Annotated in this window: 41 protein-coding genes and 1 tRNA gene; 12 read left to right on the top strand and 30 right to left on the bottom strand. The window is 59.1% G+C overall.

Going from position 1 to position 41,533, the window contains the following annotated elements; all coding sequences use genetic code 11:
- Nucleotides 1-472 precede the first annotated feature (472 nt).
- Nucleotides 473-2,353 (top strand): AAA family ATPase, encoded by a 1,881-nt coding sequence (locus FBZ90_RS26645; RefSeq protein WP_145736563.1) that lies wholly within the window; start codon nt 473-475, stop codon nt 2,351-2,353.
- Between the two features lie 66 nt (nt 2,354-2,419).
- On the opposite strand, the gene FBZ90_RS26640 is transcribed toward FBZ90_RS26645, so the two are convergent.
- Together FBZ90_RS26640 and FBZ90_RS26635 are read right to left on the bottom strand one after the other, a co-directional pair.
- Entirely contained in the window at nt 2,420-2,755 is a 336-nt protein-coding gene (locus tag FBZ90_RS26640) for a helix-turn-helix domain-containing protein (RefSeq protein WP_186456065.1), read from the bottom strand.
- Between the two features lie 157 nt (nt 2,756-2,912).
- Nucleotides 2,913-3,554 carry a tyrosine-type recombinase/integrase gene (locus FBZ90_RS26635; RefSeq protein ID WP_145736559.1) on the bottom strand — a complete coding sequence of 214 codons (642 nt, stop codon included), beginning with the start codon at nt 3,552-3,554 and terminating at the stop codon, nt 2,913-2,915.
- Nucleotides 3,555-3,768: 214 nt separating this feature from the next.
- Between FBZ90_RS26635 and FBZ90_RS26630 the strand changes: the two genes are divergently transcribed.
- Nucleotides 3,769-3,960 (top strand): hypothetical protein, encoded by a 192-nt coding sequence (locus FBZ90_RS26630; RefSeq protein WP_145736557.1) that lies wholly within the window; start codon nt 3,769-3,771, stop codon nt 3,958-3,960.
- 68 nt (nt 3,961-4,028) lie between these two features.
- Nucleotides 4,029-4,895: a hypothetical protein gene (locus tag FBZ90_RS26625; protein ID WP_145736556.1), complete on the top strand. Its 867-nt coding sequence runs from the start codon at nt 4,029-4,031 to the stop codon at nt 4,893-4,895.
- Here the strand turns inward: FBZ90_RS26625 and FBZ90_RS26620 are convergent.
- Together FBZ90_RS26620 and FBZ90_RS26615 are read right to left on the bottom strand one after the other, a co-directional pair.
- Entirely contained in the window at nt 4,892-5,983 is a 1,092-nt protein-coding gene (locus FBZ90_RS26620) for a coiled-coil domain-containing protein (RefSeq protein ID WP_145736554.1), read from the bottom strand. The two genes, FBZ90_RS26625 and FBZ90_RS26620, sit on opposite strands and share 4 nt — an antisense overlap.
- Nucleotides 5,984-6,353: 370 nt before the next feature.
- Nucleotides 6,354-7,145, bottom strand: a complete 792-nt coding sequence (locus tag FBZ90_RS26615) for a hypothetical protein (RefSeq protein ID WP_145736552.1) — start codon at nt 7,143-7,145, stop codon at nt 6,354-6,356.
- A 157-nt stretch (nt 7,146-7,302) separates the two neighbouring features.
- On the opposite strand from FBZ90_RS26615, the gene FBZ90_RS26610 reads away from it, so the two are divergent.
- The 3 genes from FBZ90_RS26610 (at nt 7,303) to FBZ90_RS26600 (ending at nt 10,211) form a co-directional block, all read left to right on the top strand.
- The gene (locus FBZ90_RS26610; protein ID WP_145736551.1) at nt 7,303-7,569 is read left to right on the top strand and encodes a type II toxin-antitoxin system Phd/YefM family antitoxin; all 267 of its coding nucleotides are present in this window, start codon (nt 7,303-7,305) and stop codon (nt 7,567-7,569) included.
- An 11-nt stretch (nt 7,570-7,580) separates the two neighbouring features.
- On the top strand, nt 7,581-8,021 hold the full coding sequence (locus FBZ90_RS26605; protein WP_145736549.1) for a type II toxin-antitoxin system PemK/MazF family toxin: 441 nt from the start codon (nt 7,581-7,583) through the stop codon (nt 8,019-8,021).
- 84 nt (nt 8,022-8,105) lie between these two features.
- Nucleotides 8,106-10,211, top strand: a complete 2,106-nt coding sequence (locus FBZ90_RS26600; RefSeq protein ID WP_145736548.1) for an AAA family ATPase — start codon at nt 8,106-8,108, stop codon at nt 10,209-10,211.
- A 58-nt stretch (nt 10,212-10,269) separates the two neighbouring features.
- Here the strand turns inward: FBZ90_RS26600 and FBZ90_RS26595 are convergent, their stop codons facing one another.
- Complete coding sequence (locus FBZ90_RS26595) at nt 10,270-10,674, bottom strand: hypothetical protein (protein WP_145736546.1); 405 nt, start codon at nt 10,672-10,674, stop codon at nt 10,270-10,272.
- On the bottom strand, nt 10,671-13,574 hold the full coding sequence (gene mobQ, locus FBZ90_RS26590) for a MobQ family relaxase (protein WP_276509119.1): 2,904 nt from the start codon (nt 13,572-13,574) through the stop codon (nt 10,671-10,673). The genes FBZ90_RS26595 and mobQ overlap by 4 nt, the downstream gene beginning before the upstream one ends.
- Nucleotides 13,575-13,747: 173 nt before the next feature.
- Between mobQ and FBZ90_RS26585 the strand changes: the two genes are divergently transcribed.
- Entirely contained in the window at nt 13,748-14,044 is a 297-nt protein-coding gene (locus FBZ90_RS26585) for a hypothetical protein (protein WP_145736542.1), read from the top strand.
- Between the two features lie 12 nt (nt 14,045-14,056).
- Here the strand turns inward: FBZ90_RS26585 and FBZ90_RS26580 are convergent, their stop codons facing one another.
- The 6 genes from FBZ90_RS26580 to FBZ90_RS26555 all read right to left on the bottom strand — a co-directional run bounded on the left by FBZ90_RS26580 (nt 14,057) and on the right by FBZ90_RS26555 (nt 18,333).
- Nucleotides 14,057-14,746: a DNA methyltransferase gene (locus tag FBZ90_RS26580; protein ID WP_145736540.1), complete on the bottom strand. Its 690-nt coding sequence runs from the start codon at nt 14,744-14,746 to the stop codon at nt 14,057-14,059.
- Between the two features lie 9 nt (nt 14,747-14,755).
- Nucleotides 14,756-14,965 carry a hypothetical protein gene (locus FBZ90_RS26575; protein ID WP_145736539.1) on the bottom strand — a complete coding sequence of 70 codons (210 nt, stop codon included), beginning with the start codon at nt 14,963-14,965 and terminating at the stop codon, nt 14,756-14,758.
- A 216-nt stretch (nt 14,966-15,181) separates the two neighbouring features.
- Nucleotides 15,182-15,676, bottom strand: coding sequence for a zinc ribbon domain-containing protein (locus tag FBZ90_RS26570; protein WP_145736537.1), 495 nt, complete (start codon nt 15,674-15,676; stop codon nt 15,182-15,184).
- A 68-nt stretch (nt 15,677-15,744) separates the two neighbouring features.
- Entirely contained in the window at nt 15,745-16,419 is a 675-nt protein-coding gene (locus tag FBZ90_RS26565) for a hypothetical protein (protein WP_145736535.1), read from the bottom strand.
- Entirely contained in the window at nt 16,416-17,996 is a 1,581-nt protein-coding gene (locus FBZ90_RS26560; protein ID WP_145736534.1) for a type IV secretory system conjugative DNA transfer family protein, read from the bottom strand. Before FBZ90_RS26560 ends, FBZ90_RS26565 begins: the two co-directional genes overlap by 4 nt.
- Nucleotides 17,986-18,333 (bottom strand): hypothetical protein, encoded by a 348-nt coding sequence (locus FBZ90_RS26555; RefSeq protein ID WP_145736532.1) that lies wholly within the window; start codon nt 18,331-18,333, stop codon nt 17,986-17,988. Before FBZ90_RS26555 ends, FBZ90_RS26560 begins: the two co-directional genes overlap by 11 nt.
- A gap of 334 nt (nt 18,334-18,667) precedes the next feature.
- Between FBZ90_RS26555 and FBZ90_RS26550 the strand changes: the two genes are divergently transcribed.
- Nucleotides 18,668-19,732: a hypothetical protein gene (locus tag FBZ90_RS26550; RefSeq protein ID WP_145736530.1), complete on the top strand. Its 1,065-nt coding sequence runs from the start codon at nt 18,668-18,670 to the stop codon at nt 19,730-19,732.
- Here the strand turns inward: FBZ90_RS26550 and FBZ90_RS26545 are convergent.
- The 5 genes from FBZ90_RS26545 to FBZ90_RS26525 all read right to left on the bottom strand — a co-directional run bounded on the left by FBZ90_RS26545 (nt 19,710) and on the right by FBZ90_RS26525 (nt 23,870).
- A complete protein-coding gene (locus FBZ90_RS26545; RefSeq protein ID WP_145736528.1) occupies nt 19,710-20,060 on the bottom strand; it encodes a hypothetical protein in 351 nt (116 codons plus the stop codon). The genes FBZ90_RS26550 and FBZ90_RS26545 overlap by 23 nt on opposite strands.
- 488 nt (nt 20,061-20,548) lie before the next feature.
- Nucleotides 20,549-20,872, bottom strand: coding sequence for a contact-dependent growth inhibition system immunity protein (locus FBZ90_RS26540; RefSeq protein WP_145736526.1), 324 nt, complete (start codon nt 20,870-20,872; stop codon nt 20,549-20,551).
- An 8-nt stretch (nt 20,873-20,880) separates the two neighbouring features.
- Nucleotides 20,881-21,768 carry an RNase A-like domain-containing protein gene (locus tag FBZ90_RS26535; protein ID WP_145736525.1) on the bottom strand — a complete coding sequence of 296 codons (888 nt, stop codon included), beginning with the start codon at nt 21,766-21,768 and terminating at the stop codon, nt 20,881-20,883.
- Nucleotides 21,769-21,873: 105 nt separating this feature from the next.
- On the bottom strand, nt 21,874-22,770 hold the full coding sequence (locus tag FBZ90_RS26530; protein WP_145736524.1) for an ArdC family protein: 897 nt from the start codon (nt 22,768-22,770) through the stop codon (nt 21,874-21,876).
- A gap of 374 nt (nt 22,771-23,144) precedes the next feature.
- Entirely contained in the window at nt 23,145-23,870 is a 726-nt protein-coding gene (locus FBZ90_RS26525) for a hypothetical protein (protein ID WP_145736521.1), read from the bottom strand.
- 156 nt (nt 23,871-24,026) lie between these two features.
- Between FBZ90_RS26525 and FBZ90_RS26520 the strand changes: the two genes are divergently transcribed.
- Nucleotides 24,027-24,572 (top strand): hypothetical protein, encoded by a 546-nt coding sequence (locus FBZ90_RS26520; RefSeq protein ID WP_145736519.1) that lies wholly within the window; start codon nt 24,027-24,029, stop codon nt 24,570-24,572.
- Nucleotides 24,573-24,808: 236 nt separating this feature from the next.
- On the opposite strand, the gene FBZ90_RS28185 is transcribed toward FBZ90_RS26520, so the two are convergent.
- Nucleotides 24,809-26,017, bottom strand: coding sequence for a tyrosine-type recombinase/integrase (locus FBZ90_RS28185; protein ID WP_211102351.1), 1,209 nt, complete (start codon nt 26,015-26,017; stop codon nt 24,809-24,811).
- A 304-nt stretch (nt 26,018-26,321) separates the two neighbouring features.
- Between FBZ90_RS28185 and FBZ90_RS26510 the strand changes: the two genes are divergently transcribed.
- Nucleotides 26,322-26,774, top strand: coding sequence for a YaiI/YqxD family protein (locus FBZ90_RS26510; protein WP_211102353.1), 453 nt, complete (start codon nt 26,322-26,324; stop codon nt 26,772-26,774).
- 143 nt (nt 26,775-26,917) lie between these two features.
- Nucleotides 26,918-27,646 (top strand): tetratricopeptide repeat protein, encoded by a 729-nt coding sequence (locus FBZ90_RS26505; protein WP_186456063.1) that lies wholly within the window; start codon nt 26,918-26,920, stop codon nt 27,644-27,646.
- Between the two features lie 77 nt (nt 27,647-27,723).
- Here the strand turns inward: FBZ90_RS26505 and FBZ90_RS27990 are convergent, their stop codons facing one another.
- Nucleotides 27,724-27,867 (bottom strand): hypothetical protein, encoded by a 144-nt coding sequence (locus FBZ90_RS27990; protein ID WP_186456062.1) that lies wholly within the window; start codon nt 27,865-27,867, stop codon nt 27,724-27,726.
- Between FBZ90_RS27990 and FBZ90_RS26500 the strand changes: the two genes are divergently transcribed.
- A complete protein-coding gene (locus FBZ90_RS26500) occupies nt 27,866-28,603 on the top strand; it encodes a tetratricopeptide repeat protein (RefSeq protein WP_186456061.1) in 738 nt (245 codons plus the stop codon). The two genes, FBZ90_RS27990 and FBZ90_RS26500, sit on opposite strands and share 2 nt — an antisense overlap.
- A 105-nt stretch (nt 28,604-28,708) precedes the next feature.
- Here FBZ90_RS26500 and rpoC read toward each other — a convergent pair whose 3' ends face one another.
- From rpoC to FBZ90_RS26450, 11 genes are all read right to left on the bottom strand, one after another.
- Entirely contained in the window at nt 28,709-32,908 is a 4,200-nt protein-coding gene (gene rpoC, locus FBZ90_RS26495; protein WP_145736512.1) for a DNA-directed RNA polymerase subunit beta', read from the bottom strand.
- A 121-nt stretch (nt 32,909-33,029) separates the two neighbouring features.
- Entirely contained in the window at nt 33,030-37,217 is a 4,188-nt protein-coding gene (gene rpoB / locus FBZ90_RS26490) for a DNA-directed RNA polymerase subunit beta (RefSeq protein ID WP_145736510.1), read from the bottom strand.
- A gap of 132 nt (nt 37,218-37,349) precedes the next feature.
- The gene (locus FBZ90_RS27985) at nt 37,350-37,514 is read right to left on the bottom strand and encodes a hypothetical protein (protein ID WP_186456060.1); all 165 of its coding nucleotides are present in this window, start codon (nt 37,512-37,514) and stop codon (nt 37,350-37,352) included.
- Nucleotides 37,515-37,527: 13 nt separating this feature from the next.
- Nucleotides 37,528-37,908, bottom strand: a complete 381-nt coding sequence (gene rplL / locus FBZ90_RS26485; RefSeq protein ID WP_145613980.1) for a 50S ribosomal protein L7/L12 — start codon at nt 37,906-37,908, stop codon at nt 37,528-37,530.
- A gap of 54 nt (nt 37,909-37,962) precedes the next feature.
- Nucleotides 37,963-38,481: a 50S ribosomal protein L10 gene (gene rplJ / locus FBZ90_RS26480; RefSeq protein ID WP_088871001.1), complete on the bottom strand. Its 519-nt coding sequence runs from the start codon at nt 38,479-38,481 to the stop codon at nt 37,963-37,965.
- Nucleotides 38,482-38,846: 365 nt separating this feature from the next.
- Nucleotides 38,847-39,554 (bottom strand): 50S ribosomal protein L1, encoded by a 708-nt coding sequence (gene rplA / locus FBZ90_RS26475; protein ID WP_416211005.1) that lies wholly within the window; start codon nt 39,552-39,554, stop codon nt 38,847-38,849.
- Entirely contained in the window at nt 39,551-39,985 is a 435-nt protein-coding gene (rplK, locus tag FBZ90_RS26470; protein WP_040842373.1) for a 50S ribosomal protein L11, read from the bottom strand. Before rplK ends, rplA begins: the two co-directional genes overlap by 4 nt.
- Before the next feature lie 165 nt (nt 39,986-40,150).
- Nucleotides 40,151-40,681, bottom strand: a complete 531-nt coding sequence (gene nusG / locus FBZ90_RS26465) for a transcription termination/antitermination protein NusG (protein ID WP_004271317.1) — start codon at nt 40,679-40,681, stop codon at nt 40,151-40,153.
- A 4-nt stretch (nt 40,682-40,685) separates the two neighbouring features.
- Complete coding sequence (secE, locus tag FBZ90_RS26460; protein ID WP_145736506.1) at nt 40,686-40,883, bottom strand: preprotein translocase subunit SecE; 198 nt, start codon at nt 40,881-40,883, stop codon at nt 40,686-40,688.
- A 104-nt stretch (nt 40,884-40,987) separates the two neighbouring features.
- A tRNA-Trp gene (locus tag FBZ90_RS26455) sits at nt 40,988-41,063 on the bottom strand.
- 373 nt (nt 41,064-41,436) lie between these two features.
- A partial coding sequence (locus FBZ90_RS26450) for an EF-Tu C-terminal domain-related protein (RefSeq protein WP_000507943.1) occupies nt 41,437-41,533 on the bottom strand: 97 nt, incomplete at its 5' end.

The raw sequence follows: 41,533 nt of genomic DNA, 5'->3' as shown, positions 1-41,533 counted from the left end.
TCCGGAAACAGCAGGTTCGGCCTCAGCAATCGAATCCTACGTGATTCCAGGGCCTTAGCCTATGCCCGCCAACCCTGGTGAATTATCCAGGCTAATGTGGAATAGGCGGCGAATGAAAGCAGCCCGTGCGGGACCGTCAAAGCGGCTCACTTCCGCGCCTGCGGCTTGTGCAGTAGCACCCCGTAAACGGCGCTGCGCGGCCTGTGACAGCCCTTGTCCTAAGCCTGCTCCCTCCTTCGCACCATCGCGCAATGAAGTGCGTGGAAGCCTAGGAGGACATCGTGACCGTTATCGAACTCGCCCTGATCCTGAACGCATCAGCCCACCTCGTCGCTGCAATTTCTCAGCTGATCGCCACCCTGCGTTCTCCGTGAGCCACGCTGATGCCGCGTGCCTATCACTCGTTCATCACTTCTTTGTTCTCATTGTGCCCGATTGGGCATAGCCTATACTACCAAAGCGTCGTTCACCGATGGCACTAAAGCTAAAACGGTTGCATTTGCGGCAGCCAAAAACAATGGGAGAGGATATGTATATAAAATCCATAGAAATTGAGAATGTTGGCCCGCTCAATCTCCTGAATATCCAATTCCCCACACGCAACGGCAATCCCGTCCCAGTCATTCTAGTTGGAGAGAATGGTTCCGGGAAAAGTATCGTATTATCACACGTGGTAAACAGTTTAATTGTTGCCAAGCATGAGATATATGAAGACACAGAAGTTGAAAAAGGTCGTGTATTTAAATACAGAAGCCCAGACTATGTTAATTCTGGTTCATCTTATTCATATTCATCGGTGGAATTTGATAATAATATCAAAATTGTGGAGTGGCAGCTGAACGCCACCCGGAAAAATTTTGAGGAAAAATTGAATTTTTGCCCATCGAAAAAAGATTGGGGGAAAATACCAGAAGATGAGTCTTCATTCTTTGACACAAATTTTCACGGTAGAAAATCCGATGTTGAAGGCTTATTTTCTTCTCAATGCTGTCTTTATTTTCCAGTTAATAGATTCGAGGAGCCTGCATGGCTAAACAAAGATCATTTACTAATAAAATCATCATATTCTGAACTTAAGCACATATCCGGATATTCAAATAGGAATATTATTTGTGAATCTCCTCTTAAGAATAATATGAACTGGCTTCTTGATATATTATTTGATCGCGCAACTCTCGAAATCGTCATAAATCATACAAATCCATCTTTTTTCGCATCTGGCAATCAACTTGCCGGATCACCGCTTCCCATTTTCTCTGGTTATAGTGGGACATCTACCACTATATACGAAACCATTATAAATATTCTGCACACTCTTTTCCGGAGTAGCGCCCGTCTACGCTTTGGCATAGGTAACCGATCGCGTCGAAGGGTATCAGTCATAAGAGACGATAAGGTTTGGATTCCCAATCTTTTTCAATTATCCACCGGAGAGACGCAGTTATTAAATTTATTTCTATCTATAATTAGGGATTTTGACCTAACAAATAAGCCGATTAGCGCAGTCTCCGACATAACTGGCATCGTTATAATCGATGAAATAGATGCACACCTTCACACCATTTTACAGAAGGAAGTTTTGCCAAAGCTAATCCGTTATTTCCCAAAAATTCAGTTTGTTATTACATCTCATTCCCCTCTATTCCTAATCGGAATGGAGGAACAATTCGGGTCAGATGGCATTCTAATATATAATTTGCCCACTGGGGTTCAGGTCGCGGCCAGCGACTTTTCGGAATTCACGGCAGCCTACGAAGCATTCAAAGAAACCACCCGTCACAGAGAGGAAATAGCACAAGCTATACAGCATAGCTTAAAGCCTCTTATATTCGTGGAAGGTGATTACGATGTTAAATATATAAAAAGGGCCGCAGAACTTCTTGGAAAGAAAAATGTTATGGATATGATACAGATAAAAGACGGTGATGGATTCGGTAATCTTGATAAGATTTACAAGTCTTTCGACAATCCGATGTCTGGCGCAATACAAAATCGGCTTTTACTGCTATATGATTGCGATACAAAAAAGACAAATATCCAGAAAAATCGTATCTTAAAGCGGATCATACCATCCATTACGGAAAATCCCATAGAGATTGGGATCGAGAATTTACTACCCGCCAAGACAATTGATAAACTTGAAACAAATAATCCAAGATTTATTGATATTCATGTCGAGTCCACGATGAGAATCAGAGGTGAGACGAAAATAATTCCACATAGAAAATCCATAAATAAAGACGAAAAGGGTAATATATGCAATTGGCTGTGCGAACATGGAACCGTCGACGATTTCTTAGGTTTTTCCGTCATATTTAATATCATCGAAGATTTTATCTCCGCTGACCTTTAATTACGACCACTGCTTTGGGACGGGCGGGGTGAATGCGGTATTTTATTTCAGTGACGATTTCACACTCTACTTTTCGACGAAGCGACTTATCCGGGCGAATAGGATATCAACAGCGAGCGGCTTTAGGGAGCTGACTTCTCTCGGGGCATCATCAGGTTCTTTATGGAAAGGCTCCGCCTCCATCCCCTCCAGAAAATACGTGATCGGTACGCCTAGTGCCTTCGCCACTTCGTACAGCGTAGAAACGGCCATACGGTTGATACCCTTCTCGTATTTCTGCACCTGCTGGAAGGTGACGCCGATGGCCGCCCCCAACTCCGCCTGGCTCATGCCCAAGGAACGCCGCCGCAAGCACAGGCGAGCACCGACATCCCTATCGATGGCATGGGGGCGGCGGCTCATGGTCCTTTCCTCTTGCGGCCTAGCCCTCGCGCACACGGCCATAAATCGCCGATTAGCAGCACGGCGGGGGAGAACAAAATCTCCACGAACGCCCACGCGAACCGCAGCGCCATCGCTGCCTCGCCTACTGCGTGTCGGATATGATTGCGGGGCCTTGTCATCCGCATTCCCTCCATGGGGTGGGCGAGGACGCCCGCAGTGCGGCGCGGGTCATTGGGCGATGCAGAAGCCCCCGCCAAGTGCGCTCCGCAAACTGGCGTTGCTCTGCCCCTACCGCTTGGACATAAACCATGGTCGTGTTTAGGCTCGTATGCCCCATCCATCCTTGCAGCGTACCGGGCGGCACCCCTTCGAGCACCGAGCGAATACCAAAGGCGTGGCGCAGCCCCTTGGGCGACGCCATCGCGCCACCAATTCCAGCGACCTCCATAGCTGCCGCCACGAAACGCCACGCCGTGATGCGGGTGATGGGGAACAAGCGACCATCGGTTCCCGGCACAAGCGCCAATAACATATCCATGACCTCGGGCGGCAATAGCACCGCTCGGAACACGGTCTTGCGCTGTTTCAGGGTACGGAACACTACCCGGCCTTGCTCCGCGTCGAGCTGGTGGAGACGCACACTGATCGCCTCGGAAATGCGGCAACCGCTGAACACCAGCAGATAGCACAGCGCCCGATACAATGGCGCGAAGCGGTCGGCCGCCTCAAGGAAGCGGATGGTTTCCGCACGGTTAAGGTACTTTCGTCGCCCATCCGCGTCGTAAATTTGCCAATCCAGCGTTGCTGGTATCGCCATCGCGTTCACCCTCCGTTGTGTAACAAAATCGGCAATAGGGTTTCAGCACGGCTTACCCACTCTAGGTAAACTGCCATACCCAAAAATAACTCTAAGCATATGTAGCGATATTGAGCCAGAAACCATAATAATAACAACGGTCGAAATGTAACAAAATTGCCGATAGTGTTGCATGATGTCATCATCTCCGCGCCCGTTACTGCGGAGAACTGCGATGGAAAATGTCTATGACGTTACCTTGAGTACCGGCGAGAGCTACACCGTCACCACCGAAAAGCACCACGACGACCACACGGATGAGGGCTTCAAGCGTCACCTGCGCGAGGCGATCAAAACGGTGGCGGCCAATGTGATCGGCGGAATCATCATCCACGAATACCACCTGCGGCGACCCGCGAAGCGGTGAGAGCCACGCTCGGGGCGGGCGTGGCCGGTTGCTTGCCCGCCCCTTTTTCCATGAAGGGACATATTACCATGCCCATGCAATATGCGGTGCTGGCGCGGCTGGCCGTGGCAGGTTGCAGCCTGTTGGCCGTCAATTCCGCTTCTGCGCAGCCCGCTGCCGCCGCGAATGTGATGGAAATACAGTCAAATATAAATCTTCATCAAACTGTCACACTCAAAAGCGTTTATTCGCCTATAAGTAGTAATGAGGAAACACCTCAGCAACGCACAGAACAAATTGGGAGAACAGCCATGGGACAACCGGCAAAAACCAGCACTTCTAACTTCGATCAACGGGAAACAGATGTATTTATTAATCACACCGTAACCGACCCTATCGTTTTTAACGAGGCTCGCAGGGAGTGCCTGAGCGGTGCAATCCTGAAGTGGGAAAACCCAGAAAATGGCCGTTTGGACAGCACCAAGTTATGTCTTGCCGTGCTGGAAAAAAGTGCCGATGTGCAGCGCGCGCCCGAAGATGATCGGGATTTGAAACGGCGCGGCCTACTCGGGCTCTATGAAGGGATTCTAGGTCAGAAAGGCTTGCCGTCGAACGTTGCTCAGGCGCGGCGGCTGGTGGAAACCATCAACGCGGTCTCATTGGCTCCCGAGGTGCGTAATAGTGAGAACACCGTGACGTTCCAACTGTCGGACAAGCAAAACGTCCCGTTCAATACCTTTCCGGCCGCGTCGCTTGATGCCGCCTTCACCAGCACCGTGCTGCAAAATTACCAAACAGGCAAAATGCCAGCTCCCTCGAACATGAGCGACGCGACGCTGGATGATGTCACCCGCGCCTGCTTCCATAACGCGCAAACCAATGGCGCTTGCCACGATGCGGGTGTAGCGCAGGCTGGGAAATATCTCAGGAAAGCTAAAACGGCGATGGGCTATTAAATCTGGCGCACCTGGCCGGATGAATTTGGTTGTATGGTCACCGTGATGGTGGTCGGTACTTTCTGATCGGCTTGGCTGGCCTCCGCCACGTCGAACTTCGTCATGGGTTCTTCCTGCAAATGGATCACCAGCGGAGCAGGCGTCTGCACCGTAGTGGGTGATGCCGCCGCTACGGGTGCTTGCTTCTCTTCGTCACTCGGGGTCGCGCCTGCTGGTGATGTTTGCTTGCTCGGTTGTTTGAGTAAATTTTCGACCTGACCTTCATAGAAAGTCGTTTTTCGCTGCGCATTTTTTACATCTCGATTTTCCACGATACCTTCACGCTCTTTGGCTAAGCGCTTTTTATCCTCTTCGAGTTCTTTCGTGGTCAGCTCGCCCCGCGTCACCAGCCGTTGCTCCGCTTCGATGAACAACTGCGTCGCCTTATCGAAGCCCGCCAGCGCCTTAGCAAACGCGTCCTTCTGCTCTCCAGCAATGCCCTGCGCCTCTTTGGCCAGATCATCGCGGCCCGTCCGGTGCGCCTGCTCAGCAAGCGCCCTCGCCTGCTGCTCCGCAAGCTTCTGCATCTGGGCTTCGAGGTCACGGGCAGTCGTGTCATCACCATTGCGCTTGGCCTCCTCTTGGGCTTTGCGCAATTCGGCCATGCGGCCATCATCCGGTAGGGTAATGCCGAGTTCCTTGGCCATCGCTTGCAACCGCTCCTCGTTCTTGTCGAGCGTCGCCATCCGGGGTTCGGCTTCCTTCCTCAGTTCGTCGATACCAGCGCGGTAGACGGCATCGGTTTCGTAGAGGTGGCGCTGCCTACGGGCCATTGCCTGCCGCTCCGAGGCTTGCTCAGCAGCTTGCGCGGTCGCCTCCGCCTGATATTCCTGAATCAGCGCAACAAGTTCGTTGCGGGCTTGCTCGGGGGTGATCTGCTGGGCGCGCACCTGTTCCCGCAGTTCCTGCGCCTTCGCGGCCAGCGCCGGGGGAACCTCCAGATTGGCCGCGATGTCGGCGGCACGCGGCTTCGCCCCGGCCTCGGCCAAGCGCACGCCCTCCGGCAGGGATACACCCTTGGCATCCATGTCACGAAGGGCCGCCTGCATGGCGGCTCCTGCGTCCGAACCAGCTGCCATATTCTCACCCGTGCGGGGTATGTTCGTTTCTGTTGTCATGAACCTACGTCCAAATTTAATGAGAACGTGGTTTGCTAGAGCGGGCGCTGTTTCGCGCCCTTACCAATAATATAAGGCAAAACTGCTAATAATTTATTAATTCCGGGAGAATAATCTGAAATATTTATTGGCCGATTTAAGATTTTATTAACCAATTATCTGTATTTTCATTCTTGGTTTTGCCTGATGCTACGCCTCATGTTTTGGCCCTGTATCCGGCATGGTTTGCTAAATGACTGGGGGGTGGGGAACCACCCCCTTTTTTGTCTTGGGTGAAAGCATCACGCGACGGCCAGCCCCATTAGTGCAGGACTATCGCCTCTTTCAGCGTACTGGCGGGCTTTGCTGTAAGCTCGTCCGGTTCGGTGCCCGGCGTAACGGCGGGAGGCGGGGCAACAGCGCGAGCGTCGGGATTCGGCGGCAAATGGCGCAATTTTACCACGATGCCGAACGCAAACATGCTCGCCAGCGCTTCCGCTTCCTTATGCCATTTCTGCCATACATCCTTGGATAAAACCGTAGAGGCGGGGCTATGGAGCGCTCCCGTCGCATTTGCGGTAAGGGTGGCCAGCCGCCCGAGAAGGTCGGTCATAGTAGCGACGACTTCTTGATCCGTCTTGCTGCTAGAGCCCAAAATTTCCAAATATCGCTGGTGAAATTCGACGTTCCTCACCCATTTCTGTAGCTGGATAACAAATTTCAGATGCTCATTTATATATGACCCGAAATGCTCTTCCTTGTTCTCTTCGTAGTAGAGCTTATATGTCATCCTATCCAGTTCATGAATCCCAATAAGCGGCTGAGTCATAATCTCATAATATTCAATTAGCTCAGCGTATTTCCCATTTTCTTCCTCAACAATATGAGTCTCAGCACGAGCAAGAGTATCTATTGCGGCGCACAGTACATTGCTGAGAGCATCGATAATATCTCCCATCTTGCCTACGGGGTATTTTGAATCCTTCGCGCTGCACAGGAGATGCGGCCGATGTCTTTCCATCAAGGCACAAAGGCGATGCAGACGGACCAATTGATCGGCACGTTGCTTTCTGAGAGCCTTTTGAACCGCCTTCACTGTCTTTTTCTTTGCCATACACAACTTTTACTTTATTAATATAGTTCTTATACCATTAATTAGTTAATTTTCCGTTGCCGTGATAAGCCTCGGCAGACGTAGGGTTGACGCCCAGCTTGACAATTTACGTGAAATCCGTAAAATACTCATTATGCGTAAGGACGGAGATAATACCATGGTCGCAGTGACTGCCACAGAATTTGCCAAGAACTTTGGCCGCTATCGGGAAGAGGCCCAGCGGGAACCCGTTGCCATCACCACCCATGGCCGGACGAGCGGCTACTTCCTTTCCTCCCATGAGTATGAGGAATACAAGCGCCTGAAAGCCTATAGCCGCCGCGCCTATCATGTCAGCGAGCTGCCGGATGACATCGTGGAAGCGATGAAGACGGCGACCATGGACCCCGTGCACGATCATCTGAACACCTTGCTTGATGATTAATCCATAGCGCCATGTCTTTTCCCACCCCGCAAAACGGCCTGGTCATTTCGTATAGCTATCTGTGGCGGGATGAGGCGCGGAAGGGGCTGGTGGAAGGCCGCAAAAACCGCCCCTGCGCCATCCTGCTGCTTGTCCAGAATCCGGAGGGCGGTAAACCCACCGTCACCGTGGCCCCGATTACCCACACCCCGCCCGCCGATCCCAGCGTGGCCGTTGAGATTCCTGCGACGGTGAAGGCCCATCTGAAACTCGACGGCGAACGCTCCTGGGCGGTGCTGGACGACCTGAATGTGTTCACCTGGCCGGGCTACGATCTCGCCCCGGTGCCAAACACCAAAGACCGCTATGACTACGGCCTCCTGCCGTCCAGGCTGTACCGCCAGATGCTCGATAAGGTCATCGAACTACGCCAGCAGGGCCGGGTGGCACCGACGCCCCGCGACGACGGGTGATAGAGAAACGGGATCGTTTAGCGTATATTTCCGCCCATTATGCCGTTAGAACGGTTTTTGTTAGATATAAGGGAGGGCACAAATATGGGCGACTACTCAATCATAATCGGAAATTGCAACAGCATCGAGAGGGCACAAATCAATATTTCCGAAGGAACTCTAAATATAAAGTATGGGCCGAATGGATTGGGAAAAAGCACAATTGCACGTGCCATCATCTCATCAATTACAGATGACGGGTCTCTCCAAAATTTGAAGCCGTTTAAGTACAGAAAAACACCTGATCAACACAATCCCGAAGTGCGCGGCACCGAAAATATCCGGTCTGCTTTGGTATTTGACGATTCCTATATCTCTCAATTTGCCTTTCAGAAAGATGAAGTTCTCAAGAATAGCTTTAATATATTTATAAGGACAGAGACATTTACCGCCACAATGGAAGAAATCGAAAATCTATTCGTCGGTATTAAATCTTCTTTTAGTGGAAATGAGGCTCTTGATAGTGCAATCGCAGATTTGAAAGAGGTTCGTGATGCCTTCGGAGTTACAAAATCAGGCACGCTTTCTAAATCTAGCAAAGGCTTTAAAGCGTATGGCTTAGGCAACAAGATTGAAAATATTCCGCTACAACTCAAACCCTTTGAGGCTTTTATCAAGAGCGACCAGCCTGCCAATTGGATTTTGTGGCAAGCAAAAGGTAATGCATTCTTAGATTTGTCCGATAATTGCCCATATTGCGCATCAGATATAAAAGAGCCCGAGAGAAAAGAGATAGCTAAGCAGGTTTCCAAAGAGTACGACTCTAAGTCCGTTGAGCATTTAAGTGCACTTCAAGCCATCATCAGTAGACTTGGAAAATATTTTGAACAGAATTGCAGGGAATCACTTGAAAGGATAACAAAATCGAAAATAGAACTTTCTCCTGAGGAAACCAATTTCCTTGGATCTCTTCGCGGAGATGTCGAGACGCTCATAACGAAGCTAGAAAGCCTTCGATCCATATCTTTTTTTGCCCTTCGAGACGTTGATAAGATTGAAGATGCGATTGCAAAGCTGAAGATCGATATTAGCCTTCTCTCAAAATTAAACTCACCAGATACGAAGTCAGTCGTTGATCCTATAAATGAGAAACTTCAGGAACTCATTGGACAAATCGGCGATTTAAAAGGAAAGATAAATAAACATAAGAGCCGCATAGAGAAGTCAATTGTTGAGAATCAAAAAAGCATTAATGGATTCCTCGAATCTGCGGGATATAAATACAACGTAGTTATCAATCCAGAAGCTGATTCCTACAAAATGAAGCTCATGCACCGTGACTTTGATGAGCATATAGAATCCGCCGCGCAGCACCTTAGCTATGGTGAGAAGAACGCTTTCGCCCTCATCCTATTCATGCATCAAGTCATAAGTGAAAATCCAGACCTTGCGATATTGGATGACCCTGTTTCTAGTTTCGACAAGACCAAGAAATTTGCGATTTTAAGTGAGCTTTTCCGTGGGAAAGCAAGTTTACGAAACACTACTGTTCTAATGCTTACACATGACATTGAACCGGCAATTGATATTATCCGAAGCGTAAAGCGTCTCTTTCAACACCCGAAACCCGCAGCACATTTCTTAAAATCAAAAGGGGGAGTTGTTACGGAGACGGAGATCAAGGAATCAGACATTCAAACTTTTGCACAGATATGCGCAGAAAACGTCGGCAGTTTGTCTGACGAGGTAATCAAGTGCATTTATCTTCGCCGCCACTTCGAGATAGTTAATGATTTGGGGGAGGAGTACGATTATCTCTCAAATCTTTTGCATGGAAGGGAAACCCCGATCCGCAAGACTGCTACTGGTGATGTCCCTATGACCGAAGGCGAAATAGCGCTAGCAGTTACGGGTATAAATAAATTTATCTCTGGTTTTGATTACGACGCAATTCTGGCGATCATCAAAAACAAGGCGGAGATGGAACGCAGATTTCAGCAGGCAACTGTTGGCTACGACAAGTTGCAGCTATTCAGAGTCCATAAGGACGTCCATCAAACTGTAGATGATGGCGATAATGTTCTTCAGAAATTCGTGAATGAATCATTCCATATTGAGAATGAGTATGTAATGCAGCTCAATCCACATAGGTTCGATAATGTGCCAGAGTACGTTGTCCATGAATGTGATCGGGTGATTTTCGGGAACTAGCGTGAGTGATTCACTGGCACCACGTCAAGTTGACGGGCAAAAATTTTGCACCCGTCACCTATTTCGGCAACCGGCTGCCCGCCGCCGTATCGGTGATGGCCATCTGGCGAATGACGGGTTGGCCCGGCACGGCGGGGCGACCGTCCTGCACGCAGATTTCCTTAAGGAAGCCGCCCAAGAGGGCGTGCAAGATGACCAGCAGGCCGCTTCCCTGAATGGTTATGGCCCTGCCGTTGTCGGTGAAGCTCAGGAACTCGGCTCCCGCCCGCGATTCCAACTGGATGTTGGCGAGGCTGTGGTACAGGAAGGCGTTGACCTTGCCACCGGCCTGAACGGCGGCGAAGCCCATCTGGGTACGGCTCACCGTCTTGAAGGCGCGATAAACGCTCGGGTCTTCCGGCGGCTCTTCGGCAGTCGGCCCCTGTTGCTCAAGAATGTTCTTGAGGAATCCGCTACTGCTCATGGGTCGATTCCGCCGATCTCCGGCTTCATACCTGCCTCCGGCCCGTTCTTCGGTGACGGGCTTTTGTTAACTATATCAACTTCTGGTTGATTTTTCCAGTTATCATCCGGGCTCGGCGTGGGATTCATCCATGCCCGCATCCACTCAAACCGCCCCTTCGGGTCGCCCCTATCGGTCGCGGCGGGCGGCGGGCTGGCCGCAGCATGGCGCATGGTGCGCTCATGCACCAGGTCGAACGCATCCACCACTTGCTGTTTCAGGGCGCTATAGCGTGTCGCCGGCGCATCCTCCGGGGTGGCTGGCGGCGGCGGCAAGGCCACCGGCACAAACTGCGAGGCGGCGCGGTTTTCCTCGGGTCGGCCCATCTGGCGAGCGAGCTGGTCGAGATCGGCAGCGCGGGCCTTCTCCGGCGTCCAATGCTGCTGCACATAGCCGACATAGGCGGCGATGTCGTAGCGCTCACCCCAGGCCGGGTAGGTTTCCGACCATGCCTTGTAGGCCAGTTCCGCCCGTTGCCGCTGGCGCTCGTCCAACGCCCCAAGCCCGCCTTGCTGGGCGTTCCATGAATTGTTCTCCGGCAGGGCATCACGGCTGACGAACAAGTGCAGGTTCTCCGCGTGCCGGGTCGCGCCGACATAGCTGGTGGCGGCGCGCTCGGTGCCGCTATGCAGGCGGTAGGCATCATCCACCGTCGCCCCTTGCCCCTTATAGACGGTGCCCGCGTAACCATGACGGAAGCTGTTGAATTGCCCCGCCTGCGCATCGTCGCCCACGGTGAAGGACATCAGCCGCCCCGGCTCGCCCTTCTTGCCGTCGAGTTCGACGGTGACGCGCTCCCCCGTGATGTCGCGGATGCTGCCCACCACGCCGTTGGCAAGCCCAGCCTCGCGGGCGGTCTTGTGGTAGGCGCTGCCAGTGAACTGGATGCGGTCGCCGGTGGCGAACGCAAACGGCCCCTCGGCGGTGCGTAACAAATGATCCACGCCTAACTCGCCCCGCTGCCGGTGGACGGCGCGTAGGGCCTGATTGACGGCCAGCGCATCCGCGTTGCTGTGGGTATACGTGAAGCGCTTGTGACTGGGGCGCTCGGCCACGTCCTTCGCATACTGCATGGCCAGCGCTTCGCGGGCATCCTCCCGCGTGCCGCACCAGTGGATAGAGCCCAGCGCGTCGAACGTTCCCAGCGCCTCGCGGAACCGACCTTCATGCATGGCATTGAAGGCGCCGCGCTGCTGCTCGGCCTCGGGGGCGCTGTCCTTGATGCGTCGCACTTCGGAAAGCTCGGATACCGGCGTTTGCTCCTGCGCGCGGATCGCGCCGAACAAGCCGCCGCGCTGGAACGCGCTGGCTAGCTGCTTGTCATCACCGACAAGAATCACCTTGGCGCGCGCCTCGTAGGCGTGGCTCAGCAGGTTCACCATGTCGCGGGTCGAGAGCATGGCGGCCTCGTCCACCATCAACACCGTGCGCCCATTCCACCCAGCGCGGCCTTTGGCGACATCCTGCAACGCGCCCGTGATCGTGCGTACCTCGCCAAATCCATCGCGCTTCAAATCCCGTATCACCTTGTTGGTGAACGACAGCCCCAGAACGCGATTTCCTTCCGCCTCGTAAGCCTGGCGGATGGCGTTCATGGTGTAGCTTTTCCCCGTTCCTGCTTCACCGGCGATGACCGCCAGACCCTCGGGGCCGGTGGCGCTGGTGAAGGCGGCGTACTGCTCGGGGCGGATGCTGCCGAACTGCCCGCGCTCCATCACCGCCGTGCGTGTGCGCGCCGAAACGCCATGGCGGCGGTCGCGGGCAAGCGATGAAGCCGCCGTGAGTCCCGCCGCCTCATGGCGTAGCACTTTCATGGTGGTGTAGCGCACGATCTTACCGCCGCGCGACTCCGCCAGCCCCACCAGTTCCGGCCTGCGCATGACGGCGCGCACGATCCGCTCGCGCTCGGCCTGGTCGGTGATGGTGCGGCCAAGCCGAGCGCGCAATTCGTTTTCGCTGAAGGTCGAACGCTGCTCCATCAGCGCATCCAGAATGAGGCCGGGATCGTGGGTACGCATGGCCGCACGTTCGGCCTTTATCTCCGCCCGTCGCCGCCGCTTTTCCTCCTCCGCCTTCATCTGTTCGCCCAGCCGCGCATGCTCCGCTTTCAACGCCTCACGCTCGGCATTGGCGGCGCGGGCATCACGGTTGCGGTCGCCCCGTGTAGAGCGTTGGCCGTGCCGCTCAAGGCCGGACGCTTTGGGGCCAAGATGCACGGTGCCCTCTGTGTCCTCGCCGCGGCGCTCGTAGCTGCGATGATCGACGCGCAAGGCGATTCCGGCGCGGGCATAGGCGGCATTCTCGATTTCCGCCCATTTAGCGCGGATGGCCTCGATGTGCTTGCTGCTGGTTTTGGGGCTGTCAAGCACGCGCACCTTGCCGCCGAAACCGGCATCGGTCATGACGCGGGTCGAGGTCAGGACATGCGCGTGATAGTTCCGCTGGTCGCCGTTCTTGTCCGGCGCGTGGATGGAGAAATCGACCACCACGCCATAGGTATCCACCATGTACTGCGCGAACTCGCGGGCGCAGACAATACGCTCTTCCGCCGTCAGTTGATGCGCGAAGGCAAGGCGGAACTCGCGGCCTGTCTTGGCGGTGGAACGGCGCGTGCTGGCATCCTCCGCGCGCTCCGCCTGATTCCACAAAGCCGCCCGATCATAGGCCCATGGCGGCGCACCGGCTGGGGCCATAATCTCCGAGTGAAGGACGCCCTGCTTACGTCTGTAGTCATGGGATAGACCGGTACGCAGGTCGGTGATGCGCGTCCCGGCGCGATACGCGGCGGCGGCCACGATGCCCCGCCCTTGGCCTCGCGTGATGGTTGAAGCGCTGCAATGGTAGTGACTGCTTGTCTCCATCGCTTCCCGCCGGGAGGCCGCACGCATTCCAACGGAATGCTAAAGTGCGCCCTTCGTCTTTCTCGGGATGATAGCACGGCTGCGCCCACGATGCAAAACCATGGGTTGTGATTCAGCTTGTGGCACCCGCTCCGATTTGCGATACTTGACCGAAATAGACGGGGAGTACCCACATGGCACGGAAAACGGCTGCTGACAAGCTCGAAGAACTCAGAAAAAAGAGGGAGGAGCTGGACGCCCGGATTCAGGCCGTCAGCACCCGGCAGAAGAATGAACAGCGCAAAGCCGACACGCGGCGCAAGGTGATCGCCGGTGCGCTGGCACTGGAACATCTGGAGAAGAACTCGGAGAGTGACTTCGCCAAGCAACTGGTGCGGCTGCTGGACGAGTATGTCATCCGCCCGCATGACCGGGAACTGTTCCCGCAACTGCCGGAAGTGATGCCGACCAACAATCAACCGTCGCCATAGACGCGACGCGCGTCACAGCGCGTCGAGCCGCGCCTGTGCAGTACGGCAATGCGCGGCATCCAACTCGATGCCGATAGCCGCGCGTCCCAATTGCCACGCGGCGACGAGGGTGGAGCCGGAACCGCAAAACGGATCGAGCACCGCGCCGCCTTCCGGGCAGAAGGCGGCAATCAACGGTGCCAGCGATGCCACCGGCTTTTCGGTGGGATGATGCCGGTTGCCGGTATAACGCCACCCCAGCACATCGGGCAGTGGTGACGCCGGATAGGACGGCTTGCCCTTCGCCAGCAGATAGGCGGATTCGTGCCGGGCCGCCAGCATGCCGACGCGCGAGGCATAGCGCTTCTGAAACACCAGATGGCCGATGGGGCGGAATCCAGCAGCGCGCCACGCCGCCATGAATTGATCGACGGCACCCCAGCCGTAGAAGCTGACGCAACAGGTATCCGGCTTCAGCAGCCGGTACATTTCCGCGAAGGCGGGACGCAGCCAGGCCGCGTCATCGTCGCCCGCGACGGTGCGGCCCGAACGGTCGCGGTAGCGCATCAGATAGGGCGGATCGGTGAGAATGAAATCGACCGACGCCGTTTCCATCTGCCGCATCCGCGCGACGCAATCGCCGTGATTCACCGTGGCGCTCGGCGACTGCCGGGGAGGGTTCCCCGGCAGTCCGGTGCAGTGGCGATAGGTGAAGTAATCCATCGCCACCCCCTATTCCGGTTTGGGGGTACGCAGCACCACGCGGCCATCGAAGTTGAAGGGCAACGCATCGAGAATGAGGCTGGCTCCCTGGCCGTCCTCGTGGGCGAAAACGGTGCCGATGCGTATCCAGCGTTTGCCGCCGGTCGTGTCGGCGACGTGGAAGGCGTGATAGAGCGGCCCGGTTGCGGTGGTGGCGTTGTCGTTGGTGGTCTTTTTCATGATGTTCTCCTTGGTTGATGGTTCCTGTCCCGAAGGACGGTTCTCACCAACCCGGCGACCACGGGCGGCTTGTCCTCCCCTACACGGGAGCGCAGCGAATGGAGCGGGCCGGGGATGGATCAAGCCACCCGCGCCGGGTAAGGAACCCGGCCAGACTGAGGGCGGTAACAGCCATCCAAGGAGCTAAGGCGGTGAAGCGGCACGACGACGATTGCCCTACTTCCGACGCAGCATGTGGATCAGCCCCAGCGCGCCACCCGGCACGGTGAACAGCCCCGAAATCGGCGCGGGAATGGCCGTGACCAGGCCGATGACCAGCGCCTTGATGAGCGCCGCATGATGGTCGTCGCCGTACCAGTTCTTCTGGATTTTGTAGGTGACGAACCCAAGGACGAGCCCGGCCCCGATCTCAAAGAAATACAGGGTGCCCAGGCTGATGATGGTGCCGCTGAACACCAGCGTGTCCACGATCACGGTGAGGATGGCGACGCGGATGTCCAGCCCAAAGGTCTGCACGAATCCGCCCTTGGTCGGCGGCGGGTTTATGGTGGTCGCCGCGACCGCACCGCCCGGTGCCGCCATGCGATAGGCCGCACCGGACGGCGGCTCCACCGTGGTGAGCGCCATGCGTCCCACCTGGCTTCCGCAATGGCCGCAGAAGGCGGCGGCGGTGGAAGGCAGTTGCTTGCCGCAGTCAGAACAGAACGCCATGGCCGCACCTCTCTGAAGGAGTGTTTCGGGAATGGAGCAGGCGCATCGCATGAGCGCCCGCGAAACCGTCATGCCGTGCCTGATTTCCCCATTGCGCTGAAAACGGTGCCGCCTGAGGCGGGCGCTTTCCCGCCAGCGGCCTTGCGCCGTGGCAACGGCGGCACGACGGCGCGAACGGCGGCGGGGACGATAACGCGAGTGCGCGCCTTCAACTTCCGCCTTGGCGGCAAGGGCAAGGATGGCGGCGGGAACGGCCCCAGCATCTGCGCCAGCACCTGCGACGCCGTGCGGTAGGCGATAGCCAGCCCGGCAAGCGTGATGGCCAGTACGACATGGAAGGTCAGCGGATCACGCAGCGACGGCATGAAGGGCAACAGGCTCTCGTGAACCGGGCGATAGAACCCCGCGACAAGGGCGAGCCCCAACGCGAGCGCCGCGTACTTGGTGCCCCCTTGGGCAAGATGGCGGAGCTTGACCAGATAGCCGCCCGCCATGATGGCGATGCCGCCGATCCCGGCATACAGCACCACCTCGCGTGGATCGCGCGACGGGTAAAAATCCGGCCTGCTGAGCAGCAGCCGGTGGAGCTGGTCGGCGTACCACACCCCACCCAGCGCCAGCAGGCCACCCACGGCATAGCGCGCGCCCGGCTTGCTCAGAAAGCTGAGCAGCGTGTGGGTGAGCGAAATCACCAGCCGCACACTGTACCAGCACCAAGCGATGAGATAGAGGACAGTGCTCATTGCTGCGAGAACTCCGCCAACAGCCAGTGCTTTCCTCCATTGCTTTTCCAAGTCGCCCCGTTGCGGATAACGATGGCATCCACCTTGAATTTGTTACCCGGTCCACCCGTGCGTAGCCGCCAGCTAAACACGTCTGGCGGCACCGCGAATTCATAGCGTTGCTGCCGCGTATGGCTCTCGCCTTGTGTCCTGCTTCGCCCGCCGTCGAAGCCCGTCTGCTCGTCGTGGCGGCTGGCACCCCCACGGCGGTCCTGTGAGTCGCTCGTAGTGTAGATAATCTCCTCCTGGTATTCCTTACCAATGATTTCCGATGCAGAAGTATTCGTAATAATTGACGTATTGGATAAGAAAATTCTTGTACCAAATTTCGAGATAATCGCTTCTGCCTTGTCACGGTTATCCTTGCCGATACGCGCGTAATAGGTCGGCAAATCCTGAGTTAGATAGACGAGGCAGATTTTAGACGAGCGGGCGGTGCTCAACAGGTCGTCGTCGGCGCTGGAAATGAAGAACTGCGCCTCATCCGCCCAGATGAACACCGGGCGCGTGTTCGCGGTGACGGGCTTGCTCTGCATCGCGATGCCGAACAGGTACTTGAACACCGTTTGCGCGACGATGCCGGTAGCGCCAAAGCGCAGCGCCGGAAGGTCGATCACGATGATCTTGCCATCGCGCGCCGCTTCCGGTGTGACGGTGGTGTCAGTGCAGAACAGCTCCCGCAATTTCCCGGTGCTGAACGCGCCGGTGAGGTTGCGCAGGATCGAGCTGACAATGCTGCGCTCGCGCTTGTCGGCGCTGGGGATTTCGTCCGTCCACACGTCTGCATAGATGTCGAAGTCGCCCGCCTCGGGCAGGCTGCCGACCGGCACGCCGCGTTTCGCGGCCTTGGCCTTCAGCCCCTGACCCGCGAGATACACGGTTTGCAGGCAGAACGACGAAATGCCCTGCTGCTTGCCCGAGGTGATGTTTTCAAGTTCCTTCTTCACCTCGTCCATGCTCGTGGGCGCACTGCTCACCATGTCGTAAAGCTGCTTCATGCTGGCCGTGCCATACGCCAGCAACAGCAGCGGGAAAGCGCTGCCCAGCCAGCGGCTGGCGGTGTCGTAGTAGTAGCGGCCTTCCTTGTCGCCGCCGCCGCCCTTGTCGTCGGCGACACGCGCGGCCTCCGCCATCCGTTCCATCAGGCTGACAAGGTTGCGCTCGAACCCCGGCTTGCCGATGGTGGCGGCGGCATAGTCGAGGATGTTGAAACGGTGCCGGGCCGTTTCATCAATCACCACCAGATCGTCTTGCCGCCCACATGCCGCCGCGTAGCTGCGCCAGACATTCGCCTCCTCGACCTTCGCACATAGGACGAGTCCCCCCATCCCGGCAGGCAGGAAAGCACCGCCGCCAAGGGCTTTCCCAACGGCGCTGGATTTACCGGAGCCAGGCGCACCAAACACGGCCACCGACTCGGCGGCGGCGCGGATCGTCCATATGTCGCCCTTGCCGAACTCCAGCAAGGGCGTATCCAAATCCGCATGGTAGGGAATGGGGTGGGATTTGGGGTCGTCGTCGGCGCGCTTACGGATCAATCCCCGGCCCCTCCTCCAGGCCGGGGCCAATGTCCGGCCCTTCGATCTGCGGCGCTTCGATGGCGGGGGCTTCGATAGAAGCCCCCTCGATCACCGGCCCGGCGATGGGGGTGAGGTCGGTGCCGTAGAATTGGGGGAACTGCTGTTCCACCACCATGCCCACCGGCTCCACCAGTTCGACGGCGACTTCCTGCGTGGCCGATGGCTCGGGGCTCACGCCCTTAAGGTCGCCCGTCACCTGACGCCCGAACCACCCTTCTTCCACCAGCTTATGCCGGATGTCGTTCAACGGGCCTTCGTAGGCTTTGGCAACGCCCTGGTAGAACCAGTTTTTCATGGGCGCTTCTTTCGAGAAAATCTAATCGCCACTACAACTATAGAATCGCCCACCCCCGCCGCCCATGATGCCAAACGTGTTACCCCGAAAAATCGGCTAGCGGCTGGAGCCCCAACGTTGGGAAGACACGGCGTGATGTCGTTAAAGCGCGGCTCAGCGCAGTAGGAACCATCGCAAGGTACTTACCTGCTCGTGGGCACTGCGTCGACAAAGATCGAATTGCATTCTCTCAAAGGAAATACGATGCTCTATGATCTCGAATTGGAAGGTGACCAATATGCCTTTCTCACGGTTTCAGCGTCGCCTTATTCTACTAACGCAGTTCCTCCATCATATGGGCAAGGCCGATAAAGATAGTTATCTTTTTGGTACTGGAGGAATTCCTAAGAACAAAATAAATAGGTGGTGGAATGGATTCAAGCCGTCCGATATTGATCGGATAAGAGAACTTATAAAGAAATCAAATTTCCTAGACTCACGTCTCGCAGATATGCTGACTGATGAGGACACTTTTCCGGTGTATCAGTTCTCGGAACTACTAGGATTTGATACGCAAGAAGCCCGATATATCATTGATATGCACTACCACAACACCCAGCCAACATTGGGGCTATATGTCACATCAATGGACAGAGCGCAAATGTTCATGGGCATATATGGCGGAGCTTACTTATTATATAGAATTGACTACAATGAAATAACAAAAGAAAAATTTGGTGATGAAAAAATACTGGTGCGCTGCCCTGTCGTTATCAGGTATCCAGTGCCATACAGCAAAGATTCGCTCAATCTTCTTAAAAAAGGGCATGCAGCATCACCAGATGGCTCCCTTGATAAATTCCACATTCGGGCAAAGCTTTCCGTTCCAGCATATGGATGGTTTGGAAGTTCCGGCGGTTTCTATGGAATCGGCAATTGCCATAAATACGATGGGGTAGTTAATTTATCATTCGGAGAGAATAAGTGTCTTTTCTTTGTTTTCGAGCACAGGACTACAAAAATTAGATTTAATCACACCGACACCATAACTATCAACCTAGATAGCCAACCAGAGACTGATCAAGAAACAGGCTTGCAGTATTTCCGTGGCGTTATGCTGAGCCTAACTCAGGATAAGAAAAGGACTACGTTTCTATCATCAGTTGTCATGATTAAAAGAGCGGACGTCAAAACCCGAGAAGACGTCGGCTCGATCACTGGATATAATTTTCATACGATGATAAAAGACCCTGGTCGGGCAGTCACTGAAGAGAATTGGGAGAAATTCGACGAATCAAGCTTTATGAGCGAAGCGCCGAGAGACTTCCGTGTAAATGAAGTAAAGACGATTGAGGATACTCTTGCGGCAAGACTCCTGAAAACACCATGGAGCAGAGTTAACGTTTTATTGAATCTTTAGGAACAATATTTTCCGCGATTTCGCCACTTGATATAGTCACCTTTGGTGAATAAAATCTTCTACCAACTTCCTGTAAAACCTTTTCAGTATTTTCATACACTTGGTAGTAGTCAGCGGAAGAGATTGATATAACAATGCTGTCGTTCTCGTAATCAACATTTGCACTACAGGGCGGTACAGCACAATCAACGAATTCGCCACCTGACGCTAAATCATTAATCGCCTCAGCAATTGTCTCTGGATGGACCTCATCAGGATAAGTTATACGTATAGAGTGTTCAATTTCTCCGTGCATTGCTTCTGGTATTTTGACATCATCAATCTTCATATGCACCCATTAACAACACAATGAATAGTGTATTATGGCGCATACTACTGCGGTTGTGTCAATCATGAAAATATCTGAGACCTTATCCCAAACGCGAAATCATCTTAGATCATGGGACAGGACTCAGCCCTGACATACATCGCCCTATAGGACCTTCAAATTATGCCGACTGCTAAAATATAGTATTAGCGAGATGCTTGCCTCACACACACTTCACGGAGGCAGCCATGCACCTGGCAATTATAGGCATCATTTACATGATCGCTGGCCTTAAGTACTCCATCCTTCTAAGGAAAGATGATTACAAGAGGCTTCACGCTAGCTTCCATATGTCAGAGCATTCGGCCCATTCATTCATCATTGGGTCCGCGTACATCGTCATGTCCCTGCTGCATTGACGCCACTATCAATGCGACACATGCAGAATTCCATGCCCCTTGGGTATCAAGCCACGTCGATACCCAAGGGGTCCTCCTCGCATTCAGCCTCTATACCGGCAGGCCATTATGTTCGAGGCCCCCGGCGAGCAACCCGTCCAGCCACAGCAGGTAATCACGGGCATGGGTGCCGGGGTCGCGCGCCCAGTCTCCGCGCGTCAGTTCTTCCAAGGCAGCATCCAACCGCTCGCCGTACTGTTTAAGAAAGCGGGCGATATTCTCGCGCACCGCCGCGATTTCCGGCGCGGATGCGTCGGCAATGAACGCCTGCACGGCGTCCTCCAGTTCGGGGCCGTAAATGTCATAGTCCTGATTGAGGTAGCCCCCAATCATCTGCTGCAAAGCGTAAAATTCCTGCTCGATGGCCCGTTGCATGATCGTCCTCAAAGGGTCGGATAAGCGGTCAGGACGAAATACACCCTATTGCCGGAAGTCGCCCGGCGCAAGACCACCACCATCTCACTGGTACGCTGCATCGTCATGGTGGCGCGCGGCAACACCCAGCCAATCGACTGCCCGGCGCTATATTTCAGGGTCAGGGTGCGGCCGCTGCTGGCCGCCCATTGCTGAATCTGCTGGGCGTTCGCCTGCATCGCCTGGCTGATAAATTTCTCCGCGTCCGTTCGGGTGGTGAAGGTGCTGGCCGCCTGCATGCGCGGCTTCTCGGCTAGTCGCCGCTTGAGGTAAATTTCATCTCTGCGCACATGGCGCTCAATGATGTGGCCGCCCGCGTCATCTTCGACGGCGACGTTAATCCAGCCGTTACGGATAGAGATAATCCGCAGTGCCGCCCATTTGGCGGCGATGCCCAGTGGCACGGCGATTTCCACGGCGACGCCCACCTTGTCGGCGGTATCGGGGGAAAGGCCCATGCCTTCGGCGGCGGCACGCACGGCGCGATAGCTCATCGTGTTGTGAGGATCGCCCGTCCACAGGTCATGCAAGCCGGTGTTGACGTTATCCGCCCCGTCGAAGGCTAGCAGCCACCCCGTCACCTTCGTAAGCATGGTCGGTTCGGGTGTGATGATGAGCGCGCCCGCTGCGACATATTCGAGCGCACCGCCGACGATCTCCAGCGCCCCGAAAGCGCGGGTCATGAACCAGCCCGTATCGGCCTCGGTCGGCTCGATGGACAGGCCCCGCAGGATAGCCGCCATCTGCACCGGGGAAATGATGATCGACAACCCGCTTTCCTTCTCGGAGTCGTCGATAAAGTCGAATGGATCGGATGGCCAGAAATGGGGCGCTGGCGGCTGCTGAGCCTGCAACATGGTCTTTCCACCTTCCTATGCCGCCCGGCCGGGCTGTGTCAGCGAGGTTGGTGGGAGTGGTCGTTCTTTCAACGCAGGGGAATGCGATATGCCAAAAGGGGAGGTCTATGCGGCCTCCCCTATATCAGCCTTTGGCTGGCGGGCGTGCATCCAGTCGGCGGCGGCCTGCGCCTTGGCGGCGGCGGTGAAAATGGCGCGCGGGTCGCTGCGCAGCACCTTGAGCCATGACGCGATGTAGGCCGCATGGTCGTGCCGGGGTTCCGGTGTCAGCGCCAAATCGCTGCACAGGAAAGCCGCCCCGAGTTCGGCCACCAGTTCCTCAGCGGCGTAGCTCTCGGAACCAAAGCGACCTTTGAGGTCACGAGCGCAACGGCTGGCGTGCGCCGTCCAGTGCGTCGCCTCATGGGCAAGGGTGGCATAGTAGGCCACGGCATCGCGGAACACGGCGAACGGCGGCAGGTGGATTTCGTCACGGGCGGGGATGTAGCAGGCCAGCGCCCCGCCTTCCTTGATCGTCGCCCCCAGTGCCGAAAAGAACCGCTCGGCATGGTCGATGCGTTCGGCCTGAGGCAACACCGGGATTGCCGGGGCTTGCCAGCCGTCCACCTGCGCGGCGTTGAACACGCTGTAAGCGCGAGCGAACATGCGGGCATGCGGTTGGCCTTCATCGTCGCCCTGGCCTTCGGCCTCGTCGGTGCCGGTGTCGCTTACCTTCCAGAAAACGACGGTCGAGGATTTCTCGCCCTTGCGCACCTGCGCGCCCTTCTCCTGCCATTGCTTATAGGTGCCCCAGATGGGGGCGGCGTATCCGGTCGCCTCAGCAGCCACCCACAACGCCACGGTGTTGATGCCGCGATAGGGCTTACCGCTCATCACGTTCAGGGGCCGGGCAAGATCGCCCTGACTGTGCCACGGCATACGGAAATCACCCGCCCCCGCCTCGATGGCGGCAATGATGCTGTCGGTGATGCGGGTATAAACATTCGGACGGTCGGCGGTCATGGTTCCTTCTCCCTTGAGCTTGAGGTGCGCAGCGCTGCTGCTGCACCTCTGCCCGCCGGGGCGACCGGCGGGGTTGGGAGGGGAGAAGGAAAATCGACAGGGTGGTGCGGGCGCAGCCACGACAAAAACGTCGGCGTTTACGCCGACAACGAAACTGGCGAGCCTCGGCCCTGTCTATTTTGCTTCGGGGATGAGAAGGGGCAGCGCCCCTCGGCCTCCCCCGTAAAGCCGCGTCTGCGGCGGCATGACCGCATCAGGGATGGAAGCCGTATGACCGAAACCGCCTTCGGCGGGTTCGGTTCACGACAGCCCGGCCCGCCCGTAAGGGCGGGGGATGCAGCAGGTCGTTTGAAATATGCCTATCTCTCGCCCAACTATTGATTCAGGCCGTACCAGAACCCACGCCCGCGAAATGGGCCTTCTGTATCGGTCATGAGCGTCAATTCCAAAGTCCCCTTGTCGGGAAAGGCCAATGTATAATCCACATGTCGTTGACCGTTCTCTATCTTGACCAGATTTGTAAAGAAGTCTGTTCCCGATTTAAGAAGTATATTTTCCGCTTCTTTAAGTGTTGTTTCTGGCCTGTAACGAATCTCATAGCCCAACAGTTCTTCCGCATAGGGACTTATCTCGACGCGACTATGAACAATCCAGCGCCGAAAATCGTGACCGTCTATTCGAGTAGGTATGGCGTCCTTATTGGAATCCTTTTCTCTAATAGATAGAACCATGTCATTACGATTACGAAAATGCATTGGGATTATGCCGAATTTTTCATTTATCTGCATGTATAGATAGCTATTGGCATCAAAGTCTTTAATTGTGACGGGAGCATCGCTTGCATTTGCTACCAGCACTTCCCAGTCCGCATCCATAACAGACCGGCCGAACATACCGATGCCTTTAGTCACATGAAGCGGTTTATCCATCTGCACCTGAACGAACTCGACGGACAATTTTGGCTCCTTGCCCTTATCCATTTCTTTCGTATGGAAAAAACTAAACAAGGCCGTCCCGGCCTCTAATATACCCGCCCCACCCACGGCGCTGCTTCCGATAAGCGCGGCGACACCTAGCCAACCTTTGATCCGGCGCTTCATGTCAAGCCTCCCTCTATGCATATAAGTACATTGCCATAGGAAGCATGCCGCAAGCACGGATGCACGCCTCTATCGAAAGTACAGGATATCTTTTGAGTATCTTTAAAAGACAACGCCCGCCCCCAGGTTCGGAGAACAATAGGCATGGGGGCATCCATGAATTTAGAATCTCTATTTAGGAACATATTGCTGCACAATCCCCAGGGCGCGATCTTCTCTGTCGCCACCCTCATCGGTGCTGTTGGATTCTTGTTGGTGAAGGAAAGGCTTCGACTGGAGCAAGTTCCCACCTCTGGCTTAAGGCTGGCCGCCGAAACATCCGTCAGAACCCTGTTTTCGATGATGGCGGTGTTCACCGCTTCCGTCCTCCTCTCGATAGTCTGGGAGGATACTCCTCAGGATGCCTGGATGGGCGTCGCAATGAGTGGGGCAATCGGCTTATGCTTCACCGTGTACGTGTTCACCCGGTCAGCCACCCAAGGCGGGTGGCGTCGGGGGATTGAACTTGGTGCGCGGCGTCTCTGGTTGCGTTGGGGTTTTGTGGCGTTATACAGCGGATACATCGCGGTCATTGTCAAAACGCTAAACGTGCATGATCCCGTAAGCATCCGCCTCCTACAAATGCCCACCATGATGCTGCTGAGCTATCTCCCCGTCATCCTCAAGGAGCCGTTCCTTTTTCTGGCAAGCGCCGCTCGCTGAGCGCCGAAAATCCTACGATGAGGAATGACTCAAAGAGGCATACCTATTCCAAAAGGGCCAGGACGGGGTGGGACGCAACTGCGTCCAGACCACCTAACAAAGGAGGATAGGGAAGGCTGCCGGGACATCGAACTCGATGTCCATTTCCGGCAGCGAGTCTTCGTAACCAATGGTCGCTTTTCGCCTACAGGCTCGCGACCAAACACTAGGCACCCGTCAGGCGCGCTACAGCGCGCCTACTCAATGACGGGTGCAATAGGTTCCCAACCCGGCAGACCAGCCAGAATCAAGTCGGCATTTTTAACAGCGGTGACGTGCCCATAGTGGTCTTCGATCATCTTGACCGATGTGCCCATCTGTTTGGCGAGCAGGTAGACATCGACGCCTTCGGTAAGGCGGAAAGTCGCGTAGGTGTGTCGGAAGCAGTAGGTGCTGCGACGGCGTCCCGACGCGCTGAGCAGCAAGCCGGAATCCGTCAGCAGCCGTTCGATGGTGTCGTGGTACAGGGTGACGCTGCTTTTACCTTCGATGGTGGAGAACACGGGATCATCCGGCCCGGTTGCCTTGCTGATTTCCCGAATGCGTTCCAGATAGTCGGCAACGCTGCTCACCGCGACGAGGGTACGGTGCTTGCTCTTGCCGCGCACACTGAGACGCACGAACTTGCGGCCGTGCTTGTCGGTTTGGGTGGAGATATTTCGCCATAGCAGATTGCGGGCCTCCGGCGGCCTCATCCCGGTGTTCGTCATCACCAAGATGAAGTTATAGACCATGGTTCGATACCATGTGTTTTTGTCCGCGCGCCCCTTCTTGATCCAAGCGCGCGCGAAGCTGTGAAGCTTGCGGTATTCGTCGGGCGTGAATTCCTCGCGGGACACTTTGCTGAGGGGCAGCCTGCCCTTGAAGACCTGATTTTCGCGGATGAAGTGCTTGGATGCCGCATAGGCCATGATGGAGCGGAAGGTGGCCATCTCATCGCGGATCGTGCCGTCACTCACCTTCCCGCCGGAGCGGCCCTTGCCGTTCTGTTGCCGCCAGAACGGGTAAGCCTTCCAGCGGTCTTCCCCGATCTGGGTGATCTGGATCGTTCCGACAAAGCGATTGAGCTGGCTGCGCACATGGGAGTCCATGACCCGCCAGCGGTGATGGGTAATCTCGCCCGCCTCTGAGCGCAGCTTTTGAAAATCGACAAAATCCTGCGCCACCTGGGCGAAGGTCTTGGAGAACACGGGTATAGCGTGCTTGACACGGAATCGGAGGTCGGCGTCTTCGTCGAACGCCTTATCTTTGGCTACGGCGATATCCTCGGTCTTTAGGGAGATCGTCTTATAGCGGTCTTCGTTCGGCAGCTTGACCCGGCAGTACCAGTTGCGGTGCTGCACATCGGTTCGGCGGAAAATCACCAAGCCCGGTTTCAGCTCCTGCGTGTCCGCCATGAAGGCCATACCGCACTCCCTTTTTGTGCAGGTTCTGTGTAGGTACGGCCGCTAAGTCCTTGATCTGTGGCGGCTGTGCAGAGCCTGTGTAGGGAATTATTAAATGGAAGTTTGTGTATTGTCAATCACTTAGCTTAATGGCATCATCACGTATACATATTGGTACGACGCCATGGGCTGTCTCTTCACAAAGGGTGGCAACAAGGGCAGGGTCGCAACCCAGCCGGCGACGCCTTTTACCCCACCATCCCACCCGCGCGCAACGCGGGCCGCACGCATTCGAAAGCCTTAACCCCATGCTGGAGATCCCATGCTGGAGATCTATGTCGACGCCGACGCCTGCCCCGTGAAGGAGGAGGTGTTCAAGGTGGCGGAACGTTATCAGCTCAAGAGCTATCTGGTCTCCAACGGCCCGCTGCGGGTGCCGCCCGGCGGACTGGTGCAGCTGGTGGTGGTCAGCGACGGATTCGACGCCGCCGACGATTGGATCGCCACCCATTGCGGCGTGGGCGATATCGTCATCACCGCCGACATCCCCCTGGCCGACCGTTGCCTGAAGGCCGGCAGCCGGGTCATCGGCCCCACCGGCCGCCCCTTCACCCCCCAGTCCATCGGCACGGCCATCGCCACCCGCGCCCTGATGAGCGACCTGCGCGCCATGGGCGTGGTCCAGGGCGGCAACGCCCCCATGGCCAAGCGCGACAAGTCGCAGTTCCTGCAGGCGCTGGACCAGGCGGTGAACGCCGTCCGCAAGACCGGCAAGTAGGTGACCGCAGGCCAGCCGGACGCGATGTCACCGTCTGGTCACAGGACAAGCCCCCGTCCGCCCCTTTCCCGCCCCAATGGCCCCCCACGCTGACGAGACAGCAGGCGGAGCGACCGCCAGCCGCAGCGATGGAGGGTTTGGGCATGCATTGTTATTCTGGGCGCAAATCCGTCCCGCTGGCCGCGGCGCTTCTATGCCTAGGAGTAGTCCTGGGCGGTGGCTTCGCCTGGGCCGATACCCAGCACGGCGTGGACGCTTTCAAGCGCAAGGACTATCCCACGGCCCTGGCCGATCTGACACCCGCCGCCGACAAGGGCGATGCCGAGGCGCAGACCTATCTTGGTTGGATGTATGAAAAAGGCCTGGGCGTGCCGGTGGACTACACCCGCGCCCGCACTTGGTACGCCAAGGCGGCCGGCAAGGGCCATGCCCACGCCCTGAACAATCTGGGCTCGCTCTACTACCTGGGCAACGGCGTGTCCAAGGACGCGCCCAAAGGCATCAGCCTGTTCCGCAAGGCGGCCAAGAAGGGCGACGCGCAGGCGCAGATGAACCTGGCGATGATCTATTACATGGGCCAGGACACGCCCAAGGACGATGTGGAGGCTGCCCACTGGGCCCGCGCCGCCGCCCGCCAGGGGGAACCCCACGCCCAGACGCTGCTGGCCCGCCTCTACGATACCGGCGCCGGCCTGCCCCGCAACCCGGTGCTGGCCTATACCCTGGCCATGCTGTCGGGTGAAAACCCCGATTCCCAGGCCCTGCGCACCCGCCTGGACGGCGAGTTGACGACCGCGCAAAAGGCGGAGGCGCAGACCCTGGCCAAGTCCTGGCAGCCGGGCCAGCCCCTGCCGACGGCGACGCGGACGTAATTGCCCGCCATTATCCCGCCTTAGTTGCTGATCACTCTCCGCTGACACGCCCGGCAACGGGCCAATGGAGGGGAGTATCAGATGGGGAACAGCAGGGTGGAATGGTCGCGCACGTCGCGCGCCTTGATCATGGCCGCGTGGGCCGCCGCGGGGCTGACCATAGCGGTGGCACCCGCCGGCGCCGCGACGATGCAGGCCGACACGCCACCGACGTCCAGCATGCCGGCCGCGCAACCCGCCGCGACATCCGCCCTGGACCAGGGTATCGCGGCTTTCGAGGCAGGGAAAGAGACCGAGGCCGTGGCCCTGCTGACGCCGCTGGCGGAAAAGGGTGATGCCGAGGCGCAAACCTATCTCGGATGGATCTATGAGGAGCCGCCGGTGACGATCGAGCCGGCCTCGGGCCAGGGCGCGCCGCCCCGGTTCGTCCATGACAACGTCAAGGCCCGCGCCTGGTATGAGAAGGCCGTCGCGCAGGGCCAAGCCCATGCCATGAACAACCTGGGCTCGCTCTATTTCCTGGGACGGGGCGTCCCTCAGGACCCCGCCAAGGGCCTCGCCCTGTTCAAACGCGCGGCGACCAACGGCGACCTCCAGGCGCAAAAGAACCTGGCCGCCATCTACAGCCTGGGTATCGGTACCCTGAAGGATCCCGAAGAGGCAGCGAGATGGGGGGCGGAGGCCGCGCAACAGGGGGATCAGCACGCGCTGTTTTACCTGAGCACCCGGTATGAGGTGGGTGACGGCGTGCCCAAGGATGCCGTCGCCGCCTATATCCTCCTGAACCTCAGCCACAAAACCAGCCCCGAGGCCGCCGCCCTGCGCGCGCGGTTGGAACAGCGGCTGTCCGCCGACGAGCGGCAATCGGCTCAGGCCATGGCGGCGGACTGGCATGCCGGCACGCCGCTGCCGTTGCCCCTGCAAGCCCATGGGCTGTTGCACCCGGTGGCGCATTGATACTTGCGCGCCACGCCCGCCGCAGCGCGCCTGGCACCGGAATAAGAAAAGGGCCGCACCCCAACCGGGATGCGGCCCTTCGCTTCACTCAAGCACCCTTCCGCCTCAGGCGGCCGGCTGCTCCGTCGGGGCCTCCGGCGGCAGGGCCGGGGCGTCGCCGGCCTGCAGGGCGGAGAGTTCCCGGTCGCGCTCGGCGGCGATCTGCTTCAGACGGTTCACGACACTGCCGGTACCAGCCGGGATCAGACGGCCGACAATGACGTTTTCCTTCAGGCCTTCCAGGTTGTCCGACTTGCCCTGGACGGCGGCTTCCGTCAGGACGCGGGTCGTTTCCTGGAACGACGCGGCCGAGATGAAGGAGCGCGTCTGCAGGCTGGCCTTGGTGATGCCCTGCAGCACCGGACGGCCGCGGGCGAACCGCAGACCACCCTCGCCCTCGTCCATGCGGGCCTGGACCTTGCGGTTCTCGGCCTCGAACTCGGCGCGATCAACCTGCTCGGCGATCAGGAGCGTGGTGTCACCCGGCTCGTCGATCTCGACCTTCTGCAGCATCTGGCGAACGATCACCTCGATGTGCTTGTCGTTGATCTTCACGCCCTGCAGCCGATAGACGTCCTGGATCTCGTTGGTGAGGTAGGAGGCCAAAGCCTCCACGCCCATGACGGCCAGGATGTCATGCGGGACGGGGTTGCCGTCCATCAGCAGGTCGCCCTTCTGGACATAGTCACCCTCCTGCACGGAGATGTGCTTGCCCTTCGGGATCAGGTACTCACGCGGCGTCTCGTTCTCGTCGTTGGGGACGACCACGATACGGCGCTTCGTCTTGTAGTCCTTGCCGAACTCAACCCGGCCATCGATGTCCGAGATGATGGCGAAGTCCTTGGGACGACGGGCTTCGAACAGCTCTGCCACGCGCGGCAGACCACCGGTGATGTCACGCGTCTTGGAGCTTTCACGCGGGATGCGGGCCAGCACGTCACCGGCCTTCACATGCGCGCCATTCTCCACCGAGAGGATGGCGTCCACGCTCAGGTAGTAGCGGGCTTCCACGCCGTTCGGCAGCTTGATGATATCGCCGTTGGCGTCGCGCAGGGTCACACGGGGGCGGAGTTCCGCACCGCGCGGCTGCTGACGCCAGTCGACCACCACCTTGGACGAGATGCCCGTGGCCTCATCGACCACCTCACGCATGGACACGCCCTCGACCAGGTCGACGTAGTTGGCGGTACCCTCCCGCTCGGTGATGATCGGCAGGGTGTAGGGGTCCCACTCCGCCAAGCGATCGCCCTTCTTCACCAGCACGCCGTCCTCGACCAGCAGCTTGTTCAGCTTGGCGCCGTAGGGGACGCGGTGACGGGCGCGCTCACGACCCTGCAGGTCGAACAGCGCCAGTTCCACGTTGCGGCCCATGATGACGGGAACGCCCTCGCCATTCAGAACCATGTTGCGGTTCTTCACGACGACCTTGGCATCAAGGCTGCTGTCCACGGACGACTGCTCGGCGCCACGCTGCGCCGCGCCACCGATGTGGAAGGTACGCATCGTCAGCTGCGTGCCGGGCTCACCGATCGACTGCGCGGCGATGACGCCGACGGCCTCACCGATGTTCACGGTGGTGCCGCGGGCCAGGTCGCGGCCGTAACAGCAACCGCAGACGCCCTCACGGGTCTCGCAGGTCAGCACCGAGCGGATCAGCACGGTGTCGATGCCGGCGCGCTCAATCAACTCCACAGCCTGTTCGTCGATCAGGCCGGCGGCCGGAACGAGAACCTTGCCGCTCAGCGGATCGACCACGTCAACCGAGGCGCAACGGCCCAGGATGCGCTCCGACAGGGGCGAGATGACCTCGCCACCGTCGATGACGGCGCGCATGGTCAGGCCCTTGGTGGTGCCGCAATCATGCTCGACGACGATGGCGTCCTGCGCGACGTCGACCAGACGGCGCGTCAGGTAACCGGAGTTCGCCGTCTTCAAGGCGGTGTCGGCCAGACCCTTACGGGCGCCGTGGGTGGAGTTGAAGTACTCCAACACGGTCAGGCCTTCCTTGAAGTTCGAGATGATGGGCGTCTCGATGATCTCGCCCGAGGGCTTGGCCATCAGGCCGCGCATACCGGCCAGCTGCTTGATCTGGGCGGCGGAACCACGGGCACCGGAGTGCGCCATCATGTACACCGAGTTGACGCCGACGCCGGGGCGGGGCTGCTCGATGACCTTCATCATGGCGCCGGCGACCTTTTCGGTCGTTTCCGACCAGACGTCGACCACCTTGTTGTACTTTTCGCCCTGGGTGATCAGGCCGTCCAGGTACTGCTGCTCGTACTCCTTGACGCGCTCCTGCGCCTCGTGGATCAGCGTCTCCTTCTCGGCCGGGATGACCATGTCGTCCTTGCCGAAGGAGATGCCTGCGCGGCAGGCGTGGCTGAAGCCCAGCTTCATCAGGCGGTCGGCGAAAATCACCGTCTCCTTCTGACCGCAATGGCGGTAGACGGCGTCGATGATGTTGCCCACATCCTTCTTGGTCAGCAGCCGGTTGATCATCGAGAAGCCGATGGCCGGGTGACGGGGCAGGATTTCCGACAACAGCATGCGGCCGGGCGTGCTCTCCACGCGGGTCACGATGGGGTTACCATCCTGGTCCACGGTGTGGTAGCGGGCCTTCACCTTGGAATGCAGGGTGACGACCTTGGCCGCGAGGGCCTGCTCGATCTCGCCGATGTCGGTGAAGGCCATGCCCTCGCCCACGGCGCCCGGCAGCTCCATCGTGATGTAGTACAGACCCAGGACGATGTCCTGGCTGGGAACGATGATGGGCTTGCCGTTGGCAGGCGACAGGATGTTGTTGGTCGACATCATCAGGACGCGCGCTTCCAGCTGGGCCTCAAGGCTCAGCGGGACGTGCACGGCCATCTGGTCGCCGTCGAAGTCGGCGTTGAAGGCGGTGCAGACCAGCGGGTGCAGCTGGATGGCCTTGCCTTCGATCAGGGTCGGCTCGAAGGCCTGGATGCCCAGACGGTGCAGCGTGGGCGCCCGGTTCAGCATGACCGGATGCTCGCGGATGACCTCTTCCAGAATGTCCCAGACCTCGGGACGCTCCTTTTCCACCATGCGCTTGGCCGCCTTGATGGTGGAGGCCATGCCGTACAGTTCCAGCTTGGCGTAGATGAAGGGCTTGAACAGCTCAAGCGCCATCTTCTTCGGCAAGCCGCACTGATGCAGCTTCAGTTCCGGGCCCACGACGATGACTGAACGGCCGGAATAGTCGACGCGCTTGCCCAGCAGGTTCTGACGGAAGCGGCCCTGCTTGCCCTTCAGCATGTCGCTGATGGACTTCAGCGGCCGCTTGTTGGCGCCGGTGATGACGCGGCCGCGACGGCCGTTGTCGAACAGCGCGTCGACAGCCTCCTGCAGCATGCGCTTCTCGTTGCGCACGATGATGTCGGGCGCGCGCAGCTCGATCAGCCGCTTCAGGCGGTTGTTACGGTTGATGACGCGGCGGTACAGGTCGTTCAGGTCGGACGTGGCGAAACGGCCGCCGTCCAGCGGGACCAGCGGGCGCAGTTCCGGCGGAATGACCGGGACGACGTCCAGGATCATCCATTCCGGACGCGAGCCGGACTCCAGGAAGGCCTCGATGAGCTTCAGACGCTTGACCAGCTTCTTCCGCTTGGCCTCGCTGGAAGTCTCCTTCAGCTCCTCGCGGACGGTCTTCATCTCCTCTTCCATGTCGATGGCGGAGAGAAGGACCTTGATGGCCTCGGCGCCGATGGACGCGGTGAAGGCGTCCTCGCCGTACTCGTCCTGGGCCTGGATGTACTCCTCCTCCGACAGAAGCTGGTGCAGCTTCAGCGGGGTCAGGCCGGGCTCGGTGACGACGTAGTTCTCGAAGTACAGGACCCGTTCCAGATCCTTCAGCGTCATGTCCATGAGCAGGCCGATGCGGCTCGGCAGGCTCTTCAGGAACCAGATGTGCGCGACGGGCGAAGCCAGCTCGATGTGGCCCATGCGCTCGCGCCGGACCTTGGCCAGCGTCACTTCGACGCCGCACTTCTCGCAGATGATGCCGCGGTACTTCATGCGCTTGTACTTGCCGCACAAGCACTCGTAGTCCTTGATCGGGCCGAAGATGCGGGCGCAGAACAGGCCGTCGCGCTCCGGCTTGAAGGTGCGGTAGTTGATGGTCTCGGGCTTCTTGATCTCGCCGAACGACCAGGACCGGATGCGCTCGGGGCTGGCGATCGAGATACGGATCTGATCGAAGCTCTGCGGCCCCTGCACCTGGCCGATAATGTTCATCAACTCATTCATAAGCCGTCTCCCCTGGGAAGGGCTGGGAATTCTGTATGTCGCAGACCTGGGGGCTGCGAACCGGGACGGACAAGCGCCCCCGGGGATATCCCCGAGGGCGCCGTCCCAACTCGACCGGCGATCAGTAGGTCCGCTCGTTCAGCTCGACGTTCAGGCCCAGGGACCGCAGTTCCTTGACCAGCACGTTGAAGCTTTCGGGAATGCCGGCTTCGAAGTTGTCGTCGCCACGGACGATGGCTTCGTAGACCTTGGTGCGGCCGGACACGTCGTCCGACTTCACCGTCAGCATTTCCTGCAGCGTGTAGGCGGCGCCGTAGGCTTCCAGCGCCCAGACCTCCATTTCACCGAAGCGCTGGCCACCGAACTGGGCCTTACCGCCCAGCGGCTGCTGGGTGACCAGGCTGTACGGACCGATGGAGCGCGCGTGGATCTTGTCGTCCACCAGGTGATGCAGCTTCAACATGTAGATGTAGCCGACGGTGACCTTGCGATCGAACGCCTCGCCGGTACGGCCGTCGGTCAGCACCATCTGGCCCGAGCTGTCGATGCCGGCTTCCGTCAGCATGCGGACGATGTCGTCCTCCCGCGCGCCGTCGAAAACGGGGGTCGCGAACGGAATGCCGCGACGCAGGTTGCCGGCCAGTTCCAGCACCTCACCATCGGTCAGGTCGCTCACCTCCTCGGTGTAGGCGGCCTCGCCGTAAATGTGCTTCATCCGGCCCTTGATGGCATCCAGGACGGGGGCCTTGGCCTCCGGCTCGGCATGGCGCATCTGGTCCAGCATCTGGCCGATCTGCTTGCCGAGGTTGGCCGAGGCCCAGCCCAGATGGGTCTCCAGGATCTGACCGACGTTCATGCGCGAGGGCACGCCCAGCGGGTTCAGAACGATGTCGACCGCCTGGCCGTCGGCCAGGTAGGGCATGTCCTCGATGGGCAGGATGCGGCTGATCACACCCTTGTTGCCGTGACGGCCGGCCATCTTGTCGCCGGGCTGCAGCTTGCGCTTCACCGCCACGAAGACCTTGACCATCTTCATGACGCCGGGCGGCAGCTCATCGCCGCGCTGCAGCTTCTCGACCTTGTTCTCGAACCGCTCCTGCAGCTTCTGGATGCTCTCGTCGAACACCCGGCCGTAGGCCTCCACGTTCTCCATGATCTGGTCGTTGCCGACCGCGATCTGGCGCCACTGGCCACGGGACAGGCCGGACAGCAGCTCTTCCGTGATGACCTCGCCCGACTTGATGCCGCGCGGGGCCGACAGGACGGTTTGGCCGACCAGCGTTTCCTTCAGGCGGGTGTAGAAGCTGCGCTCCAGGATCCCCTTCTCGTCGTCGCGGTCCTTGGCCAGCTTCTCGATCTCGGCCCGTTCGATCGCCAGGGCGCGCTCGTCCTTGTCGACGCCGCGACGGGAGAAGACGCGCACCTCGACCACCGTGCCGGTGACGCCCGGCGGCAGACGCATGGACGTGTCGCGCACGTCGCTGGCCTTTTCACCGAAGATGGCGCGCAGCAGCTTCTCTTCCGGGGTCATCGGGCTTTCGCCCTTCGGCGTCACCTTGCCGACCAGGATGTCGCCCGGCTTCACCTCGGCACCGATGTAGACGATGCCCGCCTCGTCGAGGTTCTTCAGAGCCTCTTCGCCGACGTTGGGGATGTCGCGGGTGATTTCTTCCTGGCCCAGCTTGGTGTCGCGGGCCATGACCTCGAACTCCTCGATGTGGATCGAGGTGAAGACGTCATCGCGCACGATGCGCTCGGAGATCAGGATCGAGTCTTCGAAGTTGTAGCCGTTCCAGGGCATGAACGCGACCAGCACGTTGCGGCCCAGGGCCAGCTCGCCCAGGTCGGTCGACGGACCGTCGGCGATGATGTCGCCCTTCTCCACCCGGTCGCCCACCCTGACCAGCGGACGCTGGTTGATGCAGGTGTTCTGGTTGGAGCGCTGGAACTTCAGCAGGTTGTAGATGTCGACGCCGGGGGCCGCCGCGTCCGTGTCGCCGGTGGCGCGCACGACGATGCGGGTGGCGTCGATCTGGTCGATGACGCCAGCCCGGCGGGCCGCGATGGCAACACCCGAGTCACGGGCGACCGTCGCTTCCATGCCGGTGCCGACCAGCGGCGAGTCCGCCTTGATCAGCGGCACGGCCTGACGCTGCATGTTCGAGCCCATCAGCGCGCGGTTGGCGTCGTCGTTCTCCAGGAACGGGATCAGCGCCGCCGCGACGGACACCAGCTGCTTCGGCGACACGTCGATCAGGTCGATCATGTCGGAACGGGCCATCATGTATTCGCCACCCTTACGGCAGCTGATGAGCTCGTCCGCGAAGCGGTTGTCGGCGTCCAGGGTGGCGTTGGCCTGCGCCACCATGTAGCGGCCTTCCTCCATGGCGGAGAGATAGACCACCTCGTTGGTGACGCGCTTGTCCACCACCTTGCGGTAGGGGCTCTCGATGAAGCCGTACTGGTTCACGCGGGCATAGGTCGCCAGCGAGTTGATCAGACCGATGTTCGGACCTTCGGGGGTCTCAATCGGGCAGATGCGGCCATAGTGGGTGGGATGCACGTCGCGGACTTCGAAGCCCGCGCGCTCACGGGTCAGACCGCCCGGCCCCAGCGCCGACAGGCGGCGCTTGTGGGTGATTTCCGACAGCGGGTTGGTCTGGTCCATGAACTGCGACAGCTGCGAGGAGCCGAAGAATTCACGCACCGCCGCCGCGGCCGGCTTGGCATTGATCAGGTCATGCGGCATGACCGTGTCGATCTCGACCGAGCTCATGCGCTCGCGGATCGCGCGCTCCATGCGCAGCAGGCCGACGCGGTACTGGTTCTCCATCAGCTCGCCGACGGAGCGGACGCGACGGTTGCCCAGGTGATCGATGTCGTCGATCTCGCCGCGACCGTCCTTCAGCTCGACCAGGAGCTTCAGGATGGCCAGGATGTCGTCCTTGCGCAGGACACGCATCTGGTCGTCGGTTTGGAAACCCAGGCGCGCGTTCATCTTCACGCGACCCACGGCCGACAGGTCGTAGCGTTCGCTGTCGAAGAACAGGCCGCTGAACAGCGCCTCGGCGCTTTCCAGCGTCGGCGGCTCGCCCGGACGCATGACGCGGTAGATGTCGATCAGCGCGTCTTCACGGCTGGCGTTACGATCCGCCGCCATGGTGTTGCGGATGTACGCGCCGACGTTCAGGTGGTCGATGGCCAGGACCGGCACTTCGTCCACGCCGAACTTCTCCAGCTTCTCCAAGGCGGCGGTGGTGATCTCGTCACCCGCCTCGAAGATCACTTCGCCGGTCAGCTCGTTGATGATGTCGATGGCGAGGTAGCGGCCAGCCAGCTCCTCGGTCGGCACCTTCACCTCTTCCAGGCCACCCTCCTGCAGCTTCTTCAGCACGCGGGGGGTCATCTTGGTCTCGCGCTGCAGCAGCACCTCGCCCGTGCGGGCGTCGATGAGGTCGGAGGCCAGCTTCACACCCTTCATGCGCTCGGCAACGAAGGGGGTCTTCCAGCCGTCGCCGGCGCGGGAATAGGTGATGGTGTCGTAGAAGGCGGCGAGCATCTCCTCCTTGGACATGCCCTGGGCCTCGTACGGGGCCAGGCCGTGGCCGGCCTTCGCACGCTCCGCCCGCAGCTTCTGCGTCTCAGCGCCATCCAGCGCGAACAGCAGGGTGGTGGCGGGCAGCTTGCGGCGACGGTCGATACGGACGTAGACGAGGTCCTTGGCGTCGAACTCGAAGTCCAGCCAGGAACCACGGTAGGGGATCACGCGGGCGGCGAACAGGTACTTACCCGACGAATGGGTCTTGCCCTTGTCGTGGTCGAAGAACACGCCCGGCGACCGGTGCATCTGGCTGACGATGACGCGCTCGGTGCCGTTGATCACGAAGGTGCCGTTGGCCGTCATCAGGGGCATGTCGCCCATGTAGACGTCCTGCTCCTTGATGTCGCGGATCGACTTCAGGCCGGTGTCCTCGTCGATGTCGAAGACGGTCAGGCGCAGGGTCACCTTCAGCGGGGCGGCGAAGGTCATGCCGCGCTGCTGGCATTCCTCGACGTCGTACTTCGGCTGTTCAAGCTCGTACTTAACGAAGTCGAGCACGGCACGGTCGGAAAAGTCCTTGATCGGGAAGACCGACTTGAACACTTCCTGAAGGCCCAGGTTGGCGCGCTTCTCGGGCGCCGTGTCCATCTGAAGGAAGTGGTCGTAGGAGCTCCGTTGAACCTCGATGAGGTTCGGCATGCGGGTCACTTCGGGGATACGTCCGAAGCTCTTGCGAATACGCTTACGTCCCGTGAACGACTTGGCCATGAAATGCGCCTCTCGTGAACTAGGCCCGGGTCAACTGCGCCGGCCGATGGATGCGACGGCAAGCGAACAAGCACAAATAGGCGCGTCCGGCCCCGCCCCATCAGAGGCGGCCGCCGTCCGGCGCCAAACCACTTACACTGCCCTTCCCGCCCCAAATTCCATCGCGGAACCTTCTTCGGGAAGATACTGGAGGGTCAGCATACGACATCCTCCAAAAAAAGGCGACAGCGCCGGGCGACGGTCCCCCATATGGGGAATGCCGCCGTCCAGCGCCATCTTTTTTTCAGAAACGTCCACAGGGGGGCGTTTCTTACTTCACCTCAACCTTCGCGCCGGCGTCTTCCAGCTGCTTCTTAATCTTAGCAGCTTCGTCCTTCGTGGCGCCTTCCTTCACGGTCTTCGGCGCACCCTCGACCAGGTCCTTGGCTTCCTTCAGGCCCAGGTTGGTGATGGCGCGGATTTCCTTAATCACGTTGATCTTCTTGTCGCCGGCGTCGGCGAGGATCACGGTGAATTCGGTCTGCTCTTCGGCGGGAGCGGCAGCTTCAGCGGCCGGGCCGGCAACGGCGGCAACGGCGACGGGAGCGGCGGCGGAAACGCCCCACTTCTCTTCCAGCAGCTTCGACAGCTCGGCGGCCTCGATGACGGTCAGAGCGGACAGCTCTTCAACCAGCTTTTCCAGCTTGGACATGGATGTTCTCCTAAATCAGGTCTTGTCTTGAGAATTACGAAAAGTACGCGAGGCTCAGGCCGCCTCGCCCTTCTTGGCGTAAGCCGACAGCACGCGCGCCACCTGGCCGCCCGGAGCCTGCAGCACACCGGCGATGCGGGTGGCAGGGGTCTGGAGCATGCCAAGCAGGCGACCACGCAGTTCTTCGATGGACGGGAGCTTCGAGAGAGCCTCGATGCCCTTGTCGTCCAGGACGGTAGCGCCCATGCCGCCGCCAATGATCTTGAACTTGTCATTGGCCTTGGCATAAGCGATCGCAACCTTGGCCGCCGCAACCGGATCGCTCGAGTAAGCGATCGCGGTCACGCCGACGAACAGGTCGTCCAGCTTTTCGAACTGGGTGCCCTTCAGGGCGATACGGGCGAGCCGGTTCTTGGTCACCTTGAAGCTTGCGCCAGCGGCCCGCATCTTGCGGCGCAGGTCCGTCACCTCGGCGACCGTCATGCCCGACTGGCGGGTCACGACGACCAGGGAGGTGGCGGAGAGCGCCTGATGCAGAGCCGCGATGGTCGCTTGCTTTTCTGTGCGATCCACGGTTCGCCTCCTAACAACTGGGACAGATAGGCGCACGCGCCTTTCTTCCCGGTCCAAATGTAGCCTCGGGCTTCCCCCACGAATGGGGTTCACCCGAAACCGGTGAACCTGCCCCAGAAGCGACAAGCCATCCATTCCAAGCGGGCGGTAAGTCCGTCCCCCTGGTCAATACGCTTGCTACTCCCGTCTATGCCGGCATTCATTAAGCCGCCCCGAACGTCATCCCCCGCGAAGGGCAATCGGTACCGGCTAGGCGCCCGCAGTCTTGGACAGGGTTGGAAGGACGGATCACTCCGGCCCTCCGCCGACCTCGCCGTGCGGCCCCCGGGGGAACCGCACGGCTTGGACGGAAACTCTTTTCAGCCTTAGGCCGAGATCGACGCGACCAGGGCGGCGACGTCGAGCTTCAGACCCGGGCCCATGGACGAGCTCAGGCTGACCTTCTCGATGTAGGTGCCCTTGGCGCCCGTCGGCTTGGCGCGGTTGATGGCGCCAACGAAGGCCTTGATGTTCTCGGCCAGGGCTTCCTGGCTGAAGCTGGCCTTGCCCACGCCAGCGTGGACGATACCGGTCTTCTCGGCGCGGAACTCCACCGAGCCGCCCTTGGCGGACTTCACGGCTTCGCCCACGTTCATCGTCACGGTGCCCAGCTTCGGGTTCGGCATCAGGCCGCGCGGGCCCAGCACCTTACCCAGACGGCCGACCAGGGCCATCATGTCCGGGGTGGCGATGCAGCGGTCGAAGTTCATCTCGCCCGCCTGGATCTTGTCGGCCAGGTCTTCCGCACCCACCAGCTCGGCGCCGGCGGCCAGGGCTTCATCAGCCTTGGCGCCGCGGGCGAACACGGCGACGCGAACGGTCTTGCCGGTGCCGTTGGGCAGCTGAACCATGCCGCGGACCATCTGGTCGGCATGACGCGGGTCGATGCCCAGGTTCATGGCGATTTCGACGGTCTCGTCGAACTTGGCGGTGGCGTTGCCCTTCACCGACTGGACGGCCTCGTCCAGGGCGTAGAACTTGTTCCGGTCGACGGTGGCGTTAGCCTTCTTGAGACGCTTGCCGGCCATGATCAATCCTCCACCACTTCCAGGCCCATGGAACGGGCCGAGCCGACCAGCATGCTGGCAGCCGCCTCGATGTCGTTCGCGTTCAGGTCCGGCATCTTCGTCTTAGCGATTTCGCGGATCTGCGACATCTTCACCTTGCCCACCGCAGCGCCCTTGCCAACCTGGACGGCGCCCTTGGTGATGCCGGCGGCCTTCTTCAGGAAGTAGGTGTTCGGCGGGGTCTTGGTGACGAACGTGAAGGTGCGGTCACCGTAGGCGGTGATCACGACCGGGATGGGCATGCCCTGCTCCAGGTCGGCCGTCTTCGCGTTGAAGGCCTTCACGAATTCCATGATGTTCAGGCCGCGCTGACCCAGCGCCGGACCGATGGGCGGCGACGGGTTGGCCTTGCCGGCCGGCACCTGCAACTTGATATAACCGACGATCTTCTTCGCCATGATACGTCCTCAACAACAATCCGGACGGAACCCCACCCAAGGGGCGCCACCCGGATCTGCGGGATGCGTGGTTCGGCTTGCCCCATGGACTTTCGTTCGGGCTCGCCTCCCACGCGGGGAATGGGAAGACGCCCAACCTTCCAAGAGGGTTGGGCGCCGTCCCGCTTAAATCTTTTCGACCTGCGCGTACTCGAGCTCGACGGGGGTCGCACGGCCGAAGATGGACACCGCCACCTTGACCCGCGCCTTGTCCTCGTCGACCTCTTCGATGAGGCCGGTGAACGAGGTGAAGGGGCCGTCGGTGACACGCACGTTCTCGCCCACTTCGAAGTGGATGGAGGGCTTGGGCCGCTCAATCCCTTCCTGCACCTGGTTCATGATGCGCAAGGCTTCCGCCTCGCTGATGGGCTGCGGCTTGCCGCCGCCACCCAGGAAACCCGTCACCTTCGGTGCGTTCTTCACCAGGTGCCAGCTCTCGTCCGTCAGCTCCATCTTCACCAGCACGTAGCCGGGAAAGAACTTCCGTTCGGAGTTCACCTTGGCGCCGCGGCGCACCTCGACGACCTCTTCGGTCGGGACGAGGATTTCCTCGAACTGATCTTCCAGACCCTTCTGGGCGGCCTTCTCACGAATCGACTGAGAGACCTTCTTTTCGAATCCGGAATAAACGTGAACGACGTACCAACGAGCGGCCATGACCTTAGCCTCCGATACCGAAAACGAGGCGGACAGCGAACGCGATGATCTGATCGACCGCCAGGAAGAACAGAGACGCGACGATGACCATGAGGAACACCATCCAGGTGGAGATGACCGTTTCCTTGCGGGTCGGCCACGTCACCTTGGCGATCTCACGGCGCACTTCGCGCACAAACTGGGCAGGACTGGTCTTCGCCATAAGGGCTACGCCACCACGTTCAGAGCTACTCGTCATACTGCTGCGGCATCGCTGCCGTCGCCCGGCCCCAAGGGCCGCCCGGACGGGGCTTCAGCGGAGCGACGTGGCAGGAGTGGAGGGGATCGAACCCCCAACCCCCGGTTTTGGAGACCGGTGCTCTACCAATTGAGCTACACTCCTACGTCGCCGGCCGCAGTTTCCCGCGTCTCGGAGCGCCGGTTTATTCACCATTCGGAACCGCTTGTCCAGATAAAACAGCATGCCCCTCGTATGCGGGGCTGACCTGCGTCAGAACAAGCGGCCGGTGACCCGGCAACACCCTCCAGATACAGCCCGTGGGGCCGAAAAAGAGCGGTGTTTACAGGGGGTTGGCCTAACCCATCCGCGTTGCCCCGGACAGCGGCCACAGGGCCTCCGACGGCCCTCCCCTACTTAAAGGAAAGGGGCGCCGCCGGCGAACCGGGGGCACCCCTCACCAAAACACATGGGTTCACCCAAGGGACCACGGACGGCCGCGCACGCGCGGCGGCCCGCAGGACCCCGAGAGCGGACCTTAGGCGATGATCTTCGCGACCACGCCGGCGCCGACGGTGCGGCCGCCTTCACGGATGGCGAAGCGCAGGCCTTCGTCCATGGCGATCGGGGCGATC

It is taken from the genome of Nitrospirillum pindoramense, from assembly GCF_007827955.1.
In the GTDB taxonomy this organism is placed as follows: Bacteria; Pseudomonadota; Alphaproteobacteria; order Azospirillales; family Azospirillaceae; genus Nitrospirillum; species Nitrospirillum amazonense_B.
Note: the sequence above shows the minus strand (reverse complement) of the source record. Positions and strands in the feature narration are given on the sequence as shown.

What these genes read in the sequence shown, in the direction of transcription:
- FBZ90_RS26605 (WP_145736549.1), top strand. Translation starts at nt 7,581, where the DNA reads ATGTCTTTTCCCACCCCGCAAAACGGCCTGGTCATTTCGTATAGCTAT.
- secE (WP_145736506.1), bottom strand. Translation starts at nt 40,883, where the DNA reads ATGGCGAAGACCAGTCCTGCCCAGTTTGTGCGCGAAGTGCGCCGTGAG.
- rpoC (WP_145736512.1), bottom strand. Translation starts at nt 32,908, where the DNA reads ATGAATGAGTTGATGAACATTATCGGCCAGGTGCAGGGGCCGCAGAGC.
- FBZ90_RS26535 (WP_145736525.1), bottom strand. Translation starts at nt 21,768, where the DNA reads ATGTTGCAGGCTCAGCAGCCGCCAGCGCCCCATTTCTGGCCATCCGAT.
- FBZ90_RS26540 (WP_145736526.1), bottom strand. Translation starts at nt 20,872, where the DNA reads ATGCAACGGGCCATCGAGCAGGAATTTTACGCTTTGCAGCAGATGATT.
- FBZ90_RS26525 (WP_145736521.1), bottom strand. Translation starts at nt 23,870, where the DNA reads ATGAAGCGCCGGATCAAAGGTTGGCTAGGTGTCGCCGCGCTTATCGGA.
- FBZ90_RS26505 (WP_186456063.1), top strand. Translation starts at nt 26,918, where the DNA reads ATGCATTGTTATTCTGGGCGCAAATCCGTCCCGCTGGCCGCGGCGCTT.
- FBZ90_RS26630 (WP_145736557.1), top strand. Translation starts at nt 3,769, where the DNA reads ATGGAAAATGTCTATGACGTTACCTTGAGTACCGGCGAGAGCTACACC.
- FBZ90_RS26545 (WP_145736528.1), bottom strand. Translation starts at nt 20,060, where the DNA reads ATGAAGATTGATGATGTCAAAATACCAGAAGCAATGCACGGAGAAATT.
- FBZ90_RS27990 (WP_186456062.1), bottom strand. Translation starts at nt 27,867, where the DNA reads ATGCTGGACGTCGGTGGCGTGTCGGCCTGCATCGTCGCGGCGCCGGCG.
- FBZ90_RS26570 (WP_145736537.1), bottom strand. Translation starts at nt 15,676, where the DNA reads ATGGCGTTCTGTTCTGACTGCGGCAAGCAACTGCCTTCCACCGCCGCC.
- FBZ90_RS26615 (WP_145736552.1), bottom strand. Translation starts at nt 7,145, where the DNA reads ATGGCAAAGAAAAAGACAGTGAAGGCGGTTCAAAAGGCTCTCAGAAAG.
- FBZ90_RS26645 (WP_145736563.1), top strand. Translation starts at nt 473, where the DNA reads ATGGCACTAAAGCTAAAACGGTTGCATTTGCGGCAGCCAAAAACAATG.
- FBZ90_RS26500 (WP_186456061.1), top strand. Translation starts at nt 27,866, where the DNA reads ATGCCGGCCGCGCAACCCGCCGCGACATCCGCCCTGGACCAGGGTATC.
- FBZ90_RS26580 (WP_145736540.1), bottom strand. Translation starts at nt 14,746, where the DNA reads ATGGATTACTTCACCTATCGCCACTGCACCGGACTGCCGGGGAACCCT.
- nusG (WP_004271317.1), bottom strand. Translation starts at nt 40,681, where the DNA reads ATGGCCGCTCGTTGGTACGTCGTTCACGTTTATTCCGGATTCGAAAAG.
- FBZ90_RS26530 (WP_145736524.1), bottom strand. Translation starts at nt 22,770, where the DNA reads ATGACCGCCGACCGTCCGAATGTTTATACCCGCATCACCGACAGCATC.
- FBZ90_RS26625 (WP_145736556.1), top strand. Translation starts at nt 4,029, where the DNA reads ATGCCCATGCAATATGCGGTGCTGGCGCGGCTGGCCGTGGCAGGTTGC.
- rplL (WP_145613980.1), bottom strand. Translation starts at nt 37,908, where the DNA reads ATGTCCAAGCTGGAAAAGCTGGTTGAAGAGCTGTCCGCTCTGACCGTC.
- FBZ90_RS26585 (WP_145736542.1), top strand. Translation starts at nt 13,748, where the DNA reads ATGGCACGGAAAACGGCTGCTGACAAGCTCGAAGAACTCAGAAAAAAG.
- FBZ90_RS26640 (WP_186456065.1), bottom strand. Translation starts at nt 2,755, where the DNA reads ATGAGCCGCCGCCCCCATGCCATCGATAGGGATGTCGGTGCTCGCCTG.
- rpoB (WP_145736510.1), bottom strand. Translation starts at nt 37,217, where the DNA reads ATGGCCAAGTCGTTCACGGGACGTAAGCGTATTCGCAAGAGCTTCGGA.
- FBZ90_RS26595 (WP_145736546.1), bottom strand. Translation starts at nt 10,674, where the DNA reads ATGAGCAGTAGCGGATTCCTCAAGAACATTCTTGAGCAACAGGGGCCG.
- FBZ90_RS28185 (WP_211102351.1), bottom strand. Translation starts at nt 26,017, where the DNA reads ATGGCCTTCATGGCGGACACGCAGGAGCTGAAACCGGGCTTGGTGATT.
- FBZ90_RS26600 (WP_145736548.1), top strand. Translation starts at nt 8,106, where the DNA reads ATGGGCGACTACTCAATCATAATCGGAAATTGCAACAGCATCGAGAGG.
- FBZ90_RS26520 (WP_145736519.1), top strand. Translation starts at nt 24,027, where the DNA reads ATGAATTTAGAATCTCTATTTAGGAACATATTGCTGCACAATCCCCAG.
- FBZ90_RS26550 (WP_145736530.1), top strand. Translation starts at nt 18,668, where the DNA reads ATGGGCAAGGCCGATAAAGATAGTTATCTTTTTGGTACTGGAGGAATT.
- FBZ90_RS26610 (WP_145736551.1), top strand. Translation starts at nt 7,303, where the DNA reads ATGGTCGCAGTGACTGCCACAGAATTTGCCAAGAACTTTGGCCGCTAT.
- FBZ90_RS26620 (WP_145736554.1), bottom strand. Translation starts at nt 5,983, where the DNA reads ATGCAGGCGGCCCTTCGTGACATGGATGCCAAGGGTGTATCCCTGCCG.
- FBZ90_RS26555 (WP_145736532.1), bottom strand. Translation starts at nt 18,333, where the DNA reads ATGAAAAACTGGTTCTACCAGGGCGTTGCCAAAGCCTACGAAGGCCCG.
- FBZ90_RS26635 (WP_145736559.1), bottom strand. Translation starts at nt 3,554, where the DNA reads ATGGCGATACCAGCAACGCTGGATTGGCAAATTTACGACGCGGATGGG.
- rplK (WP_040842373.1), bottom strand. Translation starts at nt 39,985, where the DNA reads ATGGCGAAGAAGATCGTCGGTTATATCAAGTTGCAGGTGCCGGCCGGC.
- FBZ90_RS26565 (WP_145736535.1), bottom strand. Translation starts at nt 16,419, where the DNA reads ATGAGCACTGTCCTCTATCTCATCGCTTGGTGCTGGTACAGTGTGCGG.
- FBZ90_RS26575 (WP_145736539.1), bottom strand. Translation starts at nt 14,965, where the DNA reads ATGAAAAAGACCACCAACGACAACGCCACCACCGCAACCGGGCCGCTC.
- mobQ (WP_276509119.1), bottom strand. Translation starts at nt 13,574, where the DNA reads ATGGAGACAAGCAGTCACTACCATTGCAGCGCTTCAACCATCACGCGA.